The sequence below is a fragment of the Nocardioides scoriae genome (assembly GCF_900104965.1).
Lineage (GTDB): Bacteria > Actinomycetota > Actinomycetes > Propionibacteriales > Nocardioidaceae > Marmoricola > Marmoricola scoriae.
Genome location: NZ_LT629757.1, coordinates 2042080 through 2097861, shown reverse-complemented (window position 1 = coordinate 2097861; position 55782 = coordinate 2042080). Strand labels below are relative to the sequence as shown.

The following is a 55782-nucleotide window of genomic DNA, read 5'->3' as shown; positions in this document are numbered from 1 at the left end:
CCAGCACGGCGCCGGTCCACACGATCGCGAGCAGGGCGGTGCGTTCGGGCTCCTTCAGCAGGATCAGGGTGAAGGGCGTGTAGGAGCCCGCGATCAGCAGGAAGATGTTGGAGTGGTCGAAGCGCCGCAGGAAGGCGTGCGCCCGGGGCGACCACGTGCCGCGGTGGTAGATCGCGGAGACCGTGAACAGCAGCAGCGCGGTGCCGGCGAAGATCGCCGAGCCGACGCGGGTCGCCACGGTGGGCGACAGGGCCAGCAGCACGATGCCCGCGGCCAGCGCCAGGGGAGCGGTGCCGGCGTGCAGCCATCCGCGCAGCTTGGGCTTGACCTCGGCCTTGACCTCGCGGACCTTCTCGCGCACCTGCTCGGCCGCCTCGTGCCCGCGCCCGGAGACCCGTTCGCCGAGGCCGTCGGGGCTGCGGTCGGTCGAGCGCTCGGGCAGCGGCTGGTCAGGGGCCATGGTGTCCAGGGTACGGACGGATGCGGTGGGTGGACACGGGTCGGGCGCGCGCTGAGGTCGACCTCACAGGGCGGTCCCGGCTCCGCCCGCCGGCCCGAGCAGCCCGACACGGGGCCGCGGCGTGGGTAGAGTCGCTCGCGTGGCGGACTGGAAGCGCGGGTTGCGGCGGGTGCTCTACCCGGCGTACGAGGCCCGCGTCGCACGCCGCCTGCCACCCGAGCGCGTGCCCCGCCACGTCGGCGTGATGCTCGACGGCAACCGTCGCTGGGCCCGCTCCGTGGGGGCCGACACCGCCCACGGCCACCGCGCCGGCGCGGCCAACATCGAGCCGCTGCTCACGTGGTGCGGGGAGATCGGCGTCGAGGTGGTCACGCTGTGGCTGCTCTCCACCGACAACCTCAACCGGCCCTCCGAGGAGCTCGACGACCTGCTCGGCATCATCGGCGACGTCGTGGAGTCCCTGGCCGCGCAGCAGCGCTGGCGGATCCACCCCGTCGGGGCTCTCGACCTGCTGCCGGCGCCGGTCGCGCAGCGCCTCAAGTCCGCCGAGGAGGCGACCCGCGACACCGACGGCTTCATCGTCAACGTCGCCGTCGGCTACGGCGGCCGCCGCGAGATCGCCGACGCCGTGCGCTCGCTGCTGCAGGAGCACGCCGGCCGCGGCACCACGCTCGAGGAGCTCGCCGAGGTGATCGACGTCGAGCACATCGCCGAGCACCTCTACACCAAGGGGCAGCCCGACCCCGACCTCGTGATCCGCACCAGTGGCGAGCAGCGGCTCGGCGGCTTCCTGCTGTGGCAGAGCGCCCAGAGCGAATTCTACTTCTGCGAGGCCTACTGGCCCGACTTCCGGCGGGTGGACTTCCTGCGCGCCGTCCGGGCGTACGCCGAGCGCGAGCGCCGCTTCGGCGCCTGACCCACCGCCTCGACGAGACCCACCTCGACGAAACACAGCGTTCACCCCGCGAGCGGGCGTGTCGCCGTCGACCGGACCGGTGACCGGCCTACTTTCCAGGTGTCGGGCTGCGGGGAAGCAGCCCGATCCAGGAGGGGCGAACCTTCGTGACCACTCACGACGAGAGCACCACCGGGAGCCAGCACTCGGGCCCCCGGCGCCTGACCCGGTCCGAGCACGACCACTAGCGGACCGGGGCGCTGAGTGCGCGCGCCGGTCACAAGGGGAAACCGTGGCACCAGCGCAGCGCCCACTGTCCAGCACCGCGTCCAGCACCGCCCGCGAGCGGTCCCCCGAGGACCTCGGTGACGACGGCCGTCGCACCTACGTCCTCGACACGTCGGTGCTCCTCGCCGACCCGAAGGCGATCAACCGCTTCGCCGAGCACGAGGTGGTGCTCCCCGTCGTCGTGATCACCGAGCTCGAGGCCAAGCGCCACCACCCCGAGCTCGGCTACTTCGCCCGCTCGGCGCTGCGCGGCCTCGACGAGCTCCGCGTCGCCAACGGCCGGCTCGACGAGCCGGTCCCGGTGGGGGAGGACGGCGGCACGCTGCGCGTCGAGCTCAACCACACCGACGCCGCGTCGCTGCCCTCGGGCTTCCGGCTCGGGGACAACGACACCCGGATCCTGGCCGTGGCGCGCAACCTGGCCGACGAGGGCCACGACGTCACGCTGGTCTCCAAGGACCTGCCGATGCGCATCAAGGCCTCGGCCGTCGGCCTCGACGCCCAGGAGTACCGCGGCGAGCAGGTCCACGAGTCCGACGCCGGCTGGACGGGCATGACCGAGCTCGAGGTCACCGGCGCCGACCTCGACGAGCTGTACGACGACCAGGTGATCGACCTCGACGTCGCCAAGGACCTGCCGTGCCACACCGGTCTGGTGATGGTCTCCGAGCGGGGCAGCGCCCTGGGCCGCGTCAAGGCCGACAAGCAGGTGCACCTCGTGCGCGGCGACCGGGAGGCCTTCGGGCTGCACGGCCGCTCCGCCGAGCAGCGCATCGCCCTCGACCTGCTGCTCGACCCCGAGGTCGGCATCGTGTCGCTGGGCGGCCGCGCCGGCACCGGCAAGTCGGCGCTGGCGCTGTGCGCGGGCCTCGAGACGGTGCTCGAGCGGCGCCAGCACAAGAAGGTCGTCGTGTTCCGGCCGCTGTTCGCGGTCGGCGGCCAGGAGCTCGGCTACCTCCCCGGCAGCGAGTCGGAGAAGATGTCGCCCTGGGGCCAGGCCGTGTTCGACACCCTGGGTGCCATCACCACGCCCGACGTCGTCGACGAGGTGCTCGACCGGGGCATGCTCGAGGTGATGCCGCTGACCCACATCCGCGGCCGCTCGCTGCACGACGCCTTCGTCATCGTCGACGAGGCGCAGTCGCTGGAGCGCAACGTGCTGCTGACCGTGCTCTCGCGGATGGGGGCCAACTCCAAGGTGGTGCTGACGCACGACGTGGCCCAGCGCGACAACCTGCGGGTGGGCCGCCACGACGGCGTCGTCGCGGTCGTCGACCGCCTCAAGGGGCACCCGCTGTTCGCCCACGTCACGCTCACCCGCTCCGAGCGCTCGCCCATCGCGGCCCTGGTCACGGAGATGCTGGAGCACGTCACGATGTAGGGCCGGTCGGTGACGCAGGCCACGCGCCGCAGGGGTGGTTCGATTTGCAACCACCCCTGCGGGTGTGTTTCGGTGGAGGTTCTTCCCTGCGCGTTCCGCCTCACCCACTCGGGTGGTCGATCGAGGACCTGGAGCGCGGTTGACGTTGTCGCCAACCCCGAGGGCTCACCTTGTCGTCACACCACCATGCCAAGCACCGCACGCTGCCCGTGCCCGGCTCGCGCCGCCGCGGCGCCCGACGTGCCGCCGGCCTGACCGCCGTCGCCCTGGGCGCCACCGGTCTCGTCGTGGCCGCCGGCGTGCTGACCGGCGGCGGCGCCGCCGGTCCCCTCGACGGCTCCGGCGTGGCCCTGTCGGCCGCCGCGCCGACGCCGTCGCCGCTGAGCGACACCGAGCTCGCCGAGCGCACGGACCGGGCCTCGCGCTCCGAGGGCGACCGGACCGCCGTGCTCGACCGCGGCAAGGCCCGCACCCTGGCCAGCGACGCCGGTCGGGCCGCCACGAAGTCCCAGGACCTGGCGGACGCCGACCCCAAGACCCTGGCCCGGGCCCTGATGCCCCAGTTCGGCATGAGCGCCTCGGAGTTCGGCTGCCTCGACAGCCTCTGGTCCGGCGAGTCCGGGTGGCGCGTGGACGCCGACAACCCCAGCTCCTCGGCGTACGGCATCCCGCAGGCGCTGCCCGGCTCCAAGATGGCCTCGGCCGGCGCCGACTGGGCCACCAACCCCGCGACCCAGATCAAGTGGGGCCTGGGCTACATCCGCGACCGCTACGGCTCGGCCTGCGGTGCGGAGTCCTTCAAGCAGGGCAACGGCTGGTACTGAGCCGACCGGCTCCCGGCCGCGGGGTCAGCGGCCGGTCATCGAGCGGACGTCCAGGGCGGCGTCGAGCTGCTCCTCGGTGAGGTCGCCGCGCTCGACGTAGCCCATCGCGAGCACCTGCTCGCGGATGGTCCGACCTTCCTCCAACGCCGCCTTGGCGACCTTGGAGGCCTCCTCGTAGCCGATGTGGCGGTTGAGCGGCGTCACCACCGACGGTGACGACTCGGCGTACGCCAGCATCCGGTCCTCGTCGGCGGTGATGCCGTCGACGCAGCGGTGGGCGAGCAGCGGTGCCACGGCCGCGAGCAGCCGGATCGACTCGAGCAGGTTGCGGGCCATCACCGGCATCATCACGTTCAGCTCGAAGCTGCCGCTCGCCCCGGCCAGCGCCACGGTGGCGTCGTTGCCGACGACCTGGGCGCACACCATCAAGGTGGCCTCCGGCAGCACCGGGTTGACCTTGCCCGGCATGATGCTCGACCCCGGCTGCAGGTCGGGCAGGTGGATCTCGGCGAGGCCGGTGGTCGGCCCCGAGGACATCCAGCGCAGGTCGTTGCAGATCTTGGTCAGGCCGACCGCGATGGTGCGCAGCTGGCCCGAGAGCTCGACCAGCGCGTCCTGGCCGCCCTGCGCCTCGAAGTGGTTGCGGGTCTCGCGGAACGGCAGCCCCGTCTCGCGGGCGAGGTCGGCGATGACCTGCTCGGCGAACCCGTCGGGGGTGTTGATCCCGGTGCCGACGGCCGTGCCCCCCAGCGGCAGCTCGACGACGCGGGGCAGGGCGGACTCGACGCGCTCGATGCCGAGCCGCACGACGGCGGCGTACCCGCCGAACTCCTGACCGAGCATCACTGGGGTCGCGTCCATCAGGTGGGTGCGGCCCGACTTCACGACGTCGGCGAACTCCTCGGCCTTCGCCTCCAGCGACGTCGCGAGCACGTCGAGCGCCGGCACCAGGTCGGTGGTGGCGGCCTCGGCGGCGGCGACGTGGATGGAGGTGGGGAAGGTGTCGTTGCTCGACTGGCTGGCGTTGACGTGGTCGTTGGGGTGGACCTCGACACCGGCGCGGGCGGCGAGCGAGGCCAGCACCTCGTTCATGTTCATGTTGGAGCTGGTGCCCGAGCCGGTCTGGAAGACGTCGATGGGGAACGCGTCGTGGTGGCGGCCCGCGATGACCTCGTCGGCCGCGGCGGCGATCGCGTCGGCCTGCTCCTGGTCGACGATGCCCAGGGCCGCGTTGGTGCGCGCGGCGGCCTTCTTGACGCGGGCGATGGCCACGACGTGCGCGGGCTCCAGGGTGGTGCCGCTGATGGGGAAGTTCTCGACCGCCCGCTGGGTCTGCGCCCGCCACAGGGCGTCGCGGGGGACCTCGATGTCGCCCATGCTGTCGTGCTCGGTGCGGGTCTGCTCGCTCATGCGGCGAACGTACCCGCCCGGCTCAGGACGTCACGCGGCGTCGGGGCGCGCGACGTAGAGGTAGTACGCCTCCTGCCGGCCCTGCAGCGCCACGTCGAAGGCCCGCTCCTCGCACCGACCGAACACCTCGGTCATGGTGTCGAGCAGCTCGGGCGCGGTGTCGGCCGACCAGACCACGACCACGCCGCCGGGAGCGAGCAGCCGCCGCACGTCGGTGAGGAAGGCCCGCGCGTAGACCGCGGCGTTGGCGTCGTGCACGAGGTAGCCCGGTCCGTTGTCGACGTCCAGCAGCACCAGGTCGTAGCGGCCGGCGCCGCTGCCGCCGGTCGTCCCGTCGGCCGCAGCGTCCCCGGTCGCCTCGGCCACGGCGCTGCGGACGTCGGCGGTGACCACCCGCACCCGCCGGTCGGCCAGCAGAGCTGGTCCGTGCGGCACCGTCCCGTCGCGCATCCAGCCGACCAGCGCCTCCTCCAGCTCGACGACCACGACCCGCTCGACCCGCGGGTCGCCCAGCAGCCGCTGCACCGTGAACCCCAGCCCGAGCCCGCCGACCAGCACGTCGCGCGGGTCCTCGACCAGCGCCAGCGCCGCTGCCGCCAGCTCGATCTCCGTCGAGGTCTCCTGGTTGTCCATCACGAACACCCCGTTGACCCGCAGCTCCAGCACGGCCGGCCCCCGGTCCGTCGTGCGCCGTCGCAGCAGGACCTCGCCCCGCTCCGTCTCCGCCCTCGCCACCTCGACGTGCTCCACGGGGGGTGCCTCCTGGTCGTCGTCGGTGTCGGGGTGGGCCGGCCCCGAGGTGGTCGTCCGATCCCGGGGTGCGTCATGCGAGGTGGTCGCGGGGGCGGCCGGGATGCATGACGTCCCGGGGGACGTCGTACGCGGTGGTCGCCGGGACGGCCGCAATGTATGACGTCCCGCTGGTCCACAGGAACCCGGGCGGCGTCGGTCGTCCACAGGTCGCGTCGTGGCCTGTGCGGATCGAGGTCGGTGGTCGCAGGCTGCAGCCATGGACATCCAGCGGGCCGGGCGCGACGAGCCGAGACGGGGCGACCGCGGGCGTCGCGTCCGGGAGGTCGCGTCGCGGCAGGGCGGCGTCGTGGCGCGGTCGCAGCTGTACGCCGCCGGCCTCACCCGCAGCGAGGTCCGCGCCGACGTCCGGGCCGGTCGGTGGCAGCTGATCGGTCGCCACTGCGTGGTGGTGCACTCGGGGCCGCTCACCACGCAGGCCCGCCTGTGGTCGGCGGTCCTCGAGGGTGGACCACGGGCCGTCCTCGACGGGGACTCGTCGCTGGTGGCCGCTGGTCTCGAGCACTACGAGCCGGAGCGGATCCGCGTCTCGGTGCCCCGGGGCGCCCGGATCCGCCACCGCGGCACCACGGTGGACATCCGGCAGACCCGCCGCTGGGACGCCGGTGACGTCGCCGGCGGTTCGTCGCCGCCCCGCACCCGCCCCGCGGTGGCGGCCGTGCGCGCGGCGCTGTGGGCACGGACCGAGCGGCAGGCGACCCTGCTCGTGACGATGGCGGTGCAGCAGCGGCTCACGACCGTCGCCGACCTCGCGGTGGAGCTGATGCGCATCCGACGGGACCGGCGTCGCGAGCAGTTGGGCAACCTCCTGCTCGACCTCGCCGGAGGCGTCGGCTCGCTGGGAGAGCTCGACGTGCTCCGCGGATGTCGGGAGCGCGGACTCCCGCTGCCCGACCAGCAGGTGGTGCGGCGTGCTCCCTCGGGGTCCTGCTATCTCGACTTCCGCTGGGACCGCTGGCACGTGGTCCTCGAGGTCGACGGCATCCAGCACACCTGGGCGGAGAACCTCGTCGCCGACGCCGTCCGCCACAACCGGGTCGCCCTCGACGGTGACGTCGTGCTCCGCCTCCCCGTCCTCGGCCTCCGCGTCGCCCCGGACGTGTTCTTCGACCAGGTCGAGGAAGCACTTTGTCGCGCCGGCTGGCGCGCCCCGCGCTCAGCGGCATGAGTGAGACGCCACCGGACGCCCGGGAGGCAGCACCACCTCGTGGGAGGCGGCACCACCTCGCGCGGTCGGGACGTCATGCGGGGTGGTCGCTCCGGCGGCCAGTTCGCATGACCTCCCGTACGACGTCATGCGGACCGGTCCCCGGGCCAGCCACTTCGCATGACGCGCCGTCGCCCCCGACGGCCACGTCGCATGACGCGGCCACACCCGGGCAGCCACCTCGCATGACGCGCCCCGCCCGGACGGCCACCTCGTACGACGCGCCCAGCCCGGACGGCCACCTCGTACGACGCGCCCAGCCCGGACGGCCACCTCGTACGACGCGCCCAGCCCGGACGACGCGGGCCCGCCCCGTCGGCCTGATGACGTCTGGGGGGAGCGCACCCCGTGAGGACCCGCTCGCTAGCCTCGGGGAGCACGCCGAGCGGCAGCAGCCGCGCGGCCAGGGACGCAGCACGACGAGCAGAGGGAGTCACCGTGGGCGAGCAGGAGTCCGAAGGCCAGGTCTCGGAGGCCAGCAGCATGGGCGGCGGGCCGCAGCCGATCTCGGACGACCAGTCGGTCGCGGGTCAGCCCCACGAGGACGACGTGCAGGAGGGCCGCCAGGGCCCCAACGCCCGCAGCGGGTCGCGCGACGAGGCGCACCGCAACGGCGACTACGTCAAGGACGACGAGGTCCGGGACCCCGCCGTCGACCGCGACCTCGAGGCCTGAGCGCCCCTACTCCGCCGAGCGCACCCGCAGCCCGCTGATCGGCACGGTGACGGCCCCCGACGGGTCGGTGAAGAAGTCGTTGCCCTTGTCGTCGACGACGATGAAGGCGGGGAAGTCCTCGACCTCGATCTTCCACACGGCCTCCATGCCGAGCTCCTCGTACTCCAGCACCGACACCGACTTGATGCAGTCCTGGGCGAGGCGGGCGGCGGGGCCGCCGATGGAGCCGAGGTAGAAGCCGCCGTGGGCCTCGCAGGCCTGGGTGACGACCTTGGAGCGGTTGCCCTTGGCCAGCATCACCTTGGAGCCGCCGGCGGCCTGGAACTGCTCGACGTAGGAGTCCATCCGGCCGGCGGTCGTCGGGCCGAAGGAGCCCGACGCGTAGCCCTCGGGCGTCTTGGCGGGCCCGGCGTAGTAGACCGCGTGGTCGCGCAGGTACGACGGCACCTCCTCGCCGGCGTCGAGCCGCTCCTTGATCTTCGCGTGCGCGATGTCGCGGGCCACGACCAGCGGCCCGGTCAGCGAGAGCCGCGTCTTGACCGGGTGCCTCGTCAGCTCGGCGAGGATGTCGTCCATCGGCTGGTTGAGGTCGATGGCGACGACGTCGCCCTCCTCCAGCTCGGTCTCCGGGAGGTACGACGCGGGGTCGGTCTCGAGCTGCTCCAGGAAGACGCCCTCGGGGGTGATCTTGCCCAGCGCCTGCCGGTCGGCCGAGCACGAGACGGCGATCGCGACCGGGCACGAGGCACCGTGGCGGGGCAGCCGCACCACGCGCACGTCGTGGCAGAAGTACTTGCCGCCGAACTGCGCGCCGATGCCGAACGACTTGGTCAGCTCGAAGACCTGCTCCTCGAGCTCGACGTCGCGGAAGCCGTGGGCCGACATCGAGCCCTCGGTCGGCAGCTCGTCGAGGTAGTGCGCGGAGGCGTACTTCGCGGTCTTGAGCGCGAACTCCGCGCTGGTGCCGCCGATGACGATGGCCAGGTGGTACGGCGGGCACGCGGCCGTCCCGAGCGAGCGGATCTTCTCGTCGAGGAACTCCAGCATCCGCTTCGGGTTGAGGACCGCCTTGGTCTCCTGGAACAGGAACGACTTGTTGGCCGAGCCGCCACCCTTGGCCATGAAGAGGAACTTGTACGACGGCGTCCCGTCGGCGTCGGGGGTGGCGTACAGCTCGATCTGCGCGGGCAGGTTGGTGCCGGTGTTCTTCTCCTCCCACGTCGTCAGCGGCGCGAGCTGGGAGTAGCGCAGGTTGAGCTTGGTGTAGGCGTCGTACACGCCGCGGCTGATGGCCTCGCCGTCGTCGGTGCCGGTGAGCACGCCCTCGGACTTCTTGCCCATGACGATGGCGGTGCCGGTGTCCTGGCACATTGGCAGCACGCCGCCGGCGGAGATGTTGACGTTCTTGAGCAGGTCGGTCGCCACGAAGCGGTCGTTGCCCGACGCCTCGGGGTCGTCGATGATCCGGCGCAGCTGCGCCAGGTGCGCGGGGCGCAGGTAGTGGGCGATGTCGTGCATCGCCTCGGCGGTCAGCCGCTGGATCGCCTCGGGCTCGACCTGCAGGAAGGTGCGACCCCCCGCCTCGAAGGTGGAGACACCCTCGGTGGTCAGCAGCCGGTACGGCGTCGGGTCGGCGCCGGTGGGCAGGAGGTCGGAGTAGCGGAACTCAGGATCGGTGGCCACGACCGGCGATTATCCCGTACGCCGCGCCGCCCGCGGGCGCGGGCCCGGTGCTGGAGCGGACCACCAGCTCGGTCTCGAGCACCAGGTGGCGTGCCGGGACGGGCTCCGGCGGGTCCTCGTCGAGCAGGGCGAGCACCTGCAGCGCCGCCTGCCGACCCTGCTCCGCGACGGGCTGCCGCACGGTCGTGAGGTCGAGGAACTGCGCCATCTCGTGGTCGTCGATGCCCACCACGGACAGCTGCTCGGGCACGGCGACGCCCCGGTCGCGGGCGGCCCGGAGCACGCCGATGGCCATCTCGTCGGAGGCGCAGAACACCGCGGTGGGGGGCTGGTCCAGGTCGAGCAGGTCGTGGCCCGCGGCGAGCCCGCCGGCGACGGTGAAGCCACCGACCCGCTCCAGGGCGGGGTCGGCCTCGAGGCCGGACTCGCTCATGGCGCGGTGGAAGCCGACCAGCCGGGCGCGCGGGGTGGCGAAGTCGAGGGCCTCCTCGGCCGAGCCGCCGACGTAGGCGATCCGGCGGTGGCCGAGGGCGGCCAGGTGGGCCACGGCGGTGACCGAGGCGGCCTCGTCGTCGATGGTGACGCTGGGCCAGGTGGGCACGCTGGCGCCGACCAACACCACGCGGGCGGCGTGGTCGGCCAGCCACGTCTGCTCGGCCGGGGTGGGCTGCAGCCCGAGGATGACCACGGCGTCGGCGCGCTTGGTCAGCTGGTGGGTCTGCATCACCCGGTGGCGGGCCTCGGCGGAGCCGGCGAGGTTGAACAGCAGCAGGTCGTAGCCCCGGCCGCTCAGCACCTGCTCGGCGCCGTGCACGACGGTGGAGAAGAACCAGCGGCTGACGTAGGGCACCACCACGGCGACGGTGCGGGTGCGTCCGGTGGCCAGGTTGGCGGCCGTGCGCGAGGGCACGTAGCCCAGCCGTGCCGCGGCCTGCTCGATCCGGTGGCGGTTGTCGGCCGACACGCCGGGCTGGCCGCGCAGGGCGCGCGAGACCGTCGCGATCGAGAGGCCGACGTCGAGGGCGACGTCCTTGATGCCGGTCATCGGCGCTCCCGCCGGCGGGGGAGCGGACCGTAGGGTTCCCCGACATGAGCCCCGCACTGCCCGAGCCCGGCCGATTCGCCCTCGGCACCGCCACCGCGTCCTACCAGATCGAGGGGGCCTTCACCGAGGACGGCCGTGGCCCCTCGATCTGGGACGTCTTCAGCCAGCGCCCCGGCGCGACCGCCGACGGTCGCGACGGCTCGGTGGCCTGCGACTCCTACCACCGGTGGACCGAGGACCTCGACCTCGTCGCCGGCCTCGGCGTGGAGTACTACCGCTTCTCCATCGCCTGGCCGCGGATCGTGCCCGAGGGGCGCGGGCGCGTGGAGGAGCGCGGGCTCGACTACTACGACCGCCTCGTCGACGGCATGCTCGAGCGGGGCCTGGTGCCCAGCGCCACGCTCTTCCACTGGGACCTGCCGCAGGCGCTGGAGGACGAGGGCGGCTGGCTGGTGCGCAGCACCCCCGAGGCCTTCGCGGAGTACGCCGACGTGGTGGCGCAGCGGCTCGTCGACCGGGTGGGTCTGTGGGCCACGCACAACGAGCCGTGGTGCGCGGCGTACCTCGGCTACGCCGCGGGCGTGCACGCCCCGGGTCGCCAGGAGGGGGGAGCGGCGCACCGCGCGGCCCACCACCTCAACCTGGGCCACGCGCTGGCCGCGGAGCGGCTGCGGGCGGCGGGCGCCGAGGCCGTGGGCATCGTGCTCAACCTCGCCCCGATCTGGCCCGAGCGGGAGGAGGCGCGCGAGGTCAGCGCCGGCATCGACGCCATCCGCAACGCGGTGTGGCTCGACCCGCTCGTCGACGGGGCGTACGGCGAGCAGCTGCTGTCCGTCGCGCCGGAGCTGGCCGACCCCGAGCTGGTCCAGACCGGTGACCTGGACCGGATCCAGGGCTCGGTCGACTGGCTGGGCGTCAACTACTACACGCCCGTGCGCCCCGACGTCGCCCTGGCGGACGCCGCGCCCCACCCCGAGGGGGGCGCCTACCCGGGCGTCGCGCCCTTCGACCTGGTGGTCCGCGAGCCCCGCACCGACATCGGCTGGGAGATCGAGCCCGCGGGCCTGACCGACGTGCTGACCACGACCTGGGAGCGCGTCGGCGTGCCGATCATCGTCACCGAGAACGGCGCCGCCTGCGTCGACGAGGTCGCGCCGGTCGCGGAGGGCGAGGCCCCGACGTACGCCGTCGACGACCAGGACCGCATCGACTACCTGCGCGGCCACCTCGCTGCGGTGAACGACGCGCGCCGCGCAGGTGCCGACGTGCGGGCCTACTTCGTGTGGACCCTGCTCGACAACTTCGAGTGGGCCGAGGGCTACACGAAGACCTTCGGGCTGGTGCACGTCGCGTCGGAGGACCAGACGCGCACCCCCAAGGCCTCCTACCGGTGGGTGGCCGCCCATGCGGACGACCTCCGCGAGGCTGCCCGAGTCGCCGGGGCGGCCGTCAGCCCTTGACACTTCCGGCCAGCAGGCCGCGCACGAAGTAGCGCTGACCGGCGAGGAAGACGATCAGGGGCACCACCAGGGAGACGAACGCACCGGCGCTGAGCAGGTGCCAGTCCTCGCCGCGCTGGCCCGCCAGCGCGGCGAGCCGCACCGTCAGGGGCGAGACGTCCAGGTTGCCGCCGGCGAACACCAGCGCCACGAGCAGGTCGTTCCAGACCCACAGGAACTGGAAGATGCCGAAGGCCGCGATGGCCGGGGTGAGCAGCGGCAGCATGATGCGGGTGAAGATCTGCACGTGGCCGGCGCCGTCGACGCGCGCCGACTCGATCAGCTCGCCGGGGATCTCGCGCATGAAATTGTGCATCAGGTAGATCGCCAGCGGCAGCGCGAAGATCGAGTGGGAGAGCCACACGGTCCAGAAGCCGCCACCGACGGCGTTGGCGCCCGCGAGCTGGGGCAGGCCGAACGGCGGGTTCACGTAGAGCTTGAGCAGCGGGATCATCGTCACCTGGATCGGCACGATCTGGAGCGCGAAGACGGCCACGAACAGCAGGTGGCGGCCCTTGAAGTCCATCCAGGCGAAGGCGTACGCCGCGAGCGTCGCCAGGCTGATCGGGATCAGCACCGACGGGATCGTGATGACGAACGAGTTCACGAAGTACGTCGCCAGGTCGACGTCGGAGCCGGTGATGACCGACTTGTAGTTGTCGAAGGTGAACGACGGGTTGGTGAAGGCGTTCCACCAGCCGTTGGTCTTGACCTCGCCCTCGGGGCGGAAGGAGGAGACCAGCAGGCCGAAGGTCGGGATCGTCCACAGCACGGCGATGACCAGCGCGACCGCCGATCCGATCCGGCTGGTCAGACCGCCGTGCGCGGCCGCGGCGGCGCTCTTCGGCGGGCCCGTGGGGGGCTCGATCTGCGCGGGGGCGATGGTGGGGGTGCTCGTGGTCATCGGGACTCCAGCTTGCGCATCTGACGGATGTTGTAGACGACGATGGGCAGCACCAGCACGAAGATCAGGGTGCCGAGCGCGGCTCCCAGTCCCTGCTGGAAGGCCCGGAAGCTCTGGGTGTAGAACTCGTTGGCCAGCACGCTGGTGCCGAAGTTGCCGCCGGTGCTGGTGCGGACGATGTCGAACACCTTGAGCGTCGCGATGCTGATGGTGGTGAGCACCACGATCAGGGCCGGACGGATGCTCGGGATCGTGATGAAGCGGAACATCTTCAGCGCGCTCGCGCCGTCGAGCTTGGCGGCCTCGATCATGTCGTCGGGGATGGCCTTGATCGACGCGGAGAGCAGCGTCATGGCGAAGCCGGCCTGCACCCAGATGAAGATGACGATGAGGAACAGCGTGTTCCAGGGCTCGGTCAGCAGGAACCGGTAGGTCTCGACGCCGAACGACTTGAGGATGGCGTTGAGGATGCCGAGCTGGTCCTGCTCGGTGGCCTTGTAGTCGTAGACGAACTTCCAGATGATCGACGCGCCCACGAGCGAGATCGCCATCGGCAGGAACAGCAGCGTCTTGGCGAACTTCTCGAAGCGGGCGCGGTCGATGAGCACGGCGTACACCAGGCCGATGGCGGTCGCGAGGACCGGCGTCACGATGACCCAGATCGCGGTGTTGCGCAGCACCTGCAGCTGGGCCGGGTCGGTGAAGATCGCCTGGTAGTTGTCGAAGCCGACGAACTCGGTCAGCGAGCGGTTCTTGAAGGACTGCACGATCGTGGTGATCGCGGGGTAGAGCAGGCCGACCGCCACCATCAGCAGCGAGGGCAGCACGAAGGCGGCGACCTGGATGCGCTCGCCAGCGCGCGAGCGGAACCGCTGGGTCAGGAGCAGGATCGCGCCCATGACCCCGAAGAAGAGCAAGACAGCGAAGAGCAGGTTGAGGAACTTCTCAGGGGTGGACATGGCCGCTCCGAGGGTCGTCGTCGGGAGGGGGGACGTGGGCGGGTGGGGGACCGGGCCGCGGCTCGCGCCGCGACCCGGTCCTCACCACCCAGGGAGGAGACGGATCAGGAGGAGGGCCAGGACTTCTCGATGTTGCCGAGGGTCGTGGCGTCGTCCTGCCCGGTGATCCAGGCGGTCATCTGCTTCCAGAAGGAGTCGGCACCCACGGCGCCGGGCATCTGGTCCGAACCGTCGAAGCGGAAGACCGCGTCGGGGTCCTGGAAGGTCTCGGCCGACAGCTTGTCGATCGGGCTCTTCAGGTTGGCGATGTCCAGCCCCTTGTTGGCGCTGACCCAGCCGCCGCCGGGGGTGGCCTTGGCCTTCTCGTTGGCCCACGTGTCGGTCGACAGGTAGGTCTGGAAGGCCTGGACCTCGGGACGGTCGGCGAACGCCGCGACGAACTCGCCACCGCCGAGGACGGGCTGGCCGAACTCCTCGCTCGTGGTGGGCAGGTAGAAGGCGAACACGTCGCCGTCCTCGGTCACCTTGGTGCCCTCGGGCCACTGGGCGGCGTAGAAGCTCGCCTGGCGGTGCAGGCCGCACTCGCCCTTGAGGATCGGCAGGCCGGCCTCCTGGAAGGCGGTGGTGGCGATCGACTTCACGTCGCCGATGCCGCCGTTGACCATCTTGTCGTCCTTGAGGATCGAGCCGACGAGCTGCAGGGCGGACTCGACCTGCGGGTCGTCGAACGGGATCTCGTGGTTGACCCACTGGTCGTAGACGTCGGGGCCGACCTCGCGGAGCATGGCGTCCTCGAGCCAGTCGGTGGTCACCCAGCCGGTGGCGTCACCGGACTCGATGCCGGCGCACCAGGGCTTGATGCCCTTGGCGGCCATGTCCTCGGACAGCGTCATCATGTCGTCCCAGGTGGTCGGCACCTTCCAGCCGTTCTCCTTGAACATCTTCGGGGAGTACCACACGAAGGACTTCACGTTCGCGCCGAGCGGGGCGGCGTAGAACTTGTCGTCGACCGTGCCGTAGGCCTTCCAGTCCTCGCCCCAGAACTTGTCGACGTTCTCGCCGACGCCGGAGGGCGCCTCGACGACCTGGCCGGTGTCCTGGACCAGCGTCTTGAGCAGGCCGGGCTGGGGGATGTAGGCGATGTCGGGGGCGTTGCCGCCCTGGACGCGCACGTTGAGCTGGGCCTCGAACTCCGAGGAGCCCTCGTACTTGATGGAGGCGCCGGTGCAGTCCTCGAAGAGCTTGTAGCTCTCCTTCTGGGCCTTGTCCTCGGGCGCGATGATCGAGGTGTAGACGCTGACGGACTTGCCCGACAGGTCGCCGAAGGACGTGAGCCCCTCGCACTCGGCCTTGCCCTCGCCCGGGGACGTGCCGCCGGCCGAGGCGTCGTCGCCCCCGCCGCCGCCACAGCCGGCCAGCAGCATGGTGCCGGCGGTCAGGACAGCGGCAGCCGCCAGGCTCCGCGGTCTCGTGATTGCTCGCATGTGATCGTTTCTCCCTCGTCCTCGCCCCTGGGTGGGCCTGGTGCTGACAGCGCAGATGAAAGCGTTTACGTCATCGGTGCGTCAAGGCTGGGAGGTCACGACTGTGTAACGCCCGTCACAGGTCGACGGGAGGGGGGTGAACCCCTAGGGTGACTGCCGTCACTTACAACGGATCGTCCGGCACGTTCCTGCCGGTGAGGAGATAGACACATGGCAACCATCACGTTCAAGCAGGCTCAGCGCTGGTATCCCGGCGCCGACAAGCCCGCCGTCCCGGGCATCGACCTGGAGATCCACGACGGGGAGTTCATGGTCCTCGTCGGGCCCTCGGGCTGCGGCAAGTCCACGACCCTGCGCATGCTCGCGGGCCTCGAGGAGGTCAACAGCGGCCAGATCTTCATCGGCGACAAGGACGTCACCAAGCTCCCCCCGAAGGACCGTGACATCGCCATGGTCTTCCAGAACTACGCGCTCTACCCGCACATGACGGTGGCCGACAACATGGGCTTCGCGCTCAAGATGGCCAAGATGAAGCCCGAGGAGCGCAAGAAGCGCGTCGAGGAGGCTGCTCGCATCCTCAACCTGACCGAGTACCTCGAGCGCAAGCCCAAGGCCCTCTCCGGTGGTCAGCGCCAGCGCGTCGCCATGGGCCGCGCGATCGTGCGCAACCCGCAGGTGTTCTGCATGGACGAGCCGCTGTCGAACCTCGACGCCAAGATGCGCGTGCAGACCCGCACCGACATCGCCAAGCTGCAGGCCGACCTCGGCGTCACCACCGTCTACGTCACCCACGACCAGGTCGAGGCCATGACGATGGGCGACCGCGTCGCGGTGATGAAGGACGGCTACCTCCAGCAGGTCGACACCCCGCTCAACCTCTACGACCGGCCCGTCAACCTGTTCGTGGCCGGCTTCATCGGCTCCCCGCAGATGAACCTCATGGGTGCCACCGCCAAGGACGGCCGCGCCGTCATCGGCGACTACGCCGTGCCGGTCGACGAGACCGCCGCCAAGAAGATGAGCGGCGACGTCGTCGTCGGCGTGCGTCCCGAGGCCTGGCGCCAGGTCGGCCCCGAGGAGGGTGGCCTGCCGGTCACCGTCACCGTGGTCGAGGAGCTCGGCTCGGACGCGTTCGTCTACGGCACCAGCGGTGTCGAGGGCACGCCCAACAGCATCATCGTGCGGGTCTCGGGCCGCGACTCGGTCCACAAGGGCGACACGATCTACGTGACGACCGACCCCCGCAGCGTCCACGTCTTCGACGCGGACAGCGGCGAGCGGCTCAGCGACTGACCCGCAGCACCACCGGCTCCTAGGACCGGGCGTCGGCTCCCGTCGACGCCCGGTCCGCCGTACGTCGGACCAGGTCCACGAAGGAGTCGAACAGCGCCGGCGGGAGGTCGTGGCCCATGCCGTCGACCGTCAGCAGCTCGGCGCCCGGGATGGCGCGGGCCGTGGCGCGACCGCCCGAGACGTGCACCATCTTGTCGGCGGTGCCGTGCATGACGGCGGCCGGCACCCGCACCTCGCCGAGGCGGCGGGTGCGGTCGGGCTGGTTGAGGATGGCCAGCATCTGGCGCAGCACGCCGTTGGCCGACACGCCCCGGTCGAAGGTCTCCTCGGCCCGCGCGCGCAGCCGGTCCTCGTCGGTCGGGAAGCCGGGGGAGCCGATCAGGCGCCACATCTTGGCCGAGCCGAGGACGTAGGCCTCCTTGCCCGGCGTCCGGCGGGCCAGCAGCATCGGCAGCAGCGAGGGGTGCTGCCAGCCGACCGTGCGCCGCCCCAGGGTCGACATCACCGAGGTCATCGAGCGCACCCGCTCGGGGTGCTCCACGGCCAGGGTCTGCACGATCATGCCGCCCATCGAGATGCCGGCGACGTGAGCACTGGTCCAGCCCAGGTGATCCATGAGGCCGACCGCGTCGGCGGCCATGTCGCCCAGCTGGTACGGCGCCCGGGTGGGCCGGCCGAGGAAGGCCTGGACCAGCTGGGTCCGGCCGACCCGGCCGCGCACCCGGCTGGAGCGGCCGGTGTCGCGGTTGTCGTAGCGGACCACGTGGAAGCCCTCGCGGGCCAGCTGCTCGCACAGCTCGGTGTCCCACCAGTTCATCGGACCGCCGAGCCCCATCACCAGCAGCAGCGGGTCGCCGTCGGGCTCCCCGAAGGTCTGGTAGCACAGCTCCACCCCGGGAGACACCGGGGCGAAGAGCTCCTCGGACACGGGCACGGCCACGGGGTCAGGGGCGGACATGGTCCCTCTTTTCCGGATCATGGGGATTTCGGCGATGTGCGCCAGGTATCTGGTCACCAACGCTACCGTCCGAGGATGAGCTCACCACTCGGTTCCTTCCTGGTCCCCCCGGGGTTCGGCGGTCCGTCGGGCGTGCGGGCGCTGGCCCGGGAGGCCAGCACCGTGTCGGAGGCCGCGCGGCTGCTGCGGCGCTCCCGCGAGGACCGGCGGGCCCGCTCGGTGCTGCCGTACGCCGGCCCGCACCGCGTCAGCGCCCACGACCCCGTCGTCCTCGTGCCGGGGTTCATGGCCGGTGACTCGACGCTGCGCGGGATGGCGCTGTTCCTGCGGCGCGAGGGGTTCCGGACCTACCGCTCGCAGATCCACGTCAACGTGGGCTGCACCCGCGAGGCGGCGGACCGGCTCGAGCGGCGCCTGGAGACGATCGCGGTCCGCCGCGGCCGCAAGGTGACGGTGGTCGGCCACAGCCTGGGCGGCATGCTGGCCCGCGGCCTCGCCGCCCGCCGTCCCGACCTGGTGGAGGGCATCGTGGCGCTGGGCTCGCCGGTGCTGGCCCCGGGAGCGGTGCACCGGCTGCTGGCGTGGGACGCGCGGCTGCTCGCCCGGCTCAACGGCGCCGGGCTGCGGGGCCTCATGGGCGCCGACTGCTTCGGCGGCGACTGCGCCCGGCTGTCGTGGGAGGACAGCCGGCTGCCGCTCTCGGCGGAGCAGTCGTTCACCGCGGTCTACAGCCGCCGCGACGGGATCGTCGACTGGCGCGCCTGCCTGGACCCGGCGGCCACCCACGTCGAGGTGCGCACCAGCCACTGCGGCATGGCCGTCGACCCGGTCGTGCTCGACCACGTGCTGGCGGCGCTGCGCCGCCAGCAGCTCAGCCGGGCCAGCCGGTCGGCAGCTCCGAGCGACGAGGTGGGTTCGCGCCGCGCCGCTCGCAGGTGATGGCGGCGATCTCCACCGCCCCGGCGAGCAGCCGGGTCAGCGACGCCTCGTCGGCGGGCAGCTCCTGGGTGCCCGGGGTCAGCACCCCCAGGTCGTGCAGCTGCGCCAGGGTGCCGGCCATGAAGGCGTCGCCGGCGCCGACGGTGTCCACGACGTGCGTGGTGCGCGGCGCCACGCTGAACTCGCCGCCCGCGCAGTACGCCGTGGCGCCGTCGGGGCCGCGGGTCAGCAGCACCAGGTCGGTGCGCTCGCCCTCGAGCAGGGTGCGCGCGACGTCGTCGGGCGCCTGCGAGGGGTCGAGCAGCTCGGCGTCCTCGTCGCTCAGCTTCACCAGCGTGCACCGCGCGCCGAGCTCGCGGACCTGGCGCCACACCTCGGCGCGGTCGTCGACGAAGGTCTCGCGCAGGTTGGCGTCGAAGCTGACGAACAGCTCCCGCTCGCAGGCCTGCTCGACCAGGTCGCGCACCGACTCGCGGCCGGGCTCCAGCAGGGTGCCGAGGGACCCGACGTGCAGCGCCCGGCAGATCGGCAGCTCCTGGCGGGGCAGGCTCCAGTCGAGCTCGAACTCGTAGCGCGCCGCGCCCGTCGCGTCGAGGTGGGCCGTGGCGACCGAGGTGCGACCCGAGGAGGTCGGGGCCGCGACGATCTCGGCGCCGCTGGCGGTCACGTGGCCGACCACGACGCCGGCGCGCTCGTCGTCGCCGACCTGGGTGATCAAGGTGGCGGGCACGTCGAGGCGAGCGAGCCCGACCGCGACGTTGAGGGGGGACCCGCCCGGGGTCTCGGTGGAGTCGCCGTCGTGGTCCAGCACCACGTCGACCAGGGACTCACCGGCGACGACGACCATCTGCTCGCTCATCCGGGCGGGCCTCAGCGTCCGAAGTCGACGTCGGCGTAGGCACTCAGCTTGGACAGCCGGTGCTCGCTGTGGATGGAGCGGATCGTGCCGCTGCGCGAGCGCATCACCAGCGAGTGGGTCGAGGCGCCCCCGGCCTTGTAGCGCACGCCCTGCATCAGCTCGCCGTCGGTGATGCCGGTGGCGACGAAGAAGCAGTCGTCGCCGCGCACCAGGTCGTCGGTGAGCAGGACGCGGTCGAGGTCGTGGCCGGCGTCGACGGCGCGCTGCCGCTCCTCGTCGTCGGTGGGCCACAGCCGACCCTGGATGACGCCGTCGAGGCACTTCATCGCGCAGGCCGCGATGATCCCCTCGGGGGTGCCGCCGATGCCGAGCAGCAGGTCGATGCCGGTGCCCTCGCGGGCGGCCATGATGGCGCCGGCGACGTCGCCGTCGACGATGAACTTGATGCGCGCCCCGGTGGCCCGGATCTCCTCGGCCAGCTTCTCGTGGCGGGGCCGGTCGAGCAGCACGACCGTGACGTCCTCGGGCTTGGTGCCCTTGGCCTTGGCGACCTGGTGGACGTTCTCGGCCACGGGGTAGCGGATGTCGACGACGTCGGCGGCAGCCGCCCCGGTGACCAGCTTCTCCATGTAGAACACGGCCGAGGGGTCGTACATCGAGCCGCGGGGCGAGACCGCCAGCACCGAGACGGCGTTGGCCATCCCCTTGGCGGTCAGCGTGGTGCCGTCGATCGGGTCCACGGCCACGTCGACCTCGGGGCCCTCGCCGGCGCCCACCTGCTCGCCGTTGTAGAGCATGGGGGCGTTGTCCTTCTCGCCCTCGCCGATGACCACCGTGCCGCGCATGCTCACGGTCGAGATCAGCACCCGCATCGCGTTGACCGCGACGCCGTCGGCGCCGTTCTTGTCACCCTTGCCGACCCACCGGCCGGCGGCCATCGCGGCCGCCTCGGTCACGCGGACGAGCTCGAGGGCGAGGTTGCGGTCCGGGTAGCTCGGCGCGACGGTCAGGGCGTCGGGCAGGTGGCTCTCTGACATGGCAGTGATCGTAGCCTCAGGCGGACTTGGCAGGATGACGTCATGAGCCAGACCACCGGCCGGCCCGGCCGCTACAACCGCACCTCGGGCGGCCTGGTCGGCGCCATGATCATCACGGTGCTGCTGGTCGTGGTCTTCGCCTCCGTCCGGGGCCTCGTCTTCGGCGACCGCAGCAGCGACGTGGCCAGCGTGGACTGGGAGGCGCAGGTGCGCGCCGGCCGGGCCGACGGCAAGCTGACGGTGCCGGCCCCGCGGTCGCTGCCCGAGTCGTGGCGGGCGACGAGCGCGGCGTACGCCACGGGCACCGCGCCGTCGTGGCGGATGGGCGTGGTCACCGGCGACGAGCTCTACCTCGGCATCTACGAGCGCCTGGGCAGCGTCGCCGACCTGGTCGAGGAGCACGTCGACGCCAACGCCGAGCAGGGCGAGGACGTCACCGTGGCCGGGGAGACCTGGCAGAGCTTCAGCGACAGCGGCGGCGACTACGCGCTGGTGCGCCGCGTCGAGGAGCCGCAGGGCGGCCGGGGCACCGTGCTGGTCGTCGGGACCGTGCCGCGCACCGAGGTGCGCGACTACGTCGCCGGCCTCACGACCGGCTGAGGTCGGGCCGGGGTCGCCCCCTCAGCGCTGCTCGCCCTCGACGACCGCGTCGAGCCGGGCGCGCGCCCCCTCCAGGGCCTCCTGGCAGCGGCGGGCGAGCTCCTCGCCGCGCTCCCAGAGCGCCAGCGACTCGGCGAGGCTGGTGCCGCCGCCCTCCAGGGAGCGGACCACCTCGACCAGCTGGTCGCGGGCCTCCTCGTAGCTCAGCTCCTCGGCGGTCCCGTCGTCGGCGCCGTCCCCGGCCCTGCGTTCGGGTGCCCCGGTCGTGGGCTCAGCCATCCTGGTCCTCCTCCTGTGACGCGTCGTCGCCCACGAGGGCGACCCGCTCGATGCCGGTGACGGTGGCCCCGATGCGGCCGTCGGCGACGCGCATGTGCAGCGTCTGGCCGGGGTCGAGGTCCACCACGCTGGACAGGGCCTGCCCCTGCGCGTCGGAGATGACGGCGTAGCCGCGGCGCAGCGTCGCGAGCGGTGACAGCGCCCGGACCCGGGCGACCTGGTGGTGCAGGTCGTCCTCGCCCCGGTCGAGCCGGTGGGCGAAGCTGCGGCGGGCGCGCTCGCGCAGCGCCTCCACCTCGCGCAGCCGCTCGTCGAGGCCGCTGCGGGGGTCGGCCAGGCTGGGGCGCGAGCGCAGCGCGTCGAGCGCCCGCAGCTCCCGCTCCAGCAGGTGGTGCAGGGCGCGGCGGCCGCGCTCGCGCGACTGGAGCACCCGCTGGGCCTCCTCGGCCACGTCGGGCACCACGCGCTTGGCCGCGTCGGTGGGGGTCGAGGCGCGGACGTCGGCGACCAGGTCGAGCAGCGGGGAGTCGGGCTCGTGGCCGATGGCCGAGACCACCGGTGTGCGAGCGGCGTGCACCGCGCGGACCACCGCCTCGTCGGAGAACGGCAGCAGGTCCTCGACGGAGCCACCGCCGCGCGCCACCACGATGACGTCGACCTCGGGCTCGCGGTCCAGGAGGCCCAGCGCCTCGATCACCTCGCGGGCGGAGTGCACGCCCTGCATCGCGGCGTACCTCACCTCGAAGCGGACTCCGGGCCAGCGCCGACGGGCGTGCTCCAGGACGTCGCGCTCGGCCGCCGACCCCTGGGCGGTCACCAGCCCGACGGCGCGGGGCAGGAAGGGCAGCGGGCGCTTGAGGGCCTCGGCGAACAGGCCCTCGGCGGCCAGCAGCTGCCGGCGCCGCTCCAGCCGCGCCAGCAGCTCGCCCTCGCCGACCAGGCGGATCTCGCGGACCTGCAGGGACAGCGTGCCGCGGGTGGCGTAGTAGGACGGCTTGGCGTGGCAGACGACCTGGGCGCCCTCCACCAGCGGCGTCGGGAGCGAGTCGACGACCCCGCGCGGGCAGGTGACCGAGACCGAGACGTCGGCCAGCTTGTCGCGCAGGGTCAGGAAGACGGTGTTGGTGCCGCCGCGCCGCGAGACCTGGGTGACCTGGCCCTCGACCCAGACCGCCCCGAGGCGCTCGACCCACGCCCCGATGGCCTGGGCGATCTGGCGCACCGGGGCCGGGTGCTCGGGGGAGGTCTCCAGCGCCATGGACGCACACCTTAGGTGGCCGGGCCGACACGGGACCCGCCACCTACCATGGACGACATGACCGATCTGGGTACGCCGACCGTCCTCTCGCCCGACGAGGCCGACCGCGCCGTCCGCCTGGCCGCCCCGCGGGGCTACTGCGCCGGCGTCGACCGCGCGGTCATCACCGTCGAGAAGGCCCTCGACCTCTACGGCTCGCCCGTCTACGTGCGCAAGCAGATCGTGCACAACAAGCACGTCGTGGCCGACCTGGAGTCGCGCGGCGCGATCTTCGTCGAGGAGCTCGACGAGGTGCCGACCGGCCAGACGGTCGTCTTCTCCGCCCACGGCGTCTCCCCGGCCGTCCACGCCGAGGCACAGGAGCGGGACCTCAAGACGATCGACGCCACCTGCCCGCTGGTGACCAAGGTCCACCACGAGGCCCGGCGCTTCGCCAGCGACGACTACGACATCCTGCTCATCGGCCACGAGGGCCACGAGGAGGTCGAGGGCACCGCCGGCGAGGCCCCCGAGCACATCCAGCTCGTCCAGAGCCCGGCCGACGTGCCGCACATCGAGGTCCGCGACCCCTCCAAGGTCGCCTGGCTCTCCCAGACCACGCTGTCGGTCGACGAGACGATGGCGACCGTCGACGCGATCCGCGAGCGGTTCCCGCTGCTGCTCGACCCGCCCAGCGACGACATCTGCTACGCCACCCAGAACCGCCAGCTCGCGATCAAGGAGATCGGCCAGGACGCCGACCTCGTGATCGTGGTGGGGTCGGCCAACTCCTCCAACTCCGTGCGCCTGGCCGAGGTGGCCCTCGAGGCAGGGGCCAAGGCGGCGTACCGCGTCGACGACCGCAGCGAGATCGACGACGCCTGGCTGGACGGCGTGGAGAAGGTGAGCGTCACCTCGGGCGCCTCGGTGCCCGACGACCTCGTCGTGGGCGTCCTGCAGCACCTCGCCTCCCACGGCTTCCCCGACGCCGAGGCGGTGCACACCGCGGAGGAGTCGCTCATCTTCGCGCTGCCCCCCGAGCTGCGTCGCGACCTGCGCGCGGCCGGGAAGTCCTGAGCCGCTGCCGATGGCGCGCTACCTCGACGTCCACCCGGTCGACCCCCAGCCCCGCTCGGTGCGGCAGGCGGTCGAGCAGCTGCGCGACGGCGGGCTGATCGCCTACCCGACCGACTCCGGCTACGCGCTGGGCACCGCGCTGGGCAACCGCGACGGGTTGGAGCGGATCAGGACGCTGCGCCGCCTCGACGACAAGCACCACTTCACGCTGGTGTGCCGCGACTTCGCCCAGCTCGGTCAGCTCGTGCAGCTGAGCAACACCGCCTTCCGGGCGGTCAAGGCGGCCACGCCCGGTCCCTACACCTTCATCCTGCCCGCGACCGGCGAGGTGCCGAAGCGGCTGATGCACCCGAAGAAGCGCACAGTGGGGGTGCGCATCCCCGAGCACCGCGTCGTCCAGGCCCTACTCGAGGAGCTGGGGGAGCCGCTGCTCTCCAGCACCCTGATCCTGCCCGGCGAGACCGAGCCCATGACCGACGGCTGGTCGGTCAAGGAGGAGCTCGACCACACCGTCGACCTGGTCATCGACTCCGGGGAGTGCGGCACCGAGCCGACGACGGTCGTCGACTGGTCGGAGGGCTACCCCGAGGTGACGCGCGTCGGGGCGGGGGACCCCGCGCGGTTCGAGTGAGCCGAGACCCGGTCGCCGTGCCGGGCGCGGACCCGCATCCGCACCAGCAGCACCAGCAGGGCCAGTGCGTAGCCGGCCATCAGGCCGCCCGCGTGGTGGGCCAGGCCGGAGACCACGGCCTGCACCACGCTGTCGGACTCGCGCGCGACCCAGCCGCGCTCGACCACGGCCACGAGCGTGACCAGGCCGAGCAGCAGCAGCGGGGGCAGCACGCTGACCCGGAAGAAGTCGGCGGGGCGGACGCCGAGGGCCGCCGCGACGCAGACGGCGACGAAGCCGAGGTCGAACAGGGCGGTGACGTCGCGGAACAGGGCGATGTCGACGGCCAGCAGCAGCAGGCCGCTCAGGACCGCCAGCCGCGTCACGCGGCCGCCGGTCAGGTGTCCCTCTTCCCACAGGGTGGGTGCGCTCACGCGGACAACGTAGGTCGGCCTAGGCGCTGGCGCCGCGCGACTCGCCGGGGCGGTCGTCTCCCAGGGGGAGCGGATCCTGCAGGTCAGGCCGCTGCGGGGTGAGCTCGTCGAGCAGCTCGGCGGCCGTCAGGGGGCGGGGCGTGGTGGTCACGGGGCGCACCGGCGGCAGCTGGGTGCGGGTGACGCCGACGTCCTCGAACTGCCGGGCGGTCACCAGCACCCGGCTCTCCAGGGACCCCACGGCGCCGTTGTAGGCCTCGACCGCCCCCTTGAGCGAGCGGCCGACCCGGTCGAGGTGACCGCCCATGACGCCCAGCCGCGCGTGGAGCTCGCGGCCCAGCTCGTGGATCTCGCGGGTGCGCTCCGCCAGCAGCTCGGTGGTCCAGCCGTGGGCCACGGTGCGCAGCAGCGCGATCAGGGTCGTGGGGCTGGCCAGCACCACGTCGCGCGAGGCCGCGTGGTCCAGCAGGGTGGCGTCGACCTCCAGCGCGGCCGCCAGGAACGACTCGGCCGGCACGAACATCACCACGAACTCCGGGCTGCCGGGCAGCGAGCGCCAGTAGGCCTTGGACGACAGCGCGTCCACGTGGGCGCGGAACTGCCGGACGTGACGGCGCAGGTGGGCCTGCACCTCGTCCTCGTCGTCGGCGGCCAGGGCGTCGAGGTGGGCGTCGAGCGGGACCTTGGCGTCGACCACCACCGAGCGACCGCCCGCGAGGTGGACCACCAGGTCGGGGCGCTGCGTGCGGGCCTCGCCGTCGGTGAGGTGGACCTGCTCGTCGAAGTCGCAGTGCTCGACCATCCCGGCGAGCTCGACCGAGCGGCGCAGGTGGAGCTCGCCCCACTGGCCGCGCACGTGCGGTCGGCGCAGGGCCGTCGAGAGGGCCCCGGTCTCGCGGCGCAGCAGGTCGGTGCTGCGGCGCACGTCGTCGACCTGCTGGTGGAGCTGGCCCTGCCAGGAGGCACGCTGCTGCTCCACGTCGCCGAGCCGCTCGTGGAGCCGGTCGAGGCCGGCGCGGAGCACGGCCTGGTCGTCCCCCCGGGCCGACAGCGCGTGCAGCACCTCGGGGTCACTCGCGCGCCGCCACCGGGCCAGCACCGCGAGCGCGCCGAGCAGCAGGCCGATGACCAGGGTCAGCAGGGGGAGCACGACGTCCATGCGAGCAGGGTGGCAGCGACCACCGACAGGAGATCGGGCCGTGTCTTTTCTTGATTCGTTCCAGAACAGGTGCGAAGGTAGGGCCATGCCCACCACCACCGACGCCGAGCGCCTGCTGCGCCAGGCGGCGCTGCGCGTGACGCGGCCGCGGCTGGCGGTGCTGGCGGCGGTGCACCGGCACCCGCACGCCCACACGGAGTCGCTGATCGGCGCCGTGCGCGCCGACCTCGGCGACGTCTCGCACCAGGCCGTGTACGACGCGCTGCGCGTGCTGTGCACCGCCGGGCTGGTGCGGCGGATCCAGCCCTCGGGCTCGGTCGCGCGCTACGAGTCCCGCGTGGGCGACAACCACCACCACGTGGTCTGCCGCACCTGCGGTGCCATCGCCGACGTCGACTGCGCCGTCGGCGAGGCCCCCTGCCTCACCGCCTCCGACGACCACGGTTTCGTGGTCGACGAGGCGGAGGTCGTCTACTGGGGCACCTGCCCCGACTGCACGGCCGCCCGCTCCACCCTCCACCCCGACCGAGAGGAATCCAGGTGACCGACCAGAGCCACGAGACCCGCGAAGCAGAGATGAACACTGAGGCGGCCGGCGGCTGCCCGGTCGCCCACGGTCGGATGAGCCACCCCACCGAGGGCTCGTCGAACGAGCGCTGGTGGCCCGAGTCGCTCAACGTCCGCATCCTGCGCAAGCACCACCCGGCCGCGGACCCGATGGACGACGGCTTCGACTACGCCGCCGAGTTCGCCACCATCGACCTCGACGAGCTCCGCGAGGACGTCCGCCACGTGCTCACCGACTCGCAGGAGTGGTGGCCCGCCGACTTCGGCCACTACGGCCCCTTCTTCATCCGGATGGCCTGGCACAGCGCCGGCACCTACCGCGTGGCCGACGGCCGCGGCGGCGCCGGGGCCGGCATGCAGCGCTTCGCCCCGCTCAACAGCTGGCCCGACAACGCCAGCCTCGACAAGGCCCGACGCCTGATCTGGCCGGTGAAGCAGAAGTACGGCCGCAAGCTGTCGTGGGCCGACCTGATCGTGTTCACCGGCAACGTCGCGCTCGAGGACATGGGCCTGCCGACCTTCGGCTTCGCCGGTGGCCGCGCTGACGTCTGGGAGCCCGACGAGGACGTCTACTGGGGTCCCGAGACCACCTGGCTCGGCAACGAGCGCTACCAGGGCGACCGCGAGCTCCAGGGTCCCCTGGCCGCCGTCCAGATGGGCCTGATCTACGTCAACCCCGAGGGTCCGGACGGCAATCCCGACCCGCTGGCCTCGGCGCGCGACATCCGCGAGACCTTCGGCCGGATGGCGATGAACGACGAGGAGACCTTCGCGCTGATCGCGGGCGGCCACACCTTCGGCAAGACCCACGGCGCGGCCGACCCCGAGCCGCACGTCGGTCCCGAGCCCGAGGGCGCCCCGATCGAGCAGCTCGGCTTCGGCTGGAAGAGCTCCCACGGCAGCGGAGCCGGTCGCGACGCAATCACCAGCGGCATCGAGGTCACGTGGACCTCCACGCCGACGCAGTGGAGCACGAAGTACCTCGAGAACCTCTACGGGCTCGACTGGGAGCTGACCAAGGGTCCCGGCGGCGCGTACCAGTGGCAGCCCAAGGACGGTGCCGCGGCCAACACGGTGCCCGACCCGGAGGACGGCTCGCTCTCGCGCCCGCCGACGATGCTCACCTCCGACGTGGCGCTCAAGGTCGACCCGGTCTACGACGAGATCGGCCGCCGCTTCCTGGCCCACCCCGACCAGTTCGCCGACGCCTTCGCCCGCGCCTGGTTCAAGCTCACCCACCGCGACATGGGCCCGATCCAGCGCTACCTCGGCCCCGAGGTCCCGGCCGAGGAGCTGCTCTGGCAGGACCGCGTGCCGGCCGTCGACCACGAGCTGGTCGACGACGCCGACGTCGCCGCCCTCAAGGCGAAGGTGCTCGACTCCGGCCTGTCCGTCTCCCGCCTGGTCGCGACCGCCTGGGCCTCGGCCTCGACGTTCCGCAGCAGCGACAAGCGCGGCGGCGCCAACGGCGCCCGGATCCGCCTCGAGCCGCAGAGCGGCTGGGAGGTCAACGAGCCCGACGAGCTGGCCCAGGCCCTGCGCGTCCTCGAGGGCGTCCAGGCCGACTTCAACGCCTCCGCGACCGGCGGCAAGAAGATCTCGCTGGCCGACCTGATCGTGCTGGCCGGTGCTGCCGCGGTCGAGAAGGCCGCCCGTGACGCCGGGCAGGACGTCACGGTGCCCTTCACCCCGGGCCGGACCGACGCGAGCGCCGAGCAGACCGACGTCGAGTCGTTCTCCTGGCTCGAGCCGAAGGCCGACGGCTTCCGCAACTTCGTGGGCAAGGGGCAGCTGCTCCCCGCGGAGTTCCTGCTGGTCGACCGGGCCAACCTGCTGGGCCTCAGCGCCCCCGAGCTGACCGTCCTGGTCGGCGGGCTGCGGGTGCTCGGCGCCAACACCGGCGGGTCGACCGCCGGCGTGCTGACGGACCGTCCGGGCGTGCTGAGCAACGACTTCTTCGTCAACCTGCTCACGATGGACGTCGAGTGGAGCCAGGTCGGCGACGACCGCGACTCCTTCGAGGCCCGTCGCCGCGGGACCGACGAGGTCGTCTGGACCGGGACGCGCAACGACCTGGTCTTCGGCTCCAACTCCGAGCTGCGGGCCGTCTCGGAGGTCTACGCCTCCTCCGACGCCCAGGCCAAGTTCGTCCGTGACTTCGTCGCCGCCTGGGACAAGGTCATGATGGCGGACCGGTACGACCTGGTCTGAGCCACCGCTGCGGGCGGTTTCCCCGGTCGACCGGGGAAACTGCCCGCGGAAACGGGCGAAGGGGACGAGCACGGGCAGTTTCGGCCGACATCGGCGCCCGGTTCGTCCCCTTCGGCGTCCCCGGGCCCGAGAGCCGCGCGGCGTACGACGGGTCAGGCGAGCCGGGCGAGCCCCGCGAGCAGGCGGTCGACGTCGTCCGCGCTGCTGTACGCCGCCAGCCCGACGCGCACGGCCCCGGCATCGCCCAGGCCCAGCCAGCGCGACGCCTCCAGGGCGTAGAAGTTGCTGGCCGGGGCGTTGATCCCGAGCGCGCCGAGGTGCTCGTGCACCTCGCGGCCGGAGCGGCCGTCGACCTCCAGCAGCACCGTGGGCGTGCGTCGCGCCGCGCGGCCGTGCGTCCGCACGTGGGCCAGACCGTCCAGCCCCTCGAGCAGCCGCGCGAGCAGGGCCGCCTCGTGCCGCTCGACGGCCGCCATCGACGCCAGCACCCGCTCCCGCCGGGTGGTCGCACCCGCAGCGGGATCGGGGTCGGGTGCGGCCAGCGCGGCCACGAAGTCGACCGCTGCGGTCGTGCCGGCCAGCAGCTCGTAGGGCAGGGTGCCGAGCTCGAAGCGCTCGGGCACCGCGTCGGTCGAGGGCGCGAGCTTGTCGGGGCGCAGCGTCTCGAGCAGGTCGGGCGAGGCGACCAGGGCGCCGTGGTGGGGTCCGAAGAACTTGTAGGGCGAGCAGGCCAGGAGGTCGACGCCGAGCGCGGGCAGGTCGACCGGCGCGTGCGGCACCAGGTGGACCGCGTCGAGGTGGACCAGGGCGCCCACCGCGTGGGCGGCGGCGGCGATCGCGGCGACGTCGGGCCGCGTGCCGATGAGGTTGGAGGCGCCGGTGACGGCCACCAGCCGGGTGCGCTCGGACAGCACGGTGGCGACGTCGTCCAGCTCGCCGGTCGCGCGGTCGAAGCCCAGCCAGCGCACCGTCGCCCCGGCGCGCTCCGCGAGCACCACCCACGGGCGCACGTCGGCGTCGTGGTCCAGGCGCGTCACGACCACCTCGTCGCCGGCCCCCCACCCTGCGGCCAGGGTCCGGGCCAGGGCCCAGGTCAGCTCGGTCATCGAGCGGCCGAAGACGACGCCGCGCGGGTCGCCGCCCACCAGGTCGGCGACGGCGGTGCGGGCGGCGAGGACCACCTCGTCGGCGCGGCGCTCCGAGGGGTTGACCGGCCCGCGGTTGCTCAGGCCGGCGAGCAGGGTCGCGGCGACGGCGTCGGCCACGACGGTCGGCGTCAGCGAGCCGCCGGGGGAGTCGAAGCGGGCGCGCCCGTCGGCCAGGGCGGGGAAGCAGGCGCGCACGGCGCCGGTGTCGAGGTCCATGCGGGTCTCCGAGAGGTCGGTGGGTCAGTCGAGGTCGACGACCACGGGGGCGTGGTCGCTGGCGCCCTTGCCGGCGCGCTCCTCGCGGTCGATGAAGGCGCCGCGGACGCGGCCGGCGAGCCCGGGGTCGCCCAGCACGAAGTCGATGCGCATGCCGCGGTTGCGCTCGTAGCGCTGCCGGTAGTAGTCCCAGTAGGTGTAGACCTCGGGACCCGGCGTGTGCGCGCGGGTGACGTCGGACCAGCCGTCCTCGAGGAAGGCCTCGAACGCCGCGCGCTCGGGGCGGGTGACGTGGGTGCTCCTCGCGAAGGCCGCGAGGTCGAAGACGTCCTCGTCCTGGGGCGCGATGTTCCAGTCGCCGACCAGGGCGGTGTCGCCGGTCATGGCGCGCGCGGCCTCGCGCAGCCGCGCCAGCCACTCCAGCTTGTAGGCGTAGTGCGGGTCGTCGACCTTGCGGCCGTTGGGGACGTACAGCGACCACACCCGTACGCCGCCGCACGTTGCCCCCAGCGCCCGGGCCTCGGCCACCGGCGGCTCGCCCCACGTCGGCATGCCGGCGAACCCGACCTCGACGCCCTCGAGGCCCACGCGGCTGATGATCGCGACGCCGTTCCACTGGTCGTGGCCGACGGCGGCGACGTCGTACCCGAGCGAGCTGAGGCCCATCAGCGGCAGCTGCTCCTCGCGCGCCTTGGTCTCCTGGACGGCGAGCACGTCGACGTCGTGGCGCTGCAGGAAGCCCTCGACGCGGTCGATCCGGCTGCGGAGGGAGTTGACGTTCCAGGTGGCGAGGCGCACCCGGCGAGCCTAAGGGGCGGTGACGTGCGCAGGACCCCGCGGCCTCGTAGCGTGGTCCCGGTGAGAGCCCTGGGCCAGCACCCGCTTCCGCGCCACACCGTCGCCCACCTCAGCGACCCCCACCTGCTCGCCCGTCACCGCCTCTACGGCGCGGTCGACACCACCGAGCACCTCCGCTCGGCCATGGAGCGGCTGACCCGGCTGGAGACGCCGCCGCAGGCGATCGTGTTCACCGGCGACCTCGCCGACCGGGCCGAGCCCGACGCCTACCGCCGGCTGCGCGAGATCGTCGAGCCCGAGGCCGCCCAGATGGGCGCCGAGGTGGTCTGGACGATGGGCAACCACGACGAGCCGCAGCCCTTCGCCCGCGAGCTGTGGGGCACCGAGGTCGGCCCCGACGCGAGCCTCGACCGGGTCCACGACGTGGCCGGCCTGCGCATCGTGGCTCTCGACACGACGGTGCCCGGCTTCCACCACGGCGAGCTGTCGCCGGCCCAGCTCGAGTGGCTCGCCGACGTGCTGGCCACGCCCGCGGAGCACGGCACGCTGCTGGCGATGCACCACGCACCGATCCCGGTGCCGATCGTGCGGCTCTCGGCCCTCATCGAGCTCGCCGACCAGCAGGCCCTGGCCGAGGTGGTCCGGGGCACCGACGTGCGCGGGGTCCTGGGGGGCCACTTCCACTTCTCGTCGTTCTCGACCTTCGCGGGCGTCCCGGTCTCGGTGGCCTCGGCGACCTGCTACGTCGCCGACCCGGCCCCGACCAGTCGGTTCATGTCCTCGGTCGACGGCCACCAGAGCTTCACCATGGTCCACGCGTACGACGACCGCCTGGTCCACTCGGTCGTGCCGCTGGCCGGCGCCGCCGAGATCGCGGGCTACGGCATGGACCTCGCCGAGCGGCTGGAGGCGCTGCCGCAGCACGAGGCGCAGCGCCTGGTCTCGGCCAAGGACTCGCCGCTCTGGGCCCACGAGGAGCCGCTGGACTGACGGCCGGCGGGGCATGCTGGGCGGATGGACACCCGCCAGCAGCTCGAGGCCAAGCGCGACGAGATGGACGCCGAGATGACCGAGATGGAGCGTCCACCGACCGAGACCGGCGGGATCTCCTTCGGCAAGCGGATCGGCGAGGGCACCTCGATGGCGGTCGACCGGATGCAGCAGGTGGCCGTCCACGACCAGCTGCGCGGCGTGCGGACCGAGGTGCTGCGGGCGCTGGAGAAGCTGGACGAGGGCACCTACGGCCGCTGCGACGCCTGCGGGCGCGAGATCCCGGCGGGCCGCCTCGAGGCGCTGCCGTGGGCGGTCCTGTGCGTCGAGGACGCCGCCCGTCGCTGAGGTCGGGGGATTCGGAACCGCCTCCACCGGGCACGGGAGCACATCGGGCAACGACGCCCGCGACACGTGAGGGAGACGGTCATGGCCAATCTGCGAGGCATCATCAACCGGGTCGTCGGCGGCGGCGCTGCCGGCGGCCGACGCACCGGCGGCACCCCCGGACCCGGACGGGTCGGAGGGCCCGGGGCCGGTCACGGCGCCGGCGGCCGCAGCTCCACCGACGAGGCGATCGGCCGCGGCGTGCGCGGCCTGCTGGGCAAGCTCCGCCGCTGATGGCGGCGTTCGGGGGCAGGTCGGGGAGGATGGGGGTGCGATGCGCCTCCTCGACCTGCTGCCCGATGCCCGAGCCACCTCCGACCCCGACGCCCTCTACGACGCGATCGCGACCTGGGTCGACGAGCAGGGACTGAGCCTCTACCCCGCGCAGGACGAGGCGCTGATCGAGCTGGTCAGCGGCAACCACGTGATCCTGTCCACCCCGACCGGCACCGGCAAGAGCCTGGTCGCGCTGGCCGCCCACGCCGTCGCGCTGGCGCAGGGCCGCCGCACCTTCTACACCGCCCCCATCAAGGCGCTGGTCTCGGAGAAGTTCTTCGCGCTCATCGACGTCTTCGGGGCGAGCAACGTCGGCATGCTCACGGGCGATGCCTCCATCAACTCCCAGGCGCCGATCATCTGCTGCACCGCCGAGGTGCTGGCCAACATCGCGCTGCGCGAGGGCGCGTCGGCCGACGTCGGCCAGGTCGTCATGGACGAGTTCCACTTCTACGCCGAGCCCGACCGCGGCTGGGCCTGGCAGGTGCCGCTCATCGAGCTCACCGGCGCCCAGTTCCTGCTGATGTCGGCGACGCTGGGCGACGTCAGCCTCTTCGAGGAGGACCTGACCCGGCGCACCGGCCGCCCCACCGCCGTCGTCACCAGCGCCACCCGACCGGTGCCGCTGTCGTTCGAGTGGGCCCTGACGCCGCTGCACGAGACGATCGAGGAGCTGCTGACGACGCACCAGGCGCCGGCGTACGTCGTGCACTTCACGCAGGCCTCGGCTCTCGAGCGCGCGCAGGCGCTGACCAGCATCAACGTCGCCACCCGCGAGGAGAAGGACCGGATCGCCGAGACGCTGGCGACCTTCCGGTTCAGCGCCGGCTTCGGGCGGACGCTGTCGCGGTTGCTGCGCTCGGGGATCGGGGTGCACCACGCGGGGATGCTGCCGAAGTACCGCCGCCTCGTCGAGCAGCTCGCCCAGGCCGGCCTCCTCAAGGTCATCTGCGGCACGGACACGCTGGGCGTCGGCATCAACGTGCCGATCCGCACGGTGGTGTTCACCGGGCTCACGAAGTACGACGGCCACCGCCAGCGGATGCTCAAGGCCCGGGAGTTCCACCAGATCGCCGGCCGCGCCGGGCGGGCCGGCTTCGACACCGCCGGCACCGTCGTGGTGCAGGCGCCCGAGCACGCCGTCGAGAACCACCGGCTGGTCAAGAAGGCCGGCGACGACCCCAAGAAGCTCAAGCGGGTGCAGCGCAAGAAGCCCCCCGAGGGCCAGGTCACCTGGAACGAGGACAGCTTCGAGCGGCTGGTCCACGCCGAGCCCGAGGCGCTGGTCTCCCGGATGCGGGTGACCCACTCGATGCTGCTCAACGTCATCGCGCGGCCCGGCGACCCCGCGGCCGCGATGCGCCACCTGCTGCGCGACAACCACGAGGACGAGCGGTCGCGACGCCGGTTGATGCGGCTCGCCGCCGCCCAGCACCGCGCGCTGCTCGCCGCCGGGGTGGTCGAGCTGGTGCCCCGCGAGCCGGACGGCCGGCGGGTGCGGCTGGCCGAGGGGCTGCAGCTCGACTTCGCGCTCAACCAGCCGCTGTCGGCGTACGCCCTCGACGTGCTGGACACCCTCGACCCGGAGGCGCCGACGTACGCCCTGGACGTGGTCTCGGTCATCGAGGCAACACTTGACGACCCCCGACCGGTGCTCGGCGCCCAGGAGCACCTGGCGCGGGGCGAGGCGATCGGGGCGATGAAGGCCGAGGGCATCGAGTACGAGGAGCGCATGGAGCTGCTCGAGGAGGTCACCCACCCCCAGCCCCTGCAGGAGCTGCTCGAGCACACCTTCTCGCTCTACCGCGCCCACCACCCGTGGGTGGGGGAGGACGCGCTGTCGCCCAAGGCGGTGGTGCGCGACGTCTACGAGCGCGCGATGGGCTTCGGGGAGTACGTCGCGTTCTACGGCCTGACCCGCTCCGAGGGGCTGGTGCTGCGCTACCTCGGCGACGCCTACCGGGCGCTGCGCCAGACCGTGCCCGACCGGGTGCGCACCGACGAGCTCGACGACATCATCGAGTGGCTCGGCGCCGTCGTCCGCCAGACCGACTCGAGCCTGCTCGACGAGTGGGAGACCCTCAACGACCCCGCCCTGGCCGCCGCGCGGGCCGCCGCCGAGGTCGCCCCCGACGTGCTGCCGCCCACGCCCGAGCGGATCACCGCCAACGTGCGCGCCTTCACCGTGCTGGTGCGCAACGCGATGTTCCGCCGGGTCGAGCTCGCCTCCCGCCGCCGGGTGGCCGAGCTGGTCGCGCTCGAGGCCGAGGCCGGCTCGACGATGACCGAGGCCGACTGGGACGAGGCGCTCGCGGCGTACTTCTCCGAGCACGACTCCATCGACACCGGCGCCGACGCCCGCGGCCCCCGGATGCTGCTCGTCGAGAAGACGGCGACCACCTGGGAGGTCCAGCAGGTCATCGGCGACCCCGAGGGCTACCACGACTGGCGCCTGCTCGCGACCGTCGACCTCACCGCCTCCGACGACGAGGGGGAGCTGGTGCTGGACGTGACGGGGATGGTGCGGCTCTGAGGGCTGGGGCAGTTTCCCCGGTCGACCGGGGAAACTGCCCGCGGAACCGGGCAGATCGGTCACGGACGGGCAGTTTCGGCCCTCATGGACGCCCGAGTTGCCCGGTCCGGGTGCGCGGCGGCCGACGGCGACCCTTCGACGCGGCGCGGGTCGAGGCGGCGCGGGTCGAGGTGGCGCAGGCGCCAGGTGGCGTACGCCGACCGGCGCTCGTGTTTCGCATGACGGTCATCGGCCGCCGTCAGGGCCCAGCACGACGCGTCCGAGGTGCGATCCACCACCGCGTCGTCGCGGCCCGTCGGCGCGCAGGCGGACGCGACCAGCGACACGAGGACCAGCAGGCAGGCGGTACGGCGCACCACTCCACCCTGGGCGGTCGGCGCCCGTGCCGCGAGGGTCGCGTCCGGAGCTGTGGACAAGCGCTGCGGCGCTGGCCCTGCGATCCCGCCCGAGCCGTTCCGGGGCGTGGTGGGTCGGCGCCGTGGCGGGACGTCGTGCGTGGCACCGGGACGTCATGCGTCCCGGCTGCCGGGGCGACCACCTCGCACGACGTCCCGCTCGACGTCATGCGCCCCGGATGCCGGGGCGACCACCTCGCACGACGCCCGGAGGCGGTGGTCTTCGTGCCGCAGGACGTCGTGCACCCGGCCCCGACCGCCCGACCGCCCGACCGCCCGACCGCCCGACCGCCCGACCGCCCGCGACCGTGCCAGCCGCAGGGCCGACCCGCAACCCCTAGACGAACGCGCTCTCCCCGGTGATCGCCCGCCCGACGATGAGCGTGTTGACCTCCCGGGTGCCCTCGTAGGAGTAGATCGCCTCGGCGTCGGCGACGAACCGGCCGACGTGGTGCTCGAGCAGGATGCCGTTGCCGCCGAGGACCTCCCGGGCCCAGCCGACGGCCTCGCGCATGCGGACCGTCGAGTGCGCCTTGCAGAGCGAGGCGTGCTCGTCGCGGAGCTGGCCGGCGTCCTGGAGCTGCGAGGCGCGGGCGTTCATGGCGGTCGCGGCGGTGACGTTGGAGAGCATCTTGACGAGCAGGTCCTGCACCAGCTGGAAGCCGGCGATGGGGCGGCCGAACTGCTGGCGCTGCTTGGTGTAGCGCAGCGCGTGCTCGAAGGCGCCGCGTGCGCAGCCGGCGGCCTGCCAGGCGACGCCCATCCGGGTCACGCGGAGCACGTCGGCGGTGGTGCGGAAGGACTCGGCGCGCTGCAGCCGGTTGGCCTCGGGGACCCGGGCGTCGCGCAGGTGGATCTCGGCGTTCTGCACCACCCGCAGGGCGATCTTGTCCTCCTGCTTGACGAACTCGACCCCCTCGGTGCCCTTCTCGACGACGAAGCCCTTGACCTGGCCGTCCTCGGTGTCGCGGGCCCAGATCACGACGAGGTCGGCGAAGGCGGCGTTGCCGATCCACTTCTTGTCGCCGTTGAGCACCCACTCGTCGCCGTCGCGGGTGGCGCTGGTGGCCAGGCCCTGCGAGATCGCCGAGCCGGTCTCGGGCTCGGTGAGGCCGAAGGCGCCGATCAGCTCCATGCGAGCCATGGCGGGCAGCCAGCGCTCGCGCTGCTCGTCGGAGCCGCCGATCTGGATCGAGCCCATCGCCAGGCCGCCGTGGACGCCCATGAAGGTGCCGATCGAGGGGTCGACGCGGGCCAGCTCCATGGCGACCAGGCCGTCGACGAGGGCGCCTCGGGCGGGGCAGCCCGGACCGTCGTACGCCAGGCCGGCGATCCCGAGCTCCGCGATGCCGGGCACCAGCTCGTGGGGGAACTCCGCGCGCGTCCAGTAGTCGTTGATGACCGGCTCGACCTCACGGGTCATGAAGGCCCGCACCCGGCTCAGCAGCTCGCGGTCCTGCTCCTCGAGCAGCAGCTCGAAGCCCAGGAAGTCGGAGAAGGGTGAGTCGTCGACCTGGTGGTCGTCGAGCTCGCTCATGCGGTGCCCCTGTCGTCGGTGGTCTCGTCGAGGAAGGCGTCGATCACCGGGGCGAGCTGGTCGGCCTCGGTGAGGATGCCGAGGTGGCCACCGCGGTAGAGGTGCAGCCGCGCCCGCGGGATCAGCGCGGCCTGCATCCGGGGGTTGGCCGCCGGGATGATCGGGTCGTCGTCGCCGCCCATCACCAGCGTCGGCTGCCGCAGCAGGCCGAGGAAGGGCAGGCTCGTCCAGCCGGCCATCGCGGCCAGCTGGTAGTAGTAGCCCCGCTTCGGCCCCGAGCGGGTCGCGCCGTGCAGGAGCGCGGCGCCCTGACCGGGATCGGTGCGCATGCTGCCGCCGTAGATCTCCGGCGCCACGGCCCGGGCGTACGCCGGGTCGCGGTGGCGTCGCGGCGTCGACATGATCCGCAGCACCCGCGGGGAGGCCGGCACCATCAGGCAGCCGGTGCCGGTGGCCACCAGCACCACGCGGCGCACCTTGCGCGGCGACTGCACGGCCAGCTGCTGGGCAAGGCCGCCGCCCCACGACAGCCCGAGCACGTCGAAGCGCCGGTGGCCGAGCTTGGCCATCAGCGCCGTCACCCAGGAGGCGAGCGCAGCGATGGGGTACGGCGTGGGCGGCAGCGCCGAGCCGCCGATCCCGGGGACGTCGAAGCGGATCACGCCCCGGTCGGGGTGGAGGTGGTCCACCAGCGGCTGCAGCGCCTCGAGGCTGATGCCGATGCCGTTGCACAGCAGCAGCGGGGGAGCGTCGGTGTAGGACCCGACGCCGGGGCGCACCGAGACGCGGGCGGCGATGCTGCGCACCGTCACCTGGCGCACCACGTCGCGCATCCGCGCCTCGAGCGCCTCGTCGCGCAGGTCCTCGTTGTCGGTCCCGTCGCTCATCGGGGTCCGGCCCGGCCGCTCAGCGGTCGTGGACATAGGTGCCCGGAGCCTCGGCCAGCGGCTCGTGGGCGGCGTTGCCCAGCTTGCGCGGCTTGGTCTTCTCCTCGCCGCAGCGCTCGCCCAGCCAGGCGACGTAGTCGTCCCACCAGCTGCCCTTGACCTTCACGGCCTGCGAGAGCCACTGCTGGGTGTCCTCCGGGTTGTCGGTGCCCTGCTGGCCGTGGCCGCTGGGCGAGGTCTGGAAGCTCGCCTTGGGGTTGCCGGGCGGGTTGACCATGGCGGCGATGTGACCGCTCGTCGACAGCACGAACTTGGTGTCGCCACCGAACAGCTGCGTGGTCTGGTAGCACGACTCCCACTTGCACAGGTGGTCGGCGATGCCGGCCACGACGTACGAGTCGGTGGTGATCCGCGACAGGTCGACCCGGGAGCCGAGGATGGTCGCGGCGTCCTTCTCGACCAGGGCGTTGCGGATCGCGAGGTCCATGAAGTCGCGGTGCATGGCGGCCGTCATCCGCACCGGGTCGGCGTTCCAGTAGAGGATGTCGAAGGCCTTGGGAGCGTGGCCCATCAGGTAGTTGTTGACCCAGTAGTTCCAGATCAGGTCGTTGGGCCGCAGCCACGCGAAGATCTCGGCGAGGGTGCGCCCGTCGAGGTAGCCCTTCTCCTTCGAGGCCTGCGTCGAGGCCGCCGCCGCCTTGTGCGACAGCAGCGCGCTGGTCACGCCCGCGCGCTCCTGGTCGAGCACCGTCACCGCGAGGCTGTACGCCGCGACGCGGTCCAGCTCGCCCGTGGCCGCGAGGTGGGCCATCACCATCGAGGCGATCATGCCGCCGGAGCAGATGCCGAATATGGCGGTGCTGTCCTGCCTGGTGATGTCCTCGCAGGCGCTCATCGCCTCGAGGATCGCCTGGCCGTAGGTGTCCAGGCCCCAGTCGGCGTGCCGCACGTCGGGGTTGCGCCAGGAGATGCAGAAGACCTGCTGGCCGGACTGGACGAGGTACTCGACCATCGAGCGCTGCTCGGCCAGGTCGATGACGTAGTACTTGTTGATCGTCGGCGGCACGATGAGCAGCGGCACGGAGCGGACCTTGGGGGTCTGCGGGGTGTACTGGATCAGCTCGAAGACGTCGGTGCGCAGCACCACGGCGCCCGGGGTGACCGCGATGTCGCGGCCCACCTCGAAGGCGTCGGCCTCGACCATGGACGGCACCCGCGGGGCGGTGGCGAAGTCCTTGACGAAGCGGCGTCCGCCCGCGACCAGGTTGCCGCCGCCGGTGTCGAGCGTGCGCTTGAGCACCTTGGGGTTGAGGAAGGGGTTGTTGCTCGGGGCCGCGGCCTCGACCAGGTTGTCCATGATGAAGCGGATCCGCTGGTCGTCGCCCCAGCCCATGGCGGCGTCGTCGACCAGGCCGCGGGCGGCCTCGCCGACGGCCAGGTAGCTCTGCAGCGTGCGCTTGAACAGGGGGTTCTTGGCCCACGCCTCCTCGGTGAAGCGGCGGTCCTTCTCGCCGGGGGCGATCCGCGAGCGGCCCAGGCCGACCCGGGTGAGCTCGGCGGCCAGGCCGGCCGTGCGGCGCGCCACCTTGCGGGGGTGCCGGGCCAGGCCGGCGGTGAACTTCAGGCCGGAGACGCCCGGGACGAAGCGGCGCAGCGGGCTGCCCGCGTCGGCCAGCAGCAGGTCGAGCGGGGTCGCCAGCGCCGTGCTGCGCGAGGCCTCGGCCTCCTCGGCCGACTCGTCCTGCTGGTGCATCCGGCGCTCGACCGCAGCCGCCTCGGCCTTCGGCGACGCCTGTGCGGCCGACTTCTGGGCCGACTTCGGGGCCGGCTTCTGGGCCGACTTCTGGGTGGCCTTCGAAGCCGTCCGCTTGCGCGGCTTCGGGGCCGCCTTCACAGCCTGCTTCCGAGCCGGAGGCGCGGGGTCAGCGGCCTTCTGGTCCGTCTTCTGGTCCGTCTTCTGGGGGCGCTCGGCCTCGACCGCGGTCACTGGGTGTCTCCCTCGGGGGCGCTGACCTCGCGACGCAGGATCTTGCCGGTCGGACCCTTGGGGAGCTCGTCCACGATCCACACGGCGCGGGGGTACTTGTAGGCGGCGAGGCGCTCCTTGGCGAAGGCCTGCAGGTCCTCGACGTCGACCTTCTCGCCGTCCTTGAGGGCCACGGCGGCCCCGACCTCCTCGCCCATCGTGTCGTCGGGGATGCCGATCACCGCGACCTCGCGGACCGACTCGTGCTCGTAGAGCGCCTCCTCGACCTCGCGCGGGTAGACGTTGTAGCCGCCGCGGATGATGAGGTCCTTCTTGCGGTCGACGATGAAGAAGTAGCCGTCCTCGTCCATGGTCGCGACGTCGCCGGTGAGGAACCAGCCGTCCTTGATGGAGTCGGCGGTGGCCTCCTCGCGGCCCCAGTAGCCCTTCATGACGTTCTCGCCCTTGATGGCGATCTCGCCGTTCTCGCCCTGGGGGACGTCGTTGCCGTCGTCGTCGACGATCTTCAGCTCGCAGCCGCGCACGGCGGTGCCGATCGAGCCGGGCTTGCGCTCCTGGCCGGGCTGGTTGAACGACGCGACGGGGGAGGTCTCGGACAGGCCGTAGCCCTCGAGCACGATGCAGTCGAACTTCTTCTCGAAGCTCTTCATCACCTCGACCGGCATCGCCGAGCCGCCGGAGATGCAGGTGCGCAGGCTGGACATGTCGGCGTCGTCGGCGCCCTTGGCGTGCAGCATCCCGGCGTACATCGTCGGAACGCCCTCGAAGACGGTGACCCGGTCGCGGCCCACGACCTCCAGCGCCTTCTCCGGGTCGAAGCGCGGGATGAGCGTCAGGCAGGAGCCCTTGAGCACGGAGGCGTTGAGGCCGCAGGTGAGGCCGAAGACGTGGAACAGCGGGAGGCAGCCCATGACGACGTCCTCCTCGGTGATCTCGATGAGGGTCTCGGCGCTGGTGGCGGCGTTGGTGCCCATGCTGTGGTGGGTCAGCTGGGCGCCCTTGGGCTGGCCCGTGGTGCCGGAGGTGTAGAGCAGCACGACGTCGTCGTCGTCCTCGCGGTCGGCCACCTCGGTGCGGGGCTCGTAGCCCGCGAGCACCTCGGCGAAGTCGGTGCCGACCTCGACGCACTCGATGCCGACCTCCGAGGCGCCCTTGCCGGCCTCCTCGGCCATGTCCTTCCAGGCCAGGATGATCGAGGCGCCGGAGTCCTCGAGGTAGTACTTCACCTCGCGGCCCTTGAGCAGCGGGTTCATCGGCACCACGACGGCGCCCAGCGCGAGGGCTCCGTAGAAGATGATCGGGAAGGGCGGCACGTTGGGCAGCACCATCGCGACGCGGTCGCCGGGGCCGATCCCCTTCTCCTCGAGCATGGCGGCGACGCGCTGCGCCCCGCCCTGGACCTCGGCCCAGGTGAGGACGAGGTCGTCGAGCTTGATCGCGGGCCGGTCGGGGAAGCGCTCGGCGGTCGCGGTCAGGTTGGCGGCGAGGTTGGTCACGGAGGCCTCCGGCGCACGACGGTCCGGTGTCGCGTCCGGCGGCGGGCTCCACCGGGCGCGGCGACCGCCTGGGGGGCCGCGACGTCGTACCCCCCATGTCTACCCGCTTGTGAGCCCGGCCACACGGGCGGGATCCACCCGATGGGCAGGACGTCGTCGATTCGTGGGGTGGGGCCGTGCGCTCGTAGACTCCCGGCCCGTGGCTCTCACCATCGGGATCGTCGGTCTCCCCAACGCCGGCAAGTCGACCCTGTTCAACGCGCTGACCAAGAACGACGTGCTCGCGGCGAACTACCCGTTCGCCACGATCGAGCCCAACGTCGGCGTCGTCGGGGTCCCCGACTCCCGCCTCGGCGTGCTCGCGGGGATCTTCGGCTCCGCCAAGGTGCTGCCCGCCACCGTCGAGTTCGTCGACATCGCCGGCATCGTCGCGGGCGCCTCGCAGGGGGAGGGCCTGGGCAACAAGTTCCTGTCCCACATCCGCGAGTCCTCGGCCATCTGCCAGGTGACCCGGGTCTTCCGCGACGAGGACGTCACCCACGTCGACGGCAAGGTCGACCCCGCCTCCGACATCTCCACGATCCAGACCGAGATGATCCTGGCCGACCTGCAGACGGTCGAGAAGGCCGTGCCCCGGCTGGAGAAGGAGGCCCGCGGCGACAAGGCCCGCGGCGCCCACCTCGCCGCGGCGCGCGAGGCGCTCGAGGCGCTCGAGGCCGGCACTCCGATCAGCTCGACGAAGATCGACCGCGACCTGGTCCGCGAGCTGTCGCTGCTGACCTCCAAGCCCTACATCTACGTCTTCAACTGCGACGCCGACGAGCTGGCCGACGAGGAGCTCAAGGACCGGATGCGCGCCATCGTCGCCCCGGCCGAGGCGATCTTCCTCGACGCCAAGTTCGAGTCCGAGCTCGTCGAGCTCGGCGACGACGACGAGGCCCGCGAGATGCTCGCCGACATGGGCGTCGAGGAGCCCGGCCTGGACGTCCTGGCCCGCGTCGGCTTCGACACCCTGGGCCTGCAGACCTACCTCACCGCCGGCCCCAAGGAGTCGCGCGCCTGGACCGTCCGCAAGGGCGCCACCGCCCCCGAGGCCGCCGGCGTCATCCACACCGACTTCCAGAAGGGCTTCATCAAGGCCGAGATCGTCTCCTTCGACGACCTCGTCGAGGCGGGCTCCATGGCCGCGGCCAAGAGCGCCGGCAAGGTGCGCATGGAGGGCAAGGACTACGTCATGGCCGACGGCGACGTGGTGGAGTTCCGCTTCAACGTGTAGACCCGTCGAACGCCCTCCGGCGGCCGCTCCCCTCCGGTACGTTCCGGGGATGAGCACCCCGTCCGACGACCTCCGGCGACGGGCGGGCGCCGAGCGGACGCCGCGGTGGGTGGGTCCGGTGCCGCGGTGCGAGCCCGACCGGGTCTGGGACCACGTCAGGCACGCCCTGGTCGTGTGCTGGTTGGTGGCCCTCGTCGCCCTTCCGGTCGTGGGCGAGCGGAACTCGTCGTGGGACGACGTGCGAGGCCTGGTCGCGTCGGGGGAGGTCACCCGGGTGCGGGTCTCGGGAGAGCTGAGCGACGTCGGGACCGGGTCGTCCACCGTCACGGTGCACTGGCGGCAGGGGCTGCTCGGCCACCGGGCCGAGGTGGTGCAGGTCGTGGGGCGTGGTCGGGCAGCCGGCCCCGACCCGGGCGGGGAGAAGACCGTGGTCCGGGTCCCCCCGAGCCGGACGCTCGTCCAGCTGCAGCCGGGGATCCGGCTCACCCGCGACCCGAGCCCTGCCCAGTCCGGCAGCGACGTGCTCGGCTGGACGGTGCCGTCCGCCGTCGCCCTGCTCGGGGTCGTCCTCCTCTTCGTCGGCCTCGCGCTCCTCGTCGGCGGACCGCGCCCGTGGCGTGCGACGCGGTGGGCCTGGTTCTGGCTGCTGCTGCCGCCGATCGGCCACGTCGTGTTCCTGCTGCTGTCGGGCCCGACGCCCGGCGTGCGCCCCCCGCGCCCTGGCGCCCGCCGGCTCACGGGTGGGTGGGCGTTCCTGCTGAGCCTGCCCCTGGCGTCGCTGCTCGCTTCCTGCAGCCGGTGACGGGGCCCCGTCAGGTGTGGAAGACCGCCACCGAGACCCCCAGATCTCCTGGTGGGAGGCCGGTCAGCGGAGCGAGCGCACCCGACGTGGTCGGTGCCCGGGTCTAGGGTGGCCGGCGGGCGCCGGTGTGACGCTCGTCACGTCTGCTCGGAGGCACCCATGACCGTCCCGTCCCGTCGCGCCCTGGCCGGCACCCTCGCGGCCCTCACGGCCGCCACCACGCTCGCGCTCGCGCCGACGGGAGCCGGGGTCGCCGCCCCGACTCCGGCGCCGCGGGCCGCGGCCACCGCCCGCGTCCCGGGGGACCAGCCGCTGCCCGGCTGGACGATCTCGAACCCGCCGCTCGCGCCGCTGGTCGTCGACGGACGGCGCACCCGGGTGCTGCAGGGCGTGCACCAGCACGCGGCGTACGACATCGAGGTGCCGGCCCGGTGGAACGGCGAGCTCGTGATGTGGGCCCACGGCTACCGCGGCGACGGCCGCGTGCTGACCGTGGACCCACCGGAGTTCGGGCTGCGCGAGCGGGTGCTGCGCCAGGGCTACGCGTGGGCCGCCTCGAGCTACGCCCGCAACGAGTACGACGTCCGCACCGGCGTGCGCACCACCAAGGGCCTCGCCGACCTCGTGGCGCGCACGCTCGGACGGGAGCCGCGGCGCACCTACCTCGCCGGGGTGTCGATGGGCGGCCACGTGATCGGGCGCTCGCTGGAGCAGTACCCCGCGGCGTACGACGGGGCGCTGCCGATGTGCGGCGTGCTGGGCGACCAGGAGCTGTTCGACTACCTCCTCGGCTACAACCTGGTTGCGCAGGACCTCGCCGACCGGCCGGCCTACCCGCCGCCGGCCGACTACCTCACCGCCGACGTCCCGGTGATCCAGCAGCGGCTCGGGCTGGCCGGGCTGAGGCCGGGCGGCCCCGACACCACCAACGCCCTGGGACGGCAGCTGCGCGACGTCACGACCGACCTGACCGGCGGCCCGCGGCCCGGGGCCGACCAGGCGTTCGCGGTCTGGAAGGACTTCCTGTTCACCCTCTTCACGCCCGACGGCGGGGGACCGCTCTCGGCCAACCCCGGGCGGGTGGCGCAGAACCTGCGCACGACCTACACGCCGAGCACCCCGGTCGACGTGGACAGGACCGTGCAGCGCGTGAGGGCCGCCGACCCGGTTTCCCGGCGCACCCACCGGCTGACGCAGATCCCCCGCATCCAGGGCCGTCCCCGGGTGCCGGTGCTGACGCTGCACGGCCTGGGCGACCTGTTCGTGCCGTTCTCGATGGAGCAGGTCTACCGGCGCGAGGTCGGGCGGCACCACCGCTCCGCCCTGCTGGTGCAGCGGGCGGTGCGGGCGGCGGGGCACTGCGAGTTCACCCCGGCCGAGGCCGGGCGGGCGTGGGACGACCTGACCCGCTGGGTCGAGTCGCGGCGCCACGGGCGGGGTCCCGGCGGCCAGGTCCGGCGCCCGGCCGGCGACGACGTCCTGGACGCCGCGACCGTGGCGTCGCCGACGTACGGCTGCCGCTTCACCGACCCCGCGGCGTACGCCGACCCGCAGCGGTTCCCGACCCGGGCGCTCTACGCTCGCTGCCCCGTGGGATGAGGCGGGCGACGGCGTAGCATGGGGGGCTGCCCGCCCACGACCCACCAGGAACCGTCATCTCCTCGTCGCCCGAGACCACCAGCCCGTCCGCGTCGCACCACTCCGTCGAGGAGGTCGGCCGCGAGGCGGCGCGGCGGCGCACCTTCGCCGTCATCAGCCACCCCGACGCCGGCAAGTCGACGCTGACCGAGGCGCTGGCGCTGCACGCCCAGGTGATCACCGAGGCGGGCGCCGTGCACGGCAAGGCCGGACGCCGTGCGACCGTGTCGGACTGGATGGACATGGAGAAGGCGCGCGGCATCTCCATCACCTCGGCGGCGCTGCAGTTCCCCTACGGCGAGCACATCGTCAACCTCGTCGACACCCCCGGCCACTCCGACTTCTCCGAGGACACCTACCGCGTGCTGTCGGCCGTCGACGCCGCCGTGATGCTCGTCGACGCGGCCAAGGGCCTCGAGCCGCAGACGCTCAAGCTCTTCCGCGTCTGCAAGGCGCGCGGCATCCCGGTCATCACCGTCATCAACAAGTGGGACCGGCCCGGCCTGGACCCGCTGGCGCTGATGGAGGAGATCCAGGACCAGATCGGGCTCGTGCCGACCCCGCTGACCTGGCCCGTCGGCATCTCGGGCGACTTCCGGGGCGTGCTCGACCGGCGCACGGGGGAGTACGTCGCCTACACCCGCACCGCGGGCGGGGCCACCCGCGCCCCCGAGGAGCGGATGGCGGCCGACGCCGCGCTGGCGCGCGAGGGCGAGGTGTGGCAGGCCAGCGTCGAGGAGTCCGAGCTGCTCGCGGGCGACGGGGCCGACCACGACCAGGACCTGTTCCTCTCCGGCTTCACCACGCCGGTGCTCTTCGCCTCGGCGATCCTCAACTTCGGCGTCGCCACCATCCTGGAGACGCTGGTCGAGCTGGCTCCGTCGGCCGCGGCGTTCCACCACGGCAAGGAGGACGCCGAGGGGCGGCCCGCCGAGGTGCGCGAGGTGGTGGCCCCCTTCAGCGCCTTCGTCTTCAAGGTGCAGGCGGGCATGGACACCAACCACCGCGACCGGCTGGCCTTCGCCCGGGTCTGCTCGGGCGTCTTCGAGCGCGGCATGGTCGTGGTGCACGCGCAGAGCGGCCGCCCGTTCGCGACCAAGTACGCCCAGAGCGTCTTCGGGCGCGACCGGGCCGTGCTCGACGTGGCCTACCCCGGCGACATCATCGGGCTGGTCAACGCCAACGCCCTCACCATCGGCGACACGATCTACGTCGACGACCCGGTGCAGTACCCGCCGATCGCGACCTTCGCGCCGGAGCACTTCGCCGTCGCCACCGCGGTGGACCGCGGCCGGTTCAAGCAGTTCCAGCGCGGCATCGACCAGCTCGACAGCGAGGGCGTCGTGCAGGTGCTGCGCTCGGACCTGCGCGGCAACCAGTCGCCCGTGCTCGCCGCCGTCGGCCCGATGCAGTTCGAGGTCGCCCAGGCGCGGATGGCCGACGAGTTCAACGCCGCGATCCGCCTCGAGACGCTCGGCTACAGCCAGGCCCGCCGCACCGACGCCGCGTCGGCCCCGACCTTCGCGATGGTCCGCGGCGTCGAGGTCCTCGAGCGGCGAGACGGCACCCTGCTGGTGCTGGCCCCCGACAAGTGGCGGATCAGCACCATGGAGCGCGACCACCCCGACCTGACGCTGGAGCCCCTGCTGGCCGGCGAGCGCTGAGCGCCCCCGGCGTACGGCCGGCGGGTGGTGGGGGACGAAGCGGACGTGCTCGACGGGCAGAACTGCCCGCGCTTGCCCGCTTCGCCCGTTTCCGCGGGCAGTTTCCCCGGTCGACCGGGGAAACCGCCCTCAGCCCCCCAGCTCCGCCAGGTCCTGCTCGGAGAGCACGACGTCGCGGACGGCGAGGTTCTGCTCGAGGTGGGCGACCCGGGAGGTGCCGGGGATGAGCAGGACGTTCTCGCGCAGGGCGAGCAGCCAGGCGAGGCCGACCTGGGCCGGGGTGGCGCCGTGGCGCTCGGCGACGGCGCGGACGCGCGGGTGGTCGGACACCTTGGGCATGCCCGGGAAGGCCGAGCCGAGCGGGAAGAACGGCACGTAGGCGATGCCCAGGCCGGCGCAGAGGTCGAGCACGTCGAGGTCGTGCTGGTCGACGAGGCTGAAGGGGTTCTGCACGCAGGCGATGTCGGTCGCCTCGACGGCGGTCCGCACCTGCTCGAGCGTGACGTTGGAGATGCCGACGCCGGCGATCTTGCCCTCGTCGCGCAGGGCCACCATCTCGGCGAGTTGGTCCTCGAAGGCGACGTCCTGGCCCTCGGGCACGTCGTGGCCCTCGTCCATGCGGCGCAGGTTGACCGCGCCGAGCTGGTCGACGCCGAGCGTGCGCAGGTTGTCCTCGACGCCGCTGCGCAGCTCCTCGGGGCGCTGGGCCGGCAGCCACGCGCCGGCCTCGTCACGGCGCGCGCCGACCTTGGACACCAGGACCAGCCCGTCGGGGTAGGGGTGCAGCGCCTCGCGGATCAGCTCGTTGGCCACGTCGGGGCCGTAGAACTGCGAGGTGTCGACGTGGTCGACGCCCAGCTCGACGGCGCGGCGCAGCACGGCGATGGCCTCGTCGTGGTCGCGCGGGGGGCCCATGACCCCCGGGCCGGGGAGCTGCATGGCGCCGTAGCCGACGCGGTGGACGGGCAGGGAGCCCAGGGCGAACTCGAGGGAGGACGACGTCATGCCCTCGACGCTAGCCCGACCCCGTCCGGCAGCTCGAACCACACCTCGGTGCCGCCGTCGGGAGCCGCCTCGACGCCGACCTCCCCGTCGTGCGCGTGGACCAGCCGGGCGACGGTGGCCAGCCCGATGCCGTGGCCCTCGACCTCGTGGTCGCCACGGCTGAACAGCGCGAAGACCTGCTCCCGGCGGGCCGGGTCGATGCCGCGCCCGTTGTCGCGCACGGTGATCCGCCAGCCGCCGGGTCGCCGGCTGGCGGTGACCCGGACCCAGGCCGGGGCGTCGGGACGGGCGAACTTGACGGCGTTGGTCAGCAGGTTCTGCAGCACGGAGTACATGTCGTCGCCGTCGGCGGTGACCACCGGGAGGTTGCGGGCCTCGACCACGGCCCCGACCGGGTCGAGCAGCGGCGCGGAGTCCGAGACCAGCTGCTCCACCACCCGGCCGAGGTCCACGGGCACGCGCTGGCCGACCCGGTCGTCGAGGGTGAGGTGGGTGTCGATCATGCGTCCCATCCGCTCCGACGCGGACTGCATCCGGGTCAGCAGCGCCGCCACGGCGCGGTCGGGGTGGGACGCCAGCTGGTCCTCGAGCAGCTCCACGCCGGCGACCAGGGCCGACAGGGGGACGCGCAGGTCGTGGCACAGCTCGGCGGCCAGCTGGGTCACCACGGTCCGGGTGGCGGGGTCGGGGGCGTCGCGCCCCTGGTCGGCGTCGCGCCGCAGGCGCAGCTCGATGAGCTGGGTCACGCTGCGCGCCATCGCCTCCAGCGAGCGCTGCTGCAGTGCGTCCAGCTCGCGGGGCCGGGCGTCGATGACGCACAGCCGGCCCACCATCCGGCCGTCGGGCGCGTAGAGGGGGGCCGAGGCGTACGAGCGGGCGTGCGCCCGGCGACCGTCCACCCAGCCGATGTGGGCGAAGCGGGGATCGGCGAGGGCGTCCGGGACCACGACCACCCCGTCCTCGCCCATGCTCCAGGCGCAGAAGGTGTCGTCCGCGGGGCAGACGAACGGCGCGATGCCGTGGGTGACGGGCACGTGGTAGTCGTCCCCCCGGCGGATCGTGATGCCGGCGGCGTCGGCGTCGCACAGCCCGGCCACCAGCTGCAGGAGCTCGGCCAGGTCGACGTCGTCGGTGCGCGACAGGACGGCCAGGACCGCGTCGACGTCGGGCGCGGGGGCACCGCTCCGTGGTCCCACGTGCACCCCCTCGAGCCGTTCGGCGGGGGCGGACGGGTCCCGTCGACCGGCCGCACCACCCTAGGCGTCGAGAGGCGCCGGGTGAAGGGTCCGATACGTGGGGGAGCAGCCCCGTTCGGGGGCTCTTCGACGAGCCGCCCCACGTCGTGAGACGGGCGGCGACCACTCCTGTCCCATCTGCCTCTCCCAGCACTGCAGCACCACCCGCCACATGACCCAGGGTCCGGTGTGACAACCTCGAACAGATGTTTGTCCGTCGTTCGCGTGGCTGCGGTTCCGTTGCAGGGGGGATCGCCGCACAATTGCGGCCTACGGGGTGGAAAACGCCCCGCAAATCCGGACAAAGGGGGAGACTCGGGGCATGAGGCGGAGAACCACGGCTGCAGGTCTACTGGGGTGCGCGATGCTGGCCGCCCCGGTCGGGTCGATGGGACCGGCCCCGGTGGCCGACCAGGTCCCCGCCCCCGCCCCGCAGGCGGTCGCCGCGAGCGCCGCCGAGGCGCCGCAGCCCGAGCTCCCCGCCCCCGCCGACCCCGTCGTGGTCCGGAGCGCCAGCGCCACTCGTGACTGGGCCGCCTCGGGTGCCGCGCCCACGGGCGTCGCTCCCCAGACCCTCCCGACCGTCGTGCTCGACGCGTACGAGAAGGCCGTCGCCCTGGCGCCCGAGCGCTGCCACCTGACGGTGCCCGTGCTCGCCGCCATCGGCCAGGTCGAGAGCGGCAACCTCGTCGGTCGCGAGCTCGACGCCGAGCACCGCGTCACCCCGGCGATCGTCGGACCGCGCCTCGACGGCCGCGCCTTCAAGGCCGTCAGGGACACCGACAAGGGCGCGCTGGACGGCGACGCGAAGTTCGACCGGGCTGTCGGACCGCTGCAGTTCCTGCCCTCGACGTGGCGCACGGTCGCCGTCGACCTCGACGGCGACGGCACCCGCGACCCCCAGGACATCTACGACGCCGCGGGTGGCGCCATGGTCTACCTGTGCAGCACCGGCGGTGACCTGCGCGACGCCGCCGACCTCCGCTCGGCCGTGCTGTCCTACAACCACTCCCAGGCCTACCTCACGCAGGTCCTGCGCTGGAAGGCGACCTTCGAGAAGGCCGACCTGACCCGGATCGCCTCGCTGCCGACGTTCTCGTCGTGGGCCATCGCGACCGACCCCACCGAGACCATGGCGACCGCCGCCGCCCCGGTCCGGCCCCTCGATCCCGAGCCGAAGCCCGTGCGTCGTCCGGCCGCGCAGCAGCCCGCCGGCACGCCGACCCCGGGCAAGCCGAGCGGGACGGCCACGCCCGGGAAGCCGACGCCCGGGAAGCCCACCCCCGGCACGCCGACGACCGGTCCCGCCGGCCCCGGCACGCCGACCCAGCCCGGCACGCCGACCCAGCCCGGCACGCCGACCCAGCCCGGCACGCCGACCCCGGCCCCTGGCCAGCCCTCCGAGCCGGCCGACCCGGGCCAGCCGACGCCCGGCCCGACCCCCGCACCCGACCCGACGCCCGCGCCCGACCCGACCCCCGAGCCCACGCCGACCCCGGAGCCGACCCCCACCCCGGTCCCGACGGCGCTGCCGGCCTTCGAGGAGCTGGTGACCTGCGTCGTGCCCACCGACCCCGCGCTCCCGCAGCCGGCGCCGGTGGACGAGGCCGGCTACGCGCTGCTCGTCCCGGGCGTCGACGGTCAGGTGACCCTCGGGGACGGCACGGCCGTCGACGTCGCGCAGCTGTGCCTCGCGGAGCCCACCGCCCCGTAGCCGGACCGCTCCGGACGGGCTGCGACCCGGCGCGTCAGCCGTCGAGCGAGGAGCGGCGCACCGCGAACACGAAGCGCCGTCCGGGGTGCTCGGTGACCGACCAGAGCAGGTCGAGCTCGGGCCAGTAGGAGATGTCCTCGGGCCCGACCGGCAGCGCTCCGTCGAGCGAGCGCCACTCGCCGGGCCGCCCCACGTGGAGGGTGCCGCGGCGCCACTTCCCGTTGCTCGAGGTGACGTAGTAGGTGTCGCCCACCAGCGCCGCGCCCTGCATGTGGCCCAGACCGTCGTCGTGGACGCGCAGCGGCGAGGTGGTGCCCGCGTCGTCGGTGCTGAGCAGGTGGGTGTCCGGGTCGAGCGGGAAGTGGGCGATGCGGCGCGTCATCGTGCCGGTGGCGTACTCCCCGGCCAGCAGCTCCGGCGGGTCCGAGGCGCGGTCCAGGGAGCAGAAGGAGTAGCGCATCTGCTCGGTGCCCTCGTCGGTGCCGGCGCGGTAGGCGAAGCGCACCGGCAGGACGTAGCGGTAGCCGAGGCTGGTGGTGAGGTCGTCGACCCGCACCAGGTCCTCGAGCCGGCAGCTCACGAGCCCGCGGCGGGTGCCGGCCACGTGCAGGTAGGGGCCCCACCAGACCAGCCCGCCCGCGTGCACGGTGACGGGGCGGAAGCGGGCGCGGCCGTGCGCGTCGACGACCGGCTGCACGAGCAGCACGTGGCGGTAGGTGAGGGTGGCGAGGTCGACCACCGTGATCCGGCTGCCGTGCTGGCTCGAGCCGACCTTCTGGGCGTACCAGCTGACGACGACCAGGCGCTGGCCCTCGTCGCTGGCGCCCGCGTCGGCCGAGGTGGTGATGCCCTGCGGCCACCAGCGGCGGTTGGTCACGTCGCGGTCCTCCCAGCGGAAGCCCCACTCGACCGCCGACCCGGGCACCCGGACGTGGCGCGCCTGCCGGTCGAGGTGGGCCAGCACCCCGTCGAGGCCGGTGCGCCGCCCGAGCTGCGCGGTCGCCGTCGCGATCTCGTCGCGGTTCTCCTGGGTCCGGCGCAGGTGGATGCTCACGCGACCAATCTAGGGACCGGACCTACCATCGCGACGTGGGCGGGGTGAGCGCGGTGGACGGCGCGGGCACAGCGGTGGTCGTCGTGGGGGTGGCGATCCGCCGCGGCGACCGCGTGCTCGCGGCCCGGCGCACGTCGCCGCCCGAGCTCGCCGGACGCTGGGAGCTGCCGGGCGGCAAGCCGCTGCCGGGGGAGGACCTCGCGGCGGCGGCCGAGCGGGAGGTCGCCGAGGAGCTCGGCTGCCGGGTCCGCGTCGACGGCGTGCTGCCCGGCGAGGTCGAGGTGCGGCCGGGACTGGTGCTGCGGGTGGTCACCGCCCGGCTCGAGCCCCCCGTCGGGTCCGGCGTCGACGCTGGCGGTGGCGCGGGCACCGAGCCGCTGCCGCTCGAGCACGACGCCCTGCGGTGGCTCGCGCCCGACCAGCTGGGCGAGGTCGACTGGCTCGAGGCCGACCGGCCGTTCGTGGCCGCGCTGGGGCGGGGGACGCAGTCGTGAGGGGGATCTTCTTCGAGGAGTCCGACGCCCACGCCGCCGCGGCCCGGCTGCGGCGCGACGGGTTCGAGGCGCAGGTGCGTCGCCAGCCCTTCGCGGGCGAGGACGACGACGAGGACCAGCCCTGGGTGGTGGTGACCGACGCGCCCCCGGTGATGCTGGAGCTGCTCGTCGAGGAGCGCGACGGCTGGCTGGAGGACGACGCCCCGCCACCGGCGGCGCCCCTGGTGCTGCCGCGGGCGCCGCGACGCACCCACCGGCCGGGAGCGGGCGGCGACGGCCCCGGCGGGAGCAGCGGTGCGGGCCGTCGGTAGCCCGTTCTAGGCTCGGACCCATGAACAAGCGCCTGCTCCTCGTGCACGCCCATCCCGACGACGAGAGCATCGGCCAGGGCGCCACGATGGCGCGCTACGTCGCCGAGGGCGTCGGGGTCACCCTGGTCACCTGCACGGGTGGTGAGATGGGCGAGATCCTGGTGCCCGAGCTGGCGCACCTGGCCGCCGACCAGGAGGACGGCCTCGGCGAGCACCGTCGCGGCGAGCTGGCCAACGCGATGAAGGCCCTGGGCGTCACCGACCACCGCTACCTCGGCGGCTTCGGGCGCTACCGCGACTCGGGCATGCAGTGGCACCCCGACGGCCACGCCGTCGCCGCCGACGACGTGCACGCCAACGCCTTCTGGAACGCCGACCTCACCGAGGCCGCGACCCTGCTCGTCGAGGTGGTGCGCGAGGTCCGGCCCCAGGTGCTGGTCACCTACGACGAGTTCGGCGGCTACGGCCACCCCGACCACATCCAGGCCCACCGCGTCGCGACGTACGCCGTGGCGCTCGCGGCGGTGCCGTCCTACCGCCCCGACCTGGGGGAGGCCCACGACGTGGCCAAGGTCTACTGGGGCGCGATGTCGGCCGACAAGGTCCGCGAGGGCCTGCGGGCGCTGCGCGACGCGGGCGACACCACGACCTTCGAGGGCATGGAGCCCGACGGAGACCTGCCGGCCTTCATGGTGCCCGACGCGGTCCTGACGGCCGCGATCGAGGCGACCGACTTCGCAGCCGCGAAGACCGAGGCCCTCAGGGCGCACCGCACCCAGATCGCCGTCGACGGCCCGTTCTTCGCGCTGTCCAACAACCAGGGCGCCAACATCTGGGGCACGGAGTACTTCCGGATCGCCAAGGGGCACCCGGGGCCGGTGGGCGAGTCCGGCCTCGAGGACGACCTGTTCGCCGGGCTCGGGTGACCCCGGAGCCGCCGTCGGGCCCGGTGGGCGCCGAGGACGCGGACGCGCCCGAGGCCGCCGACGCCCCGAGGACCCCGGGGCGACGCCGCGGTCGGGTGGCCGCCTGGTCCGCCGGGGGCCTGCTCGTCGTGGCCGCCGTCGCCTGGGTCGCGCTGTGCGCCTGGGCCGACGACCGGATGCCGCGGCACGCGGCCGTCGCCGGCGTGGGTCTCGGTGGGCTCGACCGTGACGAGGCGCGCGACCGCCTCTCGGACGGGCTCGCGGAGCGCCTGGACGCTCCCGTGCGGCTGCGACCGGGCCGGGGCGACGTGGTCGAGGTGCCGGCCGACGAGGCCGGGGTCGCGCTCGACGTCGACGCCTCGCTGGAGGCTGCCGGAGCAGGCGACGGGTTCGGGCCCTCGCGGGTGTGGGCGCTGCTCACCGGCGGCGGGTCCGCGGACCCGGTCGTGACCGTCGACGACGCGGGCGTGGAGCGGACCGCCGCGCTGCTGACCTCGCGGCTGGACACACCGGCTCGCGAGGCGGCCATCCGCTTCGCCGACGGCGAGGCCGTCGCGGTGCCCGGTCGGGAGGGCCGCGAGGTCGACCCCGAGGCGCTGGCCCCGCTGCTGGAGCGGGCCCACCTCGAGCAGGAGCCGGTGCGGGTCCCCGTCACCGGTGCCCGCCCGGAGGTCGACGCCGCCGAGCTCGAGCAGGCGATGGTCGAGCTCGGCCGCCCGGCGATGTCGGGACCGGTGGTCCTCGTCCTCGACGGCCGGGAGCTCAGCGCCCCGCCGGAGCTGTTCGGCCGCGGGCTGGCCACGGAGGTGCGCGACGGGACGCTCGCGCTCACCGTCGACGGGCGGCGCATGATCCGGGCCCTGGAGCCCCTGCTGGCCCGGGTGGGCTCGGCTCCGGTCGACGCCCGGATCGAGGTCCGTGACGGCCGGCCCCGCGTGGTGCCCGCCCGGGCGGGCCTCGAGCTCGATCCCCAGGAGCTCACCGACGGCTTCGCCGCCGCCGCGACCCGCGAGGGCGAGCAGCGGCGGCTGCGGGTGGAGGGCCGCCGGGCGGCCCCCGACCTGACGACCGCCGAGGCGCGGGCGCTCGGCGTCCGGACCCGGATCAGCACCTCCACGACCTACTTCCCCTACGCGGAGTACCGCAACGTCAACATCGGCCGGGCCGCCGAGATCGTCGACGGCACCCTGCTCGAGCCGGGCGAGCGCTTCAGCCTCAACGAGATCGTGGGGGAGCGCACCGCCGAGAACGGCTTCACCGAGGGCTACATCGTCTCCGACGGGATCTTCCGCAAGGACCTCGGCGGCGGTGTCTCGCAGATGGCCACGACCACGTTCGACGCGATGTTCTTCGCCGGTCTCGAGGACGTCGAGCACAAGCCCCACTCGGTCTACATCGACCGCTACCCCGAGGGGCGCGAGGCGACCGTGGCGTGGCCCACGGTCGACCTGCGCTTCGACAACGACAGCCCCCACGGCGTGCTGATCACGGCCTCGCTGACCCCCTCCACCCCGAGCAGCCAGGGGTCGGTCACGGTCTCGATGTGGTCGACCAAGCGCTTCGACGTCGAGGCCCGCACGAGCGAGCGCTACGCCTTCACCGCGCCCTCCACGCGCTACCTCACCGACGAGGACTGCGAGGAGGCGACCGGCTCGAGCGGCTTCAGCGTCGACGTGTTCCGCGACTTCAGGGCCCCGGGGTCTGAGAAGGTGCTGCGCACCGAGAAGTTCCACACCGACTACATCCCCTCGGACGCCGTCGTCTGCGGGCCCGAGCCGGCGGGGGGCTGACCCACCACCCACCAGGGGGCTCCCGTGGTCCGTCGTACGTCGTTCTCCGCCCGTGCCGCTGCGGGCGGCGCGCTGGTCGCCCTCGTCGCGTCGGCCGCGCTCGTGCTCGCACCGTCCCCGGCCTCGGCCGCCCCGAGCTCGGGGGTCGACGACTGGAGCTGCCGCCCCAGCGCGGCGCACCCGAGCCCGGTCGTGGTGGTGCACGGCACCTTCGGCGACAGCCGGACGCTGCTGCGCCGGCTGGAGCGCTCGGTGGCGGCGGCGGGGTGGTGCGTGTTCGCCCTCGACTACGGGCAGCGCGCCACCGGGCCGGTGGAGCGCTCGGCGCAGGAGCTGGCGGCGTTCGTCGACCGCGTGCTGGCCACCACCGGGGCGCGGCGGGTGTCCCTGGTCGGTCACTCGCAGGGCGGGATGATGCCGCGCTACTACGTGCGGTTCC

Annotated in this window: 52 protein-coding genes (2 of these 52 cut by a window edge); 27 read left to right on the top strand and 25 right to left on the bottom strand. The window is 73.2% G+C overall.

Annotation, left to right across the window (positions count from 1 at the left end; translation table 11 throughout):
* On the bottom strand, positions 1–460 hold the 5' portion of the coding sequence (gene trhA / locus BLU55_RS10005; RefSeq protein WP_091729099.1) for a PAQR family membrane homeostasis protein TrhA. It extends 302 nt beyond the left edge of the window; only the first 460 of its 762 coding nucleotides appear in the window; its start codon is at positions 458–460; the stop codon falls past the left edge of the window.
* Between the two features lie 139 nt (positions 461–599).
* Between trhA and BLU55_RS10000 the strand changes: the two genes are divergently transcribed.
* The 3 genes from BLU55_RS10000 to BLU55_RS19755 all read left to right on the top strand — a co-directional run bounded on the left by BLU55_RS10000 (position 600) and on the right by BLU55_RS19755 (position 3848).
* Positions 600–1376 carry an isoprenyl transferase gene (locus tag BLU55_RS10000; RefSeq protein WP_091729097.1) on the top strand — a complete coding sequence of 259 codons (777 nt, stop codon included), beginning with the start codon at positions 600–602 and terminating at the stop codon, positions 1374–1376.
* Between the two features lie 292 nt (positions 1377–1668).
* The gene (locus tag BLU55_RS09995; RefSeq protein WP_091733728.1) at positions 1669–3024 is read left to right on the top strand and encodes a PhoH family protein; all 1356 of its coding nucleotides are present in this window, start codon (positions 1669–1671) and stop codon (positions 3022–3024) included.
* Positions 3025–3233: 209 nt separating this feature from the next.
* Entirely contained in the window at positions 3234–3848 is a 615-nt protein-coding gene (locus tag BLU55_RS19755; protein WP_197680953.1) for an aggregation-promoting factor C-terminal-like domain-containing protein, read from the top strand.
* Between the two features lie 24 nt (positions 3849–3872).
* On the opposite strand, the gene BLU55_RS09985 is transcribed toward BLU55_RS19755, so the two are convergent.
* Complete coding sequence (locus BLU55_RS09985; protein ID WP_091729094.1) at positions 3873–5258, bottom strand: class II fumarate hydratase; 1386 nt, start codon at positions 5256–5258, stop codon at positions 3873–3875.
* A 30-nt stretch (positions 5259–5288) separates the two neighbouring features.
* A complete protein-coding gene (locus BLU55_RS09980) occupies positions 5289–6008 on the bottom strand; it encodes a polyamine aminopropyltransferase (protein WP_091729091.1) in 720 nt (239 codons plus the stop codon).
* A 259-nt stretch (positions 6009–6267) separates the two neighbouring features.
* On the opposite strand from BLU55_RS09980, the gene BLU55_RS09975 reads away from it, so the two are divergent.
* Positions 6268–7236 (top strand): hypothetical protein, encoded by a 969-nt coding sequence (locus BLU55_RS09975; protein ID WP_091729088.1) that lies wholly within the window; start codon positions 6268–6270, stop codon positions 7234–7236.
* A 477-nt stretch (positions 7237–7713) separates the two neighbouring features.
* Positions 7714–7950: a hypothetical protein gene (locus tag BLU55_RS09970; protein ID WP_091729085.1), complete on the top strand. Its 237-nt coding sequence runs from the start codon at positions 7714–7716 to the stop codon at positions 7948–7950.
* 6 nt (positions 7951–7956) lie between these two features.
* On the opposite strand, the gene BLU55_RS09965 is transcribed toward BLU55_RS09970, so the two are convergent.
* Both BLU55_RS09965 and BLU55_RS09960 read right to left on the bottom strand, forming a co-directional pair.
* On the bottom strand, positions 7957–9633 hold the full coding sequence (locus BLU55_RS09965; protein ID WP_091729082.1) for a fumarate hydratase: 1677 nt from the start codon (positions 9631–9633) through the stop codon (positions 7957–7959).
* Positions 9617–10678 carry a LacI family DNA-binding transcriptional regulator gene (locus BLU55_RS09960; protein WP_091729080.1) on the bottom strand — a complete coding sequence of 354 codons (1062 nt, stop codon included), beginning with the start codon at positions 10676–10678 and terminating at the stop codon, positions 9617–9619. The genes BLU55_RS09965 and BLU55_RS09960 overlap by 17 nt, the downstream gene beginning before the upstream one ends.
* 44 nt (positions 10679–10722) lie before the next feature.
* Between BLU55_RS09960 and BLU55_RS09955 the strand changes: the two genes are divergently transcribed.
* Positions 10723–12138, top strand: coding sequence for a GH1 family beta-glucosidase (locus BLU55_RS09955; RefSeq protein WP_091729077.1), 1416 nt, complete (start codon positions 10723–10725; stop codon positions 12136–12138).
* Here BLU55_RS09955 and BLU55_RS09950 read toward each other — a convergent pair.
* From BLU55_RS09950 to BLU55_RS09940, 3 genes are all read right to left on the bottom strand, one after another.
* Positions 12128–13081, bottom strand: coding sequence for a carbohydrate ABC transporter permease (locus tag BLU55_RS09950; protein WP_091729075.1), 954 nt, complete (start codon positions 13079–13081; stop codon positions 12128–12130). The two genes, BLU55_RS09955 and BLU55_RS09950, sit on opposite strands and share 11 nt — an antisense overlap.
* Positions 13078–14040 (bottom strand): carbohydrate ABC transporter permease, encoded by a 963-nt coding sequence (locus tag BLU55_RS09945; RefSeq protein WP_091729072.1) that lies wholly within the window; start codon positions 14038–14040, stop codon positions 13078–13080. The genes BLU55_RS09950 and BLU55_RS09945 overlap by 4 nt, the downstream gene beginning before the upstream one ends.
* A 104-nt stretch (positions 14041–14144) precedes the next feature.
* Entirely contained in the window at positions 14145–15524 is a 1380-nt protein-coding gene (locus BLU55_RS09940) for an ABC transporter substrate-binding protein (protein ID WP_091729070.1), read from the bottom strand.
* A gap of 210 nt (positions 15525–15734) precedes the next feature.
* Between BLU55_RS09940 and BLU55_RS09935 the strand changes: the two genes are divergently transcribed.
* On the top strand, positions 15735–16817 hold the full coding sequence (locus BLU55_RS09935; protein ID WP_091729067.1) for an ABC transporter ATP-binding protein: 1083 nt from the start codon (positions 15735–15737) through the stop codon (positions 16815–16817).
* A 19-nt stretch (positions 16818–16836) separates the two neighbouring features.
* Here the strand turns inward: BLU55_RS09935 and BLU55_RS09930 are convergent, their stop codons facing one another.
* Positions 16837–17775, bottom strand: a complete 939-nt coding sequence (locus BLU55_RS09930; RefSeq protein WP_091729064.1) for an alpha/beta fold hydrolase — start codon at positions 17773–17775, stop codon at positions 16837–16839.
* A 75-nt stretch (positions 17776–17850) separates the two neighbouring features.
* Here BLU55_RS09930 and BLU55_RS09925 point away from each other — a divergent pair, with 75 nt between their 5' ends.
* Positions 17851–18714 carry an alpha/beta fold hydrolase gene (locus tag BLU55_RS09925; RefSeq protein ID WP_157682816.1) on the top strand — a complete coding sequence of 288 codons (864 nt, stop codon included), beginning with the start codon at positions 17851–17853 and terminating at the stop codon, positions 18712–18714.
* Here BLU55_RS09925 and BLU55_RS09920 read toward each other — a convergent pair.
* Complete coding sequence (locus tag BLU55_RS09920; RefSeq protein WP_091729058.1) at positions 18647–19573, bottom strand: carbohydrate kinase family protein; 927 nt, start codon at positions 19571–19573, stop codon at positions 18647–18649. The genes BLU55_RS09925 and BLU55_RS09920 overlap by 68 nt on opposite strands.
* A gap of 11 nt (positions 19574–19584) precedes the next feature.
* Positions 19585–20610 (bottom strand): class II fructose-bisphosphatase, encoded by a 1026-nt coding sequence (gene glpX / locus BLU55_RS09915; RefSeq protein WP_091729056.1) that lies wholly within the window; start codon positions 20608–20610, stop codon positions 19585–19587.
* Positions 20611–20652: 42 nt separating this feature from the next.
* Between glpX and BLU55_RS09910 the strand changes: the two genes are divergently transcribed.
* Positions 20653–21210, top strand: coding sequence for a DUF4245 family protein (locus BLU55_RS09910; RefSeq protein WP_091729053.1), 558 nt, complete (start codon positions 20653–20655; stop codon positions 21208–21210).
* A 21-nt stretch (positions 21211–21231) separates the two neighbouring features.
* On the opposite strand, the gene BLU55_RS09905 is transcribed toward BLU55_RS09910, so the two are convergent.
* Together BLU55_RS09905 and xseA are read right to left on the bottom strand one after the other, a co-directional pair.
* A complete protein-coding gene (locus tag BLU55_RS09905; RefSeq protein WP_091729050.1) occupies positions 21232–21489 on the bottom strand; it encodes an exodeoxyribonuclease VII small subunit in 258 nt (85 codons plus the stop codon).
* The gene (gene xseA / locus BLU55_RS09900) at positions 21482–22747 is read right to left on the bottom strand and encodes an exodeoxyribonuclease VII large subunit (RefSeq protein ID WP_091729048.1); all 1266 of its coding nucleotides are present in this window, start codon (positions 22745–22747) and stop codon (positions 21482–21484) included. The genes BLU55_RS09905 and xseA overlap by 8 nt, the downstream gene beginning before the upstream one ends.
* Positions 22748–22795: 48 nt before the next feature.
* Between xseA and BLU55_RS09895 the strand changes: the two genes are divergently transcribed.
* Both BLU55_RS09895 and BLU55_RS09890 read left to right on the top strand, forming a co-directional pair.
* A complete protein-coding gene (locus BLU55_RS09895) occupies positions 22796–23803 on the top strand; it encodes a 4-hydroxy-3-methylbut-2-enyl diphosphate reductase (RefSeq protein ID WP_197680952.1) in 1008 nt (335 codons plus the stop codon).
* Positions 23804–23813: 10 nt separating this feature from the next.
* The gene (locus tag BLU55_RS09890) at positions 23814–24434 is read left to right on the top strand and encodes an L-threonylcarbamoyladenylate synthase (RefSeq protein ID WP_091729046.1); all 621 of its coding nucleotides are present in this window, start codon (positions 23814–23816) and stop codon (positions 24432–24434) included.
* On the opposite strand, the gene BLU55_RS09885 is transcribed toward BLU55_RS09890, so the two are convergent.
* Both BLU55_RS09885 and BLU55_RS09880 read right to left on the bottom strand, forming a co-directional pair.
* Positions 24383–24847 carry a DUF6542 domain-containing protein gene (locus BLU55_RS09885; protein ID WP_157682815.1) on the bottom strand — a complete coding sequence of 155 codons (465 nt, stop codon included), beginning with the start codon at positions 24845–24847 and terminating at the stop codon, positions 24383–24385. The genes BLU55_RS09890 and BLU55_RS09885 overlap by 52 nt on opposite strands.
* A gap of 19 nt (positions 24848–24866) precedes the next feature.
* Positions 24867–26006, bottom strand: coding sequence for a DNA recombination protein RmuC (locus tag BLU55_RS09880; RefSeq protein WP_091729041.1), 1140 nt, complete (start codon positions 26004–26006; stop codon positions 24867–24869).
* An 85-nt stretch (positions 26007–26091) separates the two neighbouring features.
* Here BLU55_RS09880 and BLU55_RS09875 point away from each other — a divergent pair, with 85 nt between their 5' ends.
* Both BLU55_RS09875 and katG read left to right on the top strand, forming a co-directional pair.
* Entirely contained in the window at positions 26092–26550 is a 459-nt protein-coding gene (locus tag BLU55_RS09875) for a Fur family transcriptional regulator (RefSeq protein WP_091729038.1), read from the top strand.
* 32 nt (positions 26551–26582) lie between these two features.
* On the top strand, positions 26583–28784 hold the full coding sequence (gene katG, locus BLU55_RS09870; protein WP_091733723.1) for a catalase/peroxidase HPI: 2202 nt from the start codon (positions 26583–26585) through the stop codon (positions 28782–28784).
* A 152-nt stretch (positions 28785–28936) separates the two neighbouring features.
* Here katG and BLU55_RS09865 read toward each other — a convergent pair whose 3' ends face one another.
* Positions 28937–30148 (bottom strand): cysteine desulfurase-like protein, encoded by a 1212-nt coding sequence (locus tag BLU55_RS09865; RefSeq protein ID WP_091729035.1) that lies wholly within the window; start codon positions 30146–30148, stop codon positions 28937–28939.
* Positions 30149–30172: 24 nt separating this feature from the next.
* The gene (locus BLU55_RS09860; protein WP_091729033.1) at positions 30173–30946 is read right to left on the bottom strand and encodes an exodeoxyribonuclease III; all 774 of its coding nucleotides are present in this window, start codon (positions 30944–30946) and stop codon (positions 30173–30175) included.
* Between the two features lie 60 nt (positions 30947–31006).
* Here BLU55_RS09860 and BLU55_RS09855 point away from each other — a divergent pair, with 60 nt between their 5' ends.
* The 4 genes from BLU55_RS09855 (at position 31007) to BLU55_RS09840 (ending at position 35132) form a co-directional block, all read left to right on the top strand.
* Positions 31007–31936: a metallophosphoesterase gene (locus BLU55_RS09855; protein ID WP_091733721.1), complete on the top strand. Its 930-nt coding sequence runs from the start codon at positions 31007–31009 to the stop codon at positions 31934–31936.
* Between the two features lie 24 nt (positions 31937–31960).
* Positions 31961–32284, top strand: a complete 324-nt coding sequence (locus tag BLU55_RS09850) for a TraR/DksA family transcriptional regulator (RefSeq protein ID WP_091729030.1) — start codon at positions 31961–31963, stop codon at positions 32282–32284.
* Between the two features lie 81 nt (positions 32285–32365).
* Positions 32366–32557, top strand: coding sequence for a hypothetical protein (locus tag BLU55_RS09845; RefSeq protein WP_091729027.1), 192 nt, complete (start codon positions 32366–32368; stop codon positions 32555–32557).
* A gap of 40 nt (positions 32558–32597) precedes the next feature.
* Complete coding sequence (locus BLU55_RS09840; RefSeq protein WP_091729024.1) at positions 32598–35132, top strand: DEAD/DEAH box helicase; 2535 nt, start codon at positions 32598–32600, stop codon at positions 35130–35132.
* Between the two features lie 59 nt (positions 35133–35191).
* Here the strand turns inward: BLU55_RS09840 and BLU55_RS09835 are convergent, their stop codons facing one another.
* The 5 genes from BLU55_RS09835 to BLU55_RS09815 form a co-directional block, all read right to left on the bottom strand.
* Positions 35192–35488 carry a hypothetical protein gene (locus tag BLU55_RS09835; protein ID WP_091729021.1) on the bottom strand — a complete coding sequence of 99 codons (297 nt, stop codon included), beginning with the start codon at positions 35486–35488 and terminating at the stop codon, positions 35192–35194.
* 376 nt (positions 35489–35864) lie between these two features.
* Positions 35865–37064 (bottom strand): acyl-CoA dehydrogenase family protein, encoded by a 1200-nt coding sequence (locus BLU55_RS09830; RefSeq protein ID WP_091729017.1) that lies wholly within the window; start codon positions 37062–37064, stop codon positions 35865–35867.
* Positions 37061–37987 carry an alpha/beta fold hydrolase gene (locus BLU55_RS09825; protein ID WP_197680951.1) on the bottom strand — a complete coding sequence of 309 codons (927 nt, stop codon included), beginning with the start codon at positions 37985–37987 and terminating at the stop codon, positions 37061–37063. Before BLU55_RS09825 ends, BLU55_RS09830 begins: the two co-directional genes overlap by 4 nt.
* Positions 37971–39845 carry a PHA/PHB synthase family protein gene (locus tag BLU55_RS09820; RefSeq protein ID WP_197680950.1) on the bottom strand — a complete coding sequence of 625 codons (1875 nt, stop codon included), beginning with the start codon at positions 39843–39845 and terminating at the stop codon, positions 37971–37973. Before BLU55_RS09820 ends, BLU55_RS09825 begins: the two co-directional genes overlap by 17 nt.
* Before the next feature lie 89 nt (positions 39846–39934).
* On the bottom strand, positions 39935–41434 hold the full coding sequence (locus BLU55_RS09815) for a long-chain-fatty-acid--CoA ligase (protein WP_091729014.1): 1500 nt from the start codon (positions 41432–41434) through the stop codon (positions 39935–39937).
* Between the two features lie 199 nt (positions 41435–41633).
* Here BLU55_RS09815 and ychF point away from each other — a divergent pair, with 199 nt between their 5' ends.
* From ychF to BLU55_RS09795, 4 genes are all read left to right on the top strand, one after another.
* Positions 41634–42710, top strand: coding sequence for a redox-regulated ATPase YchF (gene ychF / locus BLU55_RS09810; RefSeq protein WP_091729011.1), 1077 nt, complete (start codon positions 41634–41636; stop codon positions 42708–42710).
* A 49-nt stretch (positions 42711–42759) separates the two neighbouring features.
* The gene (locus tag BLU55_RS09805; protein ID WP_091729007.1) at positions 42760–43512 is read left to right on the top strand and encodes a hypothetical protein; all 753 of its coding nucleotides are present in this window, start codon (positions 42760–42762) and stop codon (positions 43510–43512) included.
* A 159-nt stretch (positions 43513–43671) separates the two neighbouring features.
* On the top strand, positions 43672–45111 hold the full coding sequence (locus BLU55_RS09800; RefSeq protein ID WP_091729004.1) for a hypothetical protein: 1440 nt from the start codon (positions 43672–43674) through the stop codon (positions 45109–45111).
* A 26-nt stretch (positions 45112–45137) separates the two neighbouring features.
* Positions 45138–46814, top strand: a complete 1677-nt coding sequence (locus BLU55_RS09795; RefSeq protein ID WP_091729002.1) for a peptide chain release factor 3 — start codon at positions 45138–45140, stop codon at positions 46812–46814.
* Positions 46815–46943: 129 nt separating this feature from the next.
* On the opposite strand, the gene BLU55_RS09790 is transcribed toward BLU55_RS09795, so the two are convergent.
* Both BLU55_RS09790 and BLU55_RS09785 read right to left on the bottom strand, forming a co-directional pair.
* Positions 46944–47819, bottom strand: a complete 876-nt coding sequence (locus BLU55_RS09790; RefSeq protein WP_091728999.1) for an oxidoreductase — start codon at positions 47817–47819, stop codon at positions 46944–46946.
* Complete coding sequence (locus tag BLU55_RS09785) at positions 47816–49015, bottom strand: GAF domain-containing sensor histidine kinase (protein ID WP_172833896.1); 1200 nt, start codon at positions 49013–49015, stop codon at positions 47816–47818. Before BLU55_RS09785 ends, BLU55_RS09790 begins: the two co-directional genes overlap by 4 nt.
* A gap of 403 nt (positions 49016–49418) precedes the next feature.
* Between BLU55_RS09785 and BLU55_RS09780 the strand changes: the two genes are divergently transcribed.
* Positions 49419–50768, top strand: coding sequence for a lytic transglycosylase domain-containing protein (locus BLU55_RS09780; RefSeq protein WP_091728993.1), 1350 nt, complete (start codon positions 49419–49421; stop codon positions 50766–50768).
* Positions 50769–50802: 34 nt separating this feature from the next.
* On the opposite strand, the gene BLU55_RS09775 is transcribed toward BLU55_RS09780, so the two are convergent.
* A complete protein-coding gene (locus BLU55_RS09775; protein ID WP_091728990.1) occupies positions 50803–51822 on the bottom strand; it encodes a hypothetical protein in 1020 nt (339 codons plus the stop codon).
* 35 nt (positions 51823–51857) lie between these two features.
* On the opposite strand from BLU55_RS09775, the gene BLU55_RS19910 reads away from it, so the two are divergent.
* The 5 genes in view from BLU55_RS19910 to BLU55_RS09750 are tightly spaced (at most 24 nt apart) and all read left to right on the top strand, a layout consistent with a single transcriptional unit that may run on beyond the window.
* Positions 51858–52316, top strand: coding sequence for an NUDIX domain-containing protein (locus BLU55_RS19910; protein ID WP_231916815.1), 459 nt, complete (start codon positions 51858–51860; stop codon positions 52314–52316).
* Entirely contained in the window at positions 52313–52627 is a 315-nt protein-coding gene (locus BLU55_RS19905) for a hypothetical protein (protein ID WP_231916814.1), read from the top strand. The genes BLU55_RS19910 and BLU55_RS19905 overlap by 4 nt, the downstream gene beginning before the upstream one ends.
* 20 nt (positions 52628–52647) lie before the next feature.
* A complete protein-coding gene (gene mshB / locus BLU55_RS09760) occupies positions 52648–53553 on the top strand; it encodes an N-acetyl-1-D-myo-inositol-2-amino-2-deoxy-alpha-D-glucopyranoside deacetylase (RefSeq protein ID WP_091728988.1) in 906 nt (301 codons plus the stop codon).
* Positions 53550–55343: a VanW family protein gene (locus BLU55_RS09755; protein WP_091728985.1), complete on the top strand. Its 1794-nt coding sequence runs from the start codon at positions 53550–53552 to the stop codon at positions 55341–55343. Before mshB ends, BLU55_RS09755 begins: the two co-directional genes overlap by 4 nt.
* A gap of 24 nt (positions 55344–55367) precedes the next feature.
* Positions 55368–55782, top strand: partial view of an esterase/lipase family protein gene (locus BLU55_RS09750; protein ID WP_231916813.1) — the 5' portion only. It continues 401 nt past the right edge of the window; 415 of the gene's 816 nt are visible here — the first part of the coding sequence; it begins with the start codon at positions 55368–55370; the stop codon falls past the right edge of the window.

Excerpts from the sequence above, each read along its gene's own strand:
- BLU55_RS09960 (WP_091729080.1), bottom strand. The coding sequence starts at position 10,678 with ATGACCGGCATCAAGGACGTCGCCCTCGACGTCGGCCTCTCGATCGCG.
- BLU55_RS09840 (WP_091729024.1), top strand. The coding sequence starts at position 32,598 with ATGCGCCTCCTCGACCTGCTGCCCGATGCCCGAGCCACCTCCGACCCC.
- BLU55_RS09920 (WP_091729058.1), bottom strand. The coding sequence starts at position 19,573 with ATGAGCGAGCAGATGGTCGTCGTCGCCGGTGAGTCCCTGGTCGACGTG.
- BLU55_RS09845 (WP_091729027.1), top strand. The coding sequence starts at position 32,366 with ATGGCCAATCTGCGAGGCATCATCAACCGGGTCGTCGGCGGCGGCGCT.
- BLU55_RS09950 (WP_091729075.1), bottom strand. The coding sequence starts at position 13,081 with ATGACCACGAGCACCCCCACCATCGCCCCCGCGCAGATCGAGCCCCCC.
- xseA (WP_091729048.1), bottom strand. The coding sequence starts at position 22,747 with ATGGCGCTGGAGACCTCCCCCGAGCACCCGGCCCCGGTGCGCCAGATC.
- BLU55_RS09830 (WP_091729017.1), bottom strand. The coding sequence starts at position 37,064 with ATGAGCGAGCTCGACGACCACCAGGTCGACGACTCACCCTTCTCCGAC.
- mshB (WP_091728988.1), top strand. The coding sequence starts at position 52,648 with ATGAACAAGCGCCTGCTCCTCGTGCACGCCCATCCCGACGACGAGAGC.
- glpX (WP_091729056.1), bottom strand. The coding sequence starts at position 20,610 with ATGTCAGAGAGCCACCTGCCCGACGCCCTGACCGTCGCGCCGAGCTAC.
- BLU55_RS09895 (WP_197680952.1), top strand. The coding sequence starts at position 22,796 with ATGGACGACATGACCGATCTGGGTACGCCGACCGTCCTCTCGCCCGAC.
- BLU55_RS09880 (WP_091729041.1), bottom strand. The coding sequence starts at position 26,006 with ATGGACGTCGTGCTCCCCCTGCTGACCCTGGTCATCGGCCTGCTGCTC.
- BLU55_RS09925 (WP_157682816.1), top strand. The coding sequence starts at position 17,851 with ATGAGCTCACCACTCGGTTCCTTCCTGGTCCCCCCGGGGTTCGGCGGT.
- BLU55_RS09955 (WP_091729077.1), top strand. The coding sequence starts at position 10,723 with ATGAGCCCCGCACTGCCCGAGCCCGGCCGATTCGCCCTCGGCACCGCC.
- BLU55_RS09790 (WP_091728999.1), bottom strand. The coding sequence starts at position 47,819 with ATGACGTCGTCCTCCCTCGAGTTCGCCCTGGGCTCCCTGCCCGTCCAC.
- BLU55_RS09940 (WP_091729070.1), bottom strand. The coding sequence starts at position 15,524 with ATGCGAGCAATCACGAGACCGCGGAGCCTGGCGGCTGCCGCTGTCCTG.
- BLU55_RS09890 (WP_091729046.1), top strand. The coding sequence starts at position 23,814 with ATGGCGCGCTACCTCGACGTCCACCCGGTCGACCCCCAGCCCCGCTCG.
- BLU55_RS09910 (WP_091729053.1), top strand. The coding sequence starts at position 20,653 with ATGAGCCAGACCACCGGCCGGCCCGGCCGCTACAACCGCACCTCGGGC.
- BLU55_RS09975 (WP_091729088.1), top strand. The coding sequence starts at position 6,268 with ATGGACATCCAGCGGGCCGGGCGCGACGAGCCGAGACGGGGCGACCGC.
- BLU55_RS09930 (WP_091729064.1), bottom strand. The coding sequence starts at position 17,775 with ATGTCCGCCCCTGACCCCGTGGCCGTGCCCGTGTCCGAGGAGCTCTTC.
- BLU55_RS09825 (WP_197680951.1), bottom strand. The coding sequence starts at position 37,987 with ATGTCCACGACCGCTGAGCGGCCGGGCCGGACCCCGATGAGCGACGGG.
- BLU55_RS09865 (WP_091729035.1), bottom strand. The coding sequence starts at position 30,148 with ATGGACCTCGACACCGGCGCCGTGCGCGCCTGCTTCCCCGCCCTGGCC.
- katG (WP_091733723.1), top strand. The coding sequence starts at position 26,583 with ATGAACACTGAGGCGGCCGGCGGCTGCCCGGTCGCCCACGGTCGGATG.
- BLU55_RS09805 (WP_091729007.1), top strand. The coding sequence starts at position 42,760 with ATGAGCACCCCGTCCGACGACCTCCGGCGACGGGCGGGCGCCGAGCGG.
- BLU55_RS09780 (WP_091728993.1), top strand. The coding sequence starts at position 49,419 with ATGCTGGCCGCCCCGGTCGGGTCGATGGGACCGGCCCCGGTGGCCGAC.
- BLU55_RS09935 (WP_091729067.1), top strand. The coding sequence starts at position 15,735 with ATGGCAACCATCACGTTCAAGCAGGCTCAGCGCTGGTATCCCGGCGCC.
- BLU55_RS09905 (WP_091729050.1), bottom strand. The coding sequence starts at position 21,489 with ATGGCTGAGCCCACGACCGGGGCACCCGAACGCAGGGCCGGGGACGGC.
- BLU55_RS09850 (WP_091729030.1), top strand. The coding sequence starts at position 31,961 with ATGGACACCCGCCAGCAGCTCGAGGCCAAGCGCGACGAGATGGACGCC.
- BLU55_RS09875 (WP_091729038.1), top strand. The coding sequence starts at position 26,092 with ATGCCCACCACCACCGACGCCGAGCGCCTGCTGCGCCAGGCGGCGCTG.
- BLU55_RS09985 (WP_091729094.1), bottom strand. The coding sequence starts at position 5,258 with ATGAGCGAGCAGACCCGCACCGAGCACGACAGCATGGGCGACATCGAG.
- BLU55_RS09945 (WP_091729072.1), bottom strand. The coding sequence starts at position 14,040 with ATGTCCACCCCTGAGAAGTTCCTCAACCTGCTCTTCGCTGTCTTGCTC.
- BLU55_RS09800 (WP_091729004.1), top strand. The coding sequence starts at position 43,672 with ATGACCGTCCCGTCCCGTCGCGCCCTGGCCGGCACCCTCGCGGCCCTC.